This is a genomic window from Candidatus Contubernalis alkalaceticus, from assembly GCF_022558445.1.
Lineage (GTDB): Bacteria > Bacillota > Dethiobacteria > SKNC01 > SKNC01 > Contubernalis > Contubernalis alkaliaceticus.
This window is the reverse complement of sequence record NZ_CP054699.1, coordinates 3,167,746-3,225,416: the sequence shown is the minus strand read 5'-3', so window position 1 is coordinate 3,225,416 and position 57,671 is coordinate 3,167,746. Positions and strand designations below refer to the sequence as shown.

Annotated in this window: 45 protein-coding genes, 1 tRNA gene and 3 rRNA genes (2 of these 49 only partly in view); 39 read left to right on the top strand and 10 right to left on the bottom strand. The window is 45.6% G+C overall.

What is annotated here, in order from left to right; translation table 11 throughout:
• A protein-coding gene (locus HUE98_RS15920; RefSeq protein ID WP_241421578.1) for a tetraprenyl-beta-curcumene synthase family protein crosses the window boundary here: on the top strand, positions 1-964 show its 3' portion. It extends 131 nt beyond the left edge of the window; 964 of the gene's 1,095 nt are visible here — the last part of the coding sequence; its start codon lies off the left edge, out of view; its stop codon occupies positions 962-964.
• 1 nt (position 965) lies between these two features.
• Here HUE98_RS15920 and HUE98_RS15915 read toward each other — a convergent pair whose 3' ends face one another.
• Positions 966-1,937, bottom strand: a complete 972-nt coding sequence (locus HUE98_RS15915; protein ID WP_241421577.1) for a polyprenyl synthetase family protein — start codon at positions 1,935-1,937, stop codon at positions 966-968.
• 95 nt (positions 1,938-2,032) lie between these two features.
• Between HUE98_RS15915 and HUE98_RS15910 the strand changes: the two genes are divergently transcribed.
• From HUE98_RS15910 to HUE98_RS15890, 5 genes are all read left to right on the top strand, one after another.
• Positions 2,033-2,488, top strand: coding sequence for an ATP-binding protein (locus tag HUE98_RS15910; protein WP_241421576.1), 456 nt, complete (start codon positions 2,033-2,035; stop codon positions 2,486-2,488).
• A gap of 207 nt (positions 2,489-2,695) precedes the next feature.
• The gene (locus tag HUE98_RS15905; RefSeq protein ID WP_241421575.1) at positions 2,696-3,364 is read left to right on the top strand and encodes a class I SAM-dependent methyltransferase; all 669 of its coding nucleotides are present in this window, start codon (positions 2,696-2,698) and stop codon (positions 3,362-3,364) included.
• Positions 3,357-4,082 carry an HAD family hydrolase gene (locus HUE98_RS15900; protein WP_241421574.1) on the top strand — a complete coding sequence of 242 codons (726 nt, stop codon included), beginning with the start codon at positions 3,357-3,359 and terminating at the stop codon, positions 4,080-4,082. The genes HUE98_RS15905 and HUE98_RS15900 overlap by 8 nt, the downstream gene beginning before the upstream one ends.
• Before the next feature lie 48 nt (positions 4,083-4,130).
• A complete protein-coding gene (locus tag HUE98_RS15895; protein WP_241421573.1) occupies positions 4,131-6,068 on the top strand; it encodes a hypothetical protein in 1,938 nt (645 codons plus the stop codon).
• A gap of 89 nt (positions 6,069-6,157) precedes the next feature.
• The gene (locus HUE98_RS15890) at positions 6,158-6,637 is read left to right on the top strand and encodes a bifunctional nuclease family protein (protein ID WP_241421572.1); all 480 of its coding nucleotides are present in this window, start codon (positions 6,158-6,160) and stop codon (positions 6,635-6,637) included.
• Positions 6,638-6,788: 151 nt separating this feature from the next.
• On the opposite strand, the gene HUE98_RS15885 is transcribed toward HUE98_RS15890, so the two are convergent.
• Complete coding sequence (locus HUE98_RS15885; RefSeq protein ID WP_241421571.1) at positions 6,789-8,510, bottom strand: glycosyl hydrolase family 18 protein; 1,722 nt, start codon at positions 8,508-8,510, stop codon at positions 6,789-6,791.
• Positions 8,511-8,684: 174 nt separating this feature from the next.
• Here HUE98_RS15885 and HUE98_RS15880 point away from each other — a divergent pair, with 174 nt between their 5' ends.
• From HUE98_RS15880 to HUE98_RS15865, 4 genes are all read left to right on the top strand, one after another.
• Positions 8,685-9,257, top strand: coding sequence for a sigma-70 family RNA polymerase sigma factor (locus HUE98_RS15880; protein WP_241421570.1), 573 nt, complete (start codon positions 8,685-8,687; stop codon positions 9,255-9,257).
• Complete coding sequence (locus HUE98_RS15875; RefSeq protein WP_241421569.1) at positions 9,250-9,912, top strand: beta-propeller domain-containing protein; 663 nt, start codon at positions 9,250-9,252, stop codon at positions 9,910-9,912. Before HUE98_RS15880 ends, HUE98_RS15875 begins: the two co-directional genes overlap by 8 nt.
• 132 nt (positions 9,913-10,044) lie before the next feature.
• Positions 10,045-11,019: a DUF4349 domain-containing protein gene (locus HUE98_RS15870; protein WP_241421568.1), complete on the top strand. Its 975-nt coding sequence runs from the start codon at positions 10,045-10,047 to the stop codon at positions 11,017-11,019.
• Between the two features lie 113 nt (positions 11,020-11,132).
• Complete coding sequence (locus HUE98_RS15865; protein WP_241421567.1) at positions 11,133-11,330, top strand: YgaP family membrane protein; 198 nt, start codon at positions 11,133-11,135, stop codon at positions 11,328-11,330.
• Between the two features lie 54 nt (positions 11,331-11,384).
• On the opposite strand, the gene HUE98_RS15860 is transcribed toward HUE98_RS15865, so the two are convergent.
• From HUE98_RS15860 to gap, 3 genes are all read right to left on the bottom strand, one after another.
• Complete coding sequence (locus HUE98_RS15860; RefSeq protein WP_241421566.1) at positions 11,385-11,633, bottom strand: hypothetical protein; 249 nt, start codon at positions 11,631-11,633, stop codon at positions 11,385-11,387.
• Positions 11,634-11,686: 53 nt separating this feature from the next.
• Positions 11,687-12,298 carry a DUF3786 domain-containing protein gene (locus tag HUE98_RS15855; RefSeq protein WP_241421565.1) on the bottom strand — a complete coding sequence of 204 codons (612 nt, stop codon included), beginning with the start codon at positions 12,296-12,298 and terminating at the stop codon, positions 11,687-11,689.
• A 170-nt stretch (positions 12,299-12,468) separates the two neighbouring features.
• The gene (gene gap, locus HUE98_RS15850; protein WP_241421564.1) at positions 12,469-13,491 is read right to left on the bottom strand and encodes a type I glyceraldehyde-3-phosphate dehydrogenase; all 1,023 of its coding nucleotides are present in this window, start codon (positions 13,489-13,491) and stop codon (positions 12,469-12,471) included.
• A 155-nt stretch (positions 13,492-13,646) separates the two neighbouring features.
• Between gap and dapB the strand changes: the two genes are divergently transcribed.
• From dapB to HUE98_RS15835, 3 genes are all read left to right on the top strand, one after another.
• Positions 13,647-14,435: a 4-hydroxy-tetrahydrodipicolinate reductase gene (gene dapB / locus HUE98_RS15845; protein ID WP_277623687.1), complete on the top strand. Its 789-nt coding sequence runs from the start codon at positions 13,647-13,649 to the stop codon at positions 14,433-14,435.
• Positions 14,436-14,534: 99 nt separating this feature from the next.
• Positions 14,535-15,122: an HFCD family protein gene (locus tag HUE98_RS15840; RefSeq protein WP_241421563.1), complete on the top strand. Its 588-nt coding sequence runs from the start codon at positions 14,535-14,537 to the stop codon at positions 15,120-15,122.
• 40 nt (positions 15,123-15,162) lie between these two features.
• Complete coding sequence (locus tag HUE98_RS15835) at positions 15,163-15,927, top strand: tRNA 2-thiocytidine biosynthesis TtcA family protein (RefSeq protein WP_241421562.1); 765 nt, start codon at positions 15,163-15,165, stop codon at positions 15,925-15,927.
• 3 nt (positions 15,928-15,930) lie between these two features.
• On the opposite strand, the gene HUE98_RS15830 is transcribed toward HUE98_RS15835, so the two are convergent.
• Together HUE98_RS15830 and HUE98_RS15825 are read right to left on the bottom strand one after the other, a co-directional pair.
• Positions 15,931-17,586, bottom strand: coding sequence for a sensor domain-containing diguanylate cyclase/phosphohydrolase (locus tag HUE98_RS15830; RefSeq protein ID WP_241421561.1), 1,656 nt, complete (start codon positions 17,584-17,586; stop codon positions 15,931-15,933).
• A 77-nt stretch (positions 17,587-17,663) separates the two neighbouring features.
• A complete protein-coding gene (locus tag HUE98_RS15825) occupies positions 17,664-18,512 on the bottom strand; it encodes an alpha/beta hydrolase (RefSeq protein WP_241421560.1) in 849 nt (282 codons plus the stop codon).
• 322 nt (positions 18,513-18,834) lie between these two features.
• Between HUE98_RS15825 and HUE98_RS15820 the strand changes: the two genes are divergently transcribed.
• From HUE98_RS15820 to HUE98_RS15760, 13 genes are all read left to right on the top strand, one after another.
• Positions 18,835-20,256 carry a phosphoglucomutase/phosphomannomutase family protein gene (locus HUE98_RS15820; RefSeq protein ID WP_241421559.1) on the top strand — a complete coding sequence of 474 codons (1,422 nt, stop codon included), beginning with the start codon at positions 18,835-18,837 and terminating at the stop codon, positions 20,254-20,256.
• Positions 20,257-20,723: 467 nt separating this feature from the next.
• Complete coding sequence (locus HUE98_RS15815) at positions 20,724-21,206, top strand: DUF4912 domain-containing protein (protein ID WP_241421558.1); 483 nt, start codon at positions 20,724-20,726, stop codon at positions 21,204-21,206.
• Between the two features lie 133 nt (positions 21,207-21,339).
• Positions 21,340-24,180, top strand: coding sequence for a 1,4-alpha-glucan branching protein domain-containing protein (locus tag HUE98_RS15810; RefSeq protein WP_241421557.1), 2,841 nt, complete (start codon positions 21,340-21,342; stop codon positions 24,178-24,180).
• Between the two features lie 74 nt (positions 24,181-24,254).
• On the top strand, positions 24,255-26,741 hold the full coding sequence (locus tag HUE98_RS15805; RefSeq protein WP_241421556.1) for a sugar phosphate nucleotidyltransferase: 2,487 nt from the start codon (positions 24,255-24,257) through the stop codon (positions 26,739-26,741).
• Between the two features lie 34 nt (positions 26,742-26,775).
• A complete protein-coding gene (locus HUE98_RS15800; protein WP_241421555.1) occupies positions 26,776-28,764 on the top strand; it encodes a glycoside hydrolase family 15 protein in 1,989 nt (662 codons plus the stop codon).
• A gap of 132 nt (positions 28,765-28,896) precedes the next feature.
• Positions 28,897-29,922 (top strand): ROK family protein, encoded by a 1,026-nt coding sequence (locus tag HUE98_RS15795; RefSeq protein WP_241421554.1) that lies wholly within the window; start codon positions 28,897-28,899, stop codon positions 29,920-29,922.
• Positions 29,919-31,925 carry an amylo-alpha-1,6-glucosidase gene (locus HUE98_RS15790; RefSeq protein ID WP_241421553.1) on the top strand — a complete coding sequence of 669 codons (2,007 nt, stop codon included), beginning with the start codon at positions 29,919-29,921 and terminating at the stop codon, positions 31,923-31,925. The genes HUE98_RS15795 and HUE98_RS15790 overlap by 4 nt, the downstream gene beginning before the upstream one ends.
• A gap of 262 nt (positions 31,926-32,187) precedes the next feature.
• The gene (locus HUE98_RS15785) at positions 32,188-34,341 is read left to right on the top strand and encodes an HD domain-containing phosphohydrolase (protein WP_241421552.1); all 2,154 of its coding nucleotides are present in this window, start codon (positions 32,188-32,190) and stop codon (positions 34,339-34,341) included.
• A 147-nt stretch (positions 34,342-34,488) separates the two neighbouring features.
• Complete coding sequence (locus HUE98_RS15780; RefSeq protein WP_241421551.1) at positions 34,489-34,923, top strand: ACT domain-containing protein; 435 nt, start codon at positions 34,489-34,491, stop codon at positions 34,921-34,923.
• Between the two features lie 77 nt (positions 34,924-35,000).
• Positions 35,001-36,299: a phenylacetate--CoA ligase family protein gene (locus HUE98_RS15775; protein WP_241421550.1), complete on the top strand. Its 1,299-nt coding sequence runs from the start codon at positions 35,001-35,003 to the stop codon at positions 36,297-36,299.
• A gap of 17 nt (positions 36,300-36,316) precedes the next feature.
• A complete protein-coding gene (gene iorA, locus HUE98_RS15770) occupies positions 36,317-38,074 on the top strand; it encodes an indolepyruvate ferredoxin oxidoreductase subunit alpha (RefSeq protein WP_241421549.1) in 1,758 nt (585 codons plus the stop codon).
• Positions 38,067-38,645: an indolepyruvate oxidoreductase subunit beta gene (locus HUE98_RS15765; protein WP_241421548.1), complete on the top strand. Its 579-nt coding sequence runs from the start codon at positions 38,067-38,069 to the stop codon at positions 38,643-38,645. Before iorA ends, HUE98_RS15765 begins: the two co-directional genes overlap by 8 nt.
• A 354-nt stretch (positions 38,646-38,999) precedes the next feature.
• On the top strand, positions 39,000-39,965 hold the full coding sequence (locus tag HUE98_RS15760) for an acyl-CoA dehydratase activase (RefSeq protein WP_241421547.1): 966 nt from the start codon (positions 39,000-39,002) through the stop codon (positions 39,963-39,965).
• Positions 39,966-40,005: 40 nt separating this feature from the next.
• Here HUE98_RS15760 and HUE98_RS15755 read toward each other — a convergent pair whose 3' ends face one another.
• Positions 40,006-40,386, bottom strand: a complete 381-nt coding sequence (locus HUE98_RS15755) for a hypothetical protein (protein ID WP_241421546.1) — start codon at positions 40,384-40,386, stop codon at positions 40,006-40,008.
• A complete protein-coding gene (locus HUE98_RS15750; RefSeq protein ID WP_241421545.1) occupies positions 40,376-40,798 on the bottom strand; it encodes a hypothetical protein in 423 nt (140 codons plus the stop codon). Before HUE98_RS15750 ends, HUE98_RS15755 begins: the two co-directional genes overlap by 11 nt.
• 267 nt (positions 40,799-41,065) lie before the next feature.
• On the opposite strand from HUE98_RS15750, the gene HUE98_RS15745 reads away from it, so the two are divergent.
• From HUE98_RS15745 to HUE98_RS15685, 13 genes are all read left to right on the top strand, one after another.
• Positions 41,066-41,299: a helix-turn-helix domain-containing protein gene (locus HUE98_RS15745; protein WP_241421544.1), complete on the top strand. Its 234-nt coding sequence runs from the start codon at positions 41,066-41,068 to the stop codon at positions 41,297-41,299.
• A gap of 173 nt (positions 41,300-41,472) precedes the next feature.
• Positions 41,473-42,414 carry a tRNA dihydrouridine synthase DusB gene (gene dusB / locus HUE98_RS15740; protein WP_241421543.1) on the top strand — a complete coding sequence of 314 codons (942 nt, stop codon included), beginning with the start codon at positions 41,473-41,475 and terminating at the stop codon, positions 42,412-42,414.
• A 189-nt stretch (positions 42,415-42,603) separates the two neighbouring features.
• Complete coding sequence (locus tag HUE98_RS15735) at positions 42,604-43,125, top strand: COG3415 family protein (RefSeq protein ID WP_241421542.1); 522 nt, start codon at positions 42,604-42,606, stop codon at positions 43,123-43,125.
• Between the two features lie 30 nt (positions 43,126-43,155).
• Positions 43,156-44,058 carry a quinate 5-dehydrogenase gene (locus HUE98_RS15730; RefSeq protein ID WP_241421541.1) on the top strand — a complete coding sequence of 301 codons (903 nt, stop codon included), beginning with the start codon at positions 43,156-43,158 and terminating at the stop codon, positions 44,056-44,058.
• Between the two features lie 56 nt (positions 44,059-44,114).
• The gene (locus tag HUE98_RS15725; protein ID WP_241421540.1) at positions 44,115-45,200 is read left to right on the top strand and encodes a shikimate dehydrogenase; all 1,086 of its coding nucleotides are present in this window, start codon (positions 44,115-44,117) and stop codon (positions 45,198-45,200) included.
• A 390-nt stretch (positions 45,201-45,590) separates the two neighbouring features.
• Positions 45,591-46,067, top strand: coding sequence for a transcription elongation factor GreA (gene greA, locus HUE98_RS15720; RefSeq protein ID WP_241421539.1), 477 nt, complete (start codon positions 45,591-45,593; stop codon positions 46,065-46,067).
• A 131-nt stretch (positions 46,068-46,198) separates the two neighbouring features.
• Positions 46,199-47,680 (top strand): lysine--tRNA ligase, encoded by a 1,482-nt coding sequence (lysS, locus tag HUE98_RS15715; protein ID WP_241421538.1) that lies wholly within the window; start codon positions 46,199-46,201, stop codon positions 47,678-47,680.
• A gap of 331 nt (positions 47,681-48,011) precedes the next feature.
• Positions 48,012-48,641, top strand: a complete 630-nt coding sequence (lipB, locus tag HUE98_RS15710; protein ID WP_241421537.1) for a lipoyl(octanoyl) transferase LipB — start codon at positions 48,012-48,014, stop codon at positions 48,639-48,641.
• A 556-nt stretch (positions 48,642-49,197) separates the two neighbouring features.
• Positions 49,198-50,731, top strand: a 16S ribosomal RNA gene (locus HUE98_RS15705).
• A 325-nt stretch (positions 50,732-51,056) separates the two neighbouring features.
• A 23S ribosomal RNA gene (locus tag HUE98_RS15700) occupies positions 51,057-54,261 on the top strand.
• A gap of 437 nt (positions 54,262-54,698) precedes the next feature.
• Positions 54,699-54,815, top strand: a 5S ribosomal RNA gene (gene rrf, locus HUE98_RS15695).
• Together the 16S, 23S and 5S rRNA genes with 1 tRNA gene alongside form the textbook arrangement of a ribosomal RNA operon.
• A 28-nt stretch (positions 54,816-54,843) precedes the next feature.
• Positions 54,844-54,918: transfer RNA gene (locus tag HUE98_RS15690), tRNA-Asn, on the top strand.
• A 205-nt stretch (positions 54,919-55,123) separates the two neighbouring features.
• Positions 55,124-55,966 (top strand): Gmad2 immunoglobulin-like domain-containing protein, encoded by an 843-nt coding sequence (locus tag HUE98_RS15685; RefSeq protein WP_241421536.1) that lies wholly within the window; start codon positions 55,124-55,126, stop codon positions 55,964-55,966.
• A gap of 293 nt (positions 55,967-56,259) precedes the next feature.
• Here HUE98_RS15685 and HUE98_RS15680 read toward each other — a convergent pair whose 3' ends face one another.
• Positions 56,260-57,671, bottom strand: the 3' portion of a protein-coding gene (locus HUE98_RS15680) for a UPF0182 family membrane protein (protein ID WP_241421535.1). Its footprint extends 1,354 nt past the window's final position; 1,412 of the gene's 2,766 nt are visible here — the last part of the coding sequence; its start codon lies off the right edge, out of view — the gene reads right to left on this strand; its stop codon occupies positions 56,260-56,262.

The window sequence follows — 57,671 nt, the reverse complement described above, 5'->3', positions numbered from 1 at the left end:
CCCAGGGGAGTTGAAAAATCAGGCACTGGCCAGCATACGGGATAAACGGTTCCACTGTCAGGGGGGGAGCATTTATGCCCTTTATATTCCGGAGAAAAGTAAGGATCTGGTGCCGGCTATTGTAGCTCTTCAGACCATCAGCGATTACCTGGATAACCTGTGTGACCGGGTGGAATGCGGTGAGGAGAAGGCCTTTCGGGAGCTGCACCGGTCCATGATTGAGGCTCTGGAACCGTGGAAGCGGGAACAGAAGGAGAGGCAGAGGGATTATTATCGTTTTTATACTCTGCAGCAGGACGGTGGTTACCTGGAGAAGCTGGTGGAGAGGACATCCATGAGCCTTTTAAATTTCCCCAGCTACGGCATCGTGAAGGAACGGTGTGTGGAACTAATTTCCCTCTATGGAGACCTACAGGTTTACAAGCATTTGGATCTTAGAATCCGGGAGGAGAAACTGATCCGGTGGTTTGAAGCTCACCGGGAAAAAACCCCGGGGATATACTGGTGGGAGTTTTCCGCCGCCGCCGGTTCTACTCTGGGGGCATTCATGCTCATGGCGGCCTCCGGTGAGGAAGCACTTTCCCTGGAGGAGGGCAGGCGCATCCATGAGTGCTATTTCCCCTGGATTTGTGGGCTGCATATCCTTTTGGATTATTTCATTGACCAGCAGGAGGACCGGGTTCATCGGGATTTAAATTTTGTAAACTATTATGCCGATGAAAAACAGTGCCGGGAACGGCTGGGGTTTTTTCTGGAAAAATCCCTGGAAAGTGCCTCAAACCTTCCCCGTCCGGATTTTCATACCCTGGTGGTGAAAGGCCTTATGGCCATGTACCTGTCGGACCCCAAGGTGGAAAAGCAGGGTCTGCTGGGAATAGCCAAGGAATTGATGAACCAGGCGGGCAGCGATGTCCCCGGCATGTACCGTTTCTGCCGAATGCTCAGGCGTTTAAAGGTGATGTAGGTTACTTTTGCCGGGTCAGCATGTGCTCCGCCAGTTTATAAAGTATTGGTTTAGATTGGGAGGGTGGAAGGTGCTGCAGGCATTTTTTAGCTAAGGAGACCTGTTCCCGGGCTTTAAGATATGTATACTGCAGGGCCCCGCTGTCTTCAACATATTTTTGCACCCGCTTAAGGGTTTCCGGGCGGCAGTCTTTTTCTTCTATAATTTTCTTAATTTCTGCCCCGTAGTTTGGGTGGCCCATTAAAAACAGCAGGGGGTAGTTCAGATTTCCCTGGGCCAGGTCACTTCCCACCGGTTTTCCGGTTATGGGGGTGGCTGAGAAATCCAGAATGTCATCGGTCATCTGGTAGGCATATCCCAGGTGCAGGCCGTAATCCGACAGGTTTTCCAACTGTTCCGGGGGCATGCTGCTCAAAAGGCCTCCCACCCGGCAGCAGCAGGAAATAAAAAAAGAAGTTTTTTTATATACTTGTTCCATATAGTCCTGCTCTGTTTTGCAGGGGTCCCAGGCTTTTCGGGCCTGCTCCACCTCACCCTCGCACATAAGGCTGATGTTTTGAGTCATCAATTCCAGAATCCGGTACTCTCCACAGCGGGTTAAAAGTTCAAAAGCCCGGGCAAAAAGAAAGTCACCCGCCAGGACCGCCATGTGGCATCCGAAACGGCTGTTTAGGGTAGCTCTTCCCCGGCGCTTTGGTGAACTGTCTATGATATCGTCGTGAACCAAAGAGGCAGTATGTATTAATTCTGCTGCGCAGGCGGTATTGATCACTGATAAAGTTGAATGGGGATAAAAGGATGCGGATAGAATAACTAAGAGGGGGCGGAGCCTTTTTCCCCCCTTCAGCATGTATCCCGACAGCTCTTCCATAAGGGGACTGGGAGAGGATACCGTATCCTCTAATTTTTTTTCTACCAGCTTTAATTCCGGCATAAGATAGATTTCTTTAAGCATTTCTTTTACAGTGGCCAAAGCAGTACCTTCCTTTCTTCCCGGTATAATATATGTTTTTCTTAGTATTTCCACAAAGATAAAAATAAAACATAAAAAAGATAAGGGGAGTTGATATGGGACAGGAACAAAATCAACTGGTGGTCATGGTGGGCTTGCCGGCTTCCGGGAAATCAACTGTAACCCGGGACTATCAGTGCAGGGGTTATGGAGTGGTAAACCCTGATAGTATTCGCCTGCGCTTCGGAATTCAGTACAGCGGTGAGCTGGAAAAGGAAATCTGGACTATTGCCTATGCGGAGCTGAAGGGTTTTTTAAAACTGGGAAAGGATGTAGTGTTTGATGCCACTAATTTGACCCGGACACAGCGGAAACCCTTAATAAAAATTGCCAAAAGTTATGGAGCTAAGGTCACCGCTCATACTTTGTCCACCCCTTTGGAACTGTGTTTAGAAAGAAATGAGAATCGGGATGCTCCGGTCCCCAGGGAGACCATTATTAAAAAAGAAAAGATGCTGGTCCCCCCTTCCCCAGAGGAGGGTTTTGACCAGATATTAGTAACCCGGGGCTGAATTAAAAGTAAATACAACAGGATAATGCTAATTTCATCTTTATCTACTGATACGCAATTTCCGACTTTTCCCGGGAAATAATCAGAAATATGTCAGTCGGTTTTCACTTTGGCAGAAAAAGCAGGATTTTTTAGTTACGGGGGAGAATAAGGCACTATGTCCTGTTATTGGATATATACTCGGGTGTTAACCCGGGAGAAATGGATTATGAAGGAAGTGAAACCGGTGGCAGTAGAGACCCGTGAAGAAATTTTTTCCCTTTCAGGAAGGGATGTAAGGCTGTTGGTAGTAAAGGATATAGAGGCCCTGGTAACTAATCCCGACGATGAGGATAATATTCCTTACTGGGCGGATATATGGCCGGCCTCGCGGATTATGGCTTCTTATATCTGGGAGGAGATGGAATTTCAGGGGGAAGAAGTCCTGGAATTGGGCGCCGGCCTGGGCCTTCCGGGAATTGTAGCCGGTTTGAAGGGTGCTGAAGTGACCTTTTCCGACTATAAGCAGGATGCCTTGGAAATTACGCTGATTAACGCAGAGAATAATGGGGTGAAGGGTGCTGAAACCTACCTGGGGGACTGGCGGGATTTTCGTTTGGATAAGAAATTTGACTGGATATTGGCATCTGATATCCTGTATAACCCCCGGCTTAATCCATTTGCGGAGAAGATTCTTCTGGCTAACTTGAAAGAGAAGGGGAGCCTATTGGTTTCCCATGCCCGGAGGCCTTCTACCTATGAGGCTCTGGAAAGGCTGAAGCATCTTGGCGGCTTTCAGGAGGAAGTCAGGGAGGTGGCTATTACCCTGGAGGACGAATATTACCCCAACTATATGATTTCCCTGCACCGACTGCAAAGAAAGGAGAAACATGTTTAAAGTTCTGCTTTTTGACCTGGACGGGACACTGATTGAAGTGGATATGAGGATTTTTGTGAAAGAATATTTTCAAAAACTGGGCCTGCATTTGAGCCCGGTGATTTCTCCTCAGGAGTTGAAAGAGCATTTAGGATATGCCACTCATCAGATGATTCTAAATCAGGACCCTGCTAAAACAAATAAGGAGGTTTTCTGGGAGGTTTTTTTAGAAAGAGTAGAAAAGCCATTGGACCTTCTGGAACCTTTAATTGATAAGTTTTACCGGCATAAATTTAAAGAACTAAAGGCCTTTACCAGCTGTAAACCCGAAGCCCGGAAAGTGGTGGGCATGGCGGCCTCTCTAAATTTTGACCTGGTTCTGGCCACAAATCCTGTTTTTCCATCTTCAGCCATCTATCAGAGGATGAATTGGGGTGGGGTGGACAGTTTTGATTACAAGCTGGTCACCACCTATGAGAACATGCATTTCTGTAAGCCTAATCCCCAATATTATTTGGAGATTTTGGATAAAGTGGGTGCCAGGCCCCAAGATTGTATTATGATTGGAAATGATGTGGATGATGATTTGTGTGCTGCACAGGTGGGTATTAAAACCTACCTGGTGGAGGACTTTCTGATCAACCGCAGCAAACGGTCCATAGATGCGGATTACCGGGGCAGCTTGAAGGATTTACCGGAGTTTTTGGAGAAAATTGCCCCCAACAACCGGGGAAGCTGAGTCGTTACTATAATATTTGTAAAAAAATGAAACTTGGAGGGGTTAACAATGAATAAGAAAAAGAAAAAAAACAAAACGGGGCCGAGAAATCCTCTTGCGGATAAACCTATAGAAAAATTATTGAATGTTTTGATATCTGAAGGGGTAAGCGATGAATATGATCCGGTCATGGAGGTGTTATTGGAGCGAAAGCAGGAGGCTGTAGCCAAAATCACAGAACAATTACGGCTTATGGAAGGGGTGCAGGAACTTTCGGTCATGAGTGAAGCTCTGGCCCTGCTGTGTGAGGATGAGATAGAGTATAATAAATTTTTAGAAGAGGTTTTTAAAGCGGATCCTCAAAAAGCTGATTTGATGATTTCCGGTTATTGGCGGCTCCCTAAAATTACGGAAAGCGGCTGGATCTGGGAAAGGGTGAAGAAAGCATTCTCTTCTGATGAGAGGGTGGTGTATTACCAGCTTTTGATGGACCGTTTCTTGGACGTTCAAGCCTTGAAAGAAAGCCTACCCTACATTCTCAAGAAAAACCTTTCGGGCCATGTGACCTACTATCGCAAATCTCTGCTTCATTTTTTAACTTACAAGGGGATTTCTCCTATGAAGGAGGAAATTTTAGAGATGCCCCGGGAGGAAGTGATACTTCTTTCAGGAGCCTGGAGTGAGGTGGGCAAGGAGAAGGCCCCTTCTAAAAAGTTTGGGGAGGAACTGATTGAACCCCTGAGTGAGGAGGAACAGCTGCAGCAGCAGCAGGAGCTGCTGCAGTTGGGAGCAGATAAATCAGCAGAAAGCCGGTTGAATGTGCTGCTCTTTGTGAAGAGGGCGCATCCAAAACTAAATCAATATATTCTGCCTTATTTGGAGGCTTCCTCCTGGAGGGTCAGGTTCGAAGCAGTGTATCGGATTTTCCCTCACCAGGATCAACAATATGTGGATAAGCTGTGGGAAGTTTTTGACCGGAAGGATGTTTACATGGAAGAAAAATATGCCGCCATCTCCGTGCTGACCACCTGCGGCCTGGATCTGGTGTTTGACCGTTTGGTGCAGATTATTCGTGATGAGAGTCAGCCTCTGGCAGTGCGTTTTTCTATCCCTGCCTCGGTGATACTTCCCAATCGGGAGATGATGGAGCAGCTTAAGCCTTCAGCTCTGCTGACTAAATGGGTGGAGGTTTTAAGGGAAATTGCTCTGGATACGGAGCAGCCTTTCCTGCTTAGATTTTCGGCGGCCAGCAAATTGTCGGGCACCTATTTGGAAAACTTCACCGCCGGTTGGAGCGGTATGGAAAAACAACTGTACCTGCTGGGAACCGATGTGGATGTTGCTGTGGATGTCTATACTAAATATGGGTTGGATATGGTAGAGCCTCTGGTTTACCTGCATCAGGTGATGCAGGAAAACCGAAGTGAATCCGGCAAAGAAATACAAGTTTTGAAGAACCTGGGCCCGGGAATCAATGAAAAACTTTTGGAAATTCTAAAAGGAAATGATATCATAGCTCAGTACAGCTCGCTCAGGCTGTTGACGATTTTCCCTGAAGAAAAGACAGCGGAGGTTCTTTTGGGGATGCTTCCGGAGGTAATCGAAAAGGAGAGGTTTATGCTGGTGAGGACCATCTCTCAGGCCCTTTCCCATTTCCAGCAGCTGCGGGTAAAAATCGGGGATAGTTTGCTGGAGATATTGAAGATGGATGGTTTGGATGAATATGTGACCCAGTGCCTGGTGACCACTTTGTGTGCCCTGGGACAGCCCCGGGTGCTTCCGGTGCTCTTTGAAAGAATTCTGGAGGGCAAAATTTATGGTGTGGCTTTTGGACAGATGGCGGCAGCGGTGGGCAACTTGTGTCAAGAGCGGCCCCGGGCTTTAGAAGTTATAGAAGAGAAGATGAGTGATGATGAGAATCCACTGCTCAGGGAATTTTCCCAGCAGGTCATGCAGTATTTGATACAGGTAAGGGAAGCGGAAATGCAGCAGCAGCAGATGCAGTAGAGTAACCAAAGAAGCAGGGCCGGTTCTATTTTTTGGCAAGAGTAATATGAATAATAATGTAGAATATCCCGGTGAAAGGATGCAAGAAGATGCTTACCATGAAAGTAAAAGACGTGGTATTTGATCAGACGTTGGGTTCTGTGGTTCTTCTTGTGGACCCAGAAGAAACGAAAATACTTCCCATCTGGGTGGGCTTTTTTGAGGCGCAGGCCATTGCTATCGGCCTTCACCAGGTGGAGACCCCTCGTCCCATGACTCATGATTTGATGAACAACATATGTCAGTCTCTGGGGGCACAGGTCCGTAAGGTTGTGGTTAGCGATGTGGTGGAGGGGACTTATTATGCTTTAATTTATCTAAAAAAAGAGGATCAAGAAATTGTTGCAGATTCCCGGCCCAGCGATGCCATTGCTTTGGCTTTGAAAGCCGGGGTGGAGATTTTGGTCACGGAAAAGGTGATGCAGCAGGCCATGGATATGGAGGAATTAGATGATGAGAAGAAAGAGGAATTGAAGGCCCTGTTGGATTCCCTTAAGCCTGATGATGATGATAAAAAAATACTCCATTAATTAATTCTATGAACGTAGGACATGGGTGTTAAAAATATGATCACCCAAAGAAAATGACAATGACAATTTAACTAAAGAATGTATAAAACCCACTTTGGAAAGAAGAACTTAAAAAAGTTCATTTTCCGGTGGGTTTTTTACATTTAAAAGACTACTTTTCATAAGGCCTTTGGGTCAGGACCTGTTCAATGAAATGCCAGATTTCAGGGCGTTCAAAGCCCCTTCTCCAGGAGGCTGCGCCCGCCAGGTCATATTTTCTCACCAAATGAATCCGGCTGGCCATGGAGGTTTCCTCCTCCAGCCAGGTGCGAAAGCGTCCCTCTTCGGTGGTATATTCCGCGTAGAACTGCCCGGCCTGTTCATCCCAGACAGGTTCTGCTCCCTGCTGTTTTAAAAGGTCTTCAATGCCCCCCATGGAGAGTGCTCGGGAGGAAACCTTAACCTCTCCCCCCTCCCCCGGTTCTTCCTTCCAAAGCCGGGTATAGAAGGGGACCCCTAAGATTAGTTTTTCCGGGGGTACTTCTTCTAAAACAGCCAGCAGGTTTTTTTCCACCCAGGGCAGGGAGGATACCGAACCGGCCACCGGGCTGCTGCCCCAGTGTTCGTCATAGGCCATAACCATGATGTAGTCGGCGGTTTGGGCCAGGGCTTTCCGGTCATATATTTGGGACCAGTGTTTGCTGGAGGAAATAAAAGTTACGTCCACCGACAGGGTCATATCCTGTTCATGGAGCAGTGGGGCCAGTTCTCTGGTAAACTGGACAAAGTTCTCTCTATCCTCCAGGTACATGTTTTCAAAATCCAGATTTATTCCGTTTAATCTATAGAGGTCCGCATAAATCAACAGCTGGTTTATCATATACTGCCGTTTTTGGGGACTGCCCAGCACAGACCGGGTCAGATCCTTGTCGAAGTTGTTGCTGAACAACGCCCATACCTGGCAACCCTGTTCCTGGGCCCAGTCAACATAATCTATGCTGGCCAAGTTGGTGATATTTCCCTCTTCGTCTCTCAGATGAAACCAGGTTGGGGAAATCACGTTTAATCCGGGCATTTCCGGAATTTGCTCTGTATTGGGATTCCTACTGATAATATGCTCCCAGGTGAGGTTAATTTTACCTCCGGTGGGACGCCAGGGTACGAAGCTTTCCCCTTTTTCCCCCTCAAGTATTTCAATTTCCCCCAGGGCTGCGGAACCTTTATGTATGTAACCCAGCTCTCCCTGGGGCCCCTGGACCTTGTAAAAACCCTGCTCCTCTCCAAAAATTACCAGGGGAGTGTTCTCATCTAATCCTTTCAAAGCTGAATCATTAAGAGAAGGCCCCCGGCGTAAAATTCCTCGAACTGCTGTTACACGGCCGGTTAAATAAGGCTGGTTAAGCCGCTTTAGCAGCACCCTATCTTCTTCAGGAAACACCTGTAGTTGGACTTCATAAAAGCCTGCCAAAAATGACAGGGGCACAAAGGTTTGTCCCCCTTCAACCGTCACCGGAAACCGCAGGTTCACCGGGAGGCTGTTCACCTGGGCAGACAGCCTGTCCTTTTCCAGGTAGACTGTCTTATGGGCGGTGGTCACAATCAGGGTTTCCTCCCCGGGATGCCAGACAGCCGAGGGGTCTAAGTATTCTTGAAAGATATGTAATGGGACTGCCACTTCTTCCCCCTTCCGGATTAAATTTTTCCCTGCAGCCACCACCTGGCCGTCAATCACCAGGGAGTGCACTCTAGGGGCGTGAAGGGGATTATGTTCTGATAACAGGTAAAAAAAAGCAGCGGTGGAAAGTGAAAGCCCCACCAGGCCCAGAAGAATAAGGGGTAAGATAAAGCCGGTGAAAAAATTGGGTTTTTGGGTCCTTTGATGGGGGTTATGCATAAGTCCCTCCTGTTTTAGTTCAATTTACCTCTGACGTTTATGGTTTATATTATATCAAACTCCCGATTGGTTTTTCATCTGATATAATAAAATTAAAATAATTTGTCCCTGAGGAAAACTAAATGGTTCTTGGGTTCGTCTAAGGTAATAGAAAGCAAAAGGGGGTGCAGCCCTATGATGAAACCACAGCTGGAAGAAACAGCGGAAATTAAGGAAAAGGACAGGGTCAGGCTGGTTAATAAGGCTCAAAAGGGTAATGAGAAGGCTTTTTTGGAGTTGTTTCAACCTGTGGAGGGGTTGATATACCGGACAGCTTATATGTATATGAATAACCGGGAGGATGCCCTGGATGTGGTGCAGGAAGCTGCCTGTCGTTCTTTTGCTTCTATTAAAAATTTGAGGGAACCGGAACATTTTAAAGCCTGGGTAGTTCGTATCGCCATAAACTGTGCCCTGGATGAAATTCGGAAACAAAAGAAAGTGATCAGCCTGGAATCCCTTTCTTTAAAGGAAACTCTGGAGGCCGCCGATGACCCGGACCTCTCTCTTTCTCTCTCCCTGCTGGACCTTCTGAAAACTCTGCCGGAGAGAAACAAAACGATAGTGCTGTTAAAATATTATCATGATTTTACTCTACAGATGATCTCGGAGGCTATGGACCTTCCGCTGGGCACTGTTAAAACCATACTTTATCAATCCCTGAAAAAGCTCAGGGTAAAAGTAGGGGAGGATTTGAACTATGAATAAAATTAAAAAGGCAATTGACAGCATAGAGCTGCCGGAGGATTTGAGCCGGAGAAGTGCCTTGGGAGTAAAGAAAGCGAAAAAGCAAATGTTTCCCTCTAAAAACCTCTTTCGTTATGGTGCTATTTTTGGTGGGTTGGCGGCTTCCCTGCTGTTTTTGATGGTTGTTTCTATGGATTTTCTGCCTCTGGGGGGAGGCCTGGATATCTTTAGGGGCAGCAAAGTAGCTTCTGATGATAACCAGGACATGGTTTTCATGGAATCTGCGGCGGTTGAGGAATCTGATGGAGTAGGCCTGGCAATGGTGGGCAGCCGGGAAAATTTATATCGGTTGGTGGTTTCCGGAGAGAAAATATATTTAGAGGAGGTCCCTTATTCTAATTATTTAATCATCGATGCCTTTGATTTGGACCGTCCCCAGGAGGGGGTGAATGTGGAATCCTTGCTGGACTCTTCGGAAAATATAATTATGTTTGAAGACAGGCTTTTCATTGAAGTTAAAGAACGGACTTCCGGTGATCTGGAATATGATGAGAAAAGTACCACAATCTTTTTCTTTGGACTTGAGGGTAACCGCCTGGTTTATCGGGGCAGGGGCCGGTTCCCGGCACGGCTTATTAATTCCTGGGGAAAACATTTTTTTTACCCGGATAGTTAAAAAAATTTAATTTAAATTAGAGGTTTTGTAGTTCTAAAATTGTTCTCAAGGGTTCTTCCGGGAGATATAATGAGGGTAGATTTCTTAAATATAGAATTTAAATATTGGAAAACAAGGGGAGGGGTATTATTAATGAATTTTAAAAAGGTTTTTGCAGCAGTTCTAATTGTGGGGATAGTGTTGGGAGCAACTCTTTTATTGTTGAGTTCCATGGGGGTTCCTTTTTTGTATATGGCCGGCAGCGGCATGAAGAGCTTTGACGACTCTGCTCCCATGATGGGAAACATAGAATACAGCGCGATGGAAGAAAGTTATGATATGGATGGAGGTTATTACGACGATGTAGAAATGAGAGAATCATTACCGGAGGTGCCTTGGGAAGAATCCGGTAAAGTGGATGGCGATAAGAAAATATGGTGGGGAGATATGAATCTGAAAGTTGAAAATCTGGAGGAAGCCATAAATTTGATTGAAGAAAAGGCCCATGAGATGGGAGGTTTTGTTTCCGACTCTTATGTAAACCGTCGGGACAGGAATTTCCGCACCGCCAGTATAACCTTAAGGGTACCGGTTAAGGAGTTTCGGGCCCTGATGACAGAGGTGTCTAAAGTAGGGGAACTGGAGAGCAGCGGTACTTCCGGGGAGGATGTGACCCGGCAGTATATAGATATGGAGGCCCGCCTTAACAACCTGACCGCCCAGGAAAAGCGGTTGTTGGAAATTTTGGATTTAAGTGAGACGGTGGAAGAGATATTGATGGTGGAAATGGAGCTGCAGCGGGTTCGGGGACAAATTGAGGTGCTTACTGCTGATTTTAATTACTTAAGGAACAGGGTTGACCTGTCTACCCTTTCAATCTATCTTACAGAATCCCCTCTGGCTTCTCCGGGGGTAACTAGTCCTAAAATAGGAGAAATTATTTCCAATGGTTATCGTTCTTTGATAAACAGCATTAACGGCATTCTCATCTTTGGCGGGGAATTTGTTATTTTTATCATGGGAGCCATCCCCTATCTGTTATTGATTTCGGCGGTAGTGGCGGCTGTGGTGCTGATACGCAGGGCTCGAGGAAATAAAGGTAATGATACTCTGCCCCCGGCTGCTTGATTAAACTTATCCCCTTGATAATTATGGTTTTGTAGGGCATAATAGGAACCAAGATTAACAGTCAAGAAAGAAAAGCTGTAATAATGTTATGTTAATTAGCCGGAGGAGAAATAATGCTCAAAAATGTAGGCAGGATCGATCAGGTTATTCGTTTTTCGGTAGGTTTGGTTGTGCTGTTTTTGACCTTTTGGGGACGGGTCCACGGTAGATTGGGTTTGTTATTGGCCGCACTGGGGATCTATCTGCTTATGAGCGCTTTACTGCAGTATTGTCCATTTTACCGACTGCTGAAATTTTCCACCGGAAAATAAGAAAATGTAAAAATTAGAAAAATAAAAACCGATGAGATTATAATCTCATCGGTTTTATTTTTTAATGGAACGGGTTATGCCTTCCTGGCACTTGGAACAGTACAGCAGATGAGTGCAGTATGAATTGGTAATAGTCTCTTCTTCCTGGGTAAGTTGAAAAAAATTTTGGTCGGCATCTGGTGCATAGCGGTCCAGGTGGCTGCTCAGGACTCCCCGGTCCTCCAGGGGGCTCCCACACTGATAGCAGTTTTCCTGGGGTCGAATGCTGCCGCTGCACATGGGACAGTTTTTTTCCATGGACAAGAATCCTCTCCTTGTAAACTAAACTTTTAATATCTTGCCCTTGGAGTTCTTACTTATACTGATTTTTTTAATTTTGACGAGGTCATTCCTCCGATAATGGCATAATCTTCTGTAGGAAGGTAGAATGCGGCAGATTGGTTAAAAAGAATGTTTCCGGAGGCAGGCATTTCATGGTCTCCCAGCCATAATATGTAAACAATCGGCACCATGGGAAAAACTGAGATTTTAAAGCTTAAATCACCCATCTCCATCTTTTCTCCGCCCAATTTTAAGCTGGCCTTTTCAAAGCCTTGGGGGTTTTTGCCAAAGGTCCCTATAAAGGGATAGTAGGCTCGTCCTTTAAAGGGATCTACATAAATGCTGCCGCCGGGAATATCCCGGAAGGGAATCCAGTGTTCCGACAGGGGAATTCCCTGAGAGTTGATCAGGTAATGGAGTACCAGGATTTTTTCATTTATGGGCATTTCCTCCTGGCGGTCCTTATAAGATACCTCTCCTGCGGGGTAGGTGACTACCACATCTTCATTGAAAAATTGAAGTATAAAACAGCTGTTTTCCGGGTCGAATCGGGACTGACTTTTCCAGGTTATTTCCTCCGCCGGAAGTTGGGAAAATTCCTGGCAGGCCTTGTTCAGGGTGACATCCAAATGCATATAGGTAGACAAGTTGGTTCCTCCTCTTGATAAGGATTAAATATATATTAATGATAACATAAAGTGAAAATAATGACAAATGCCCGGAGCCTAAAAAATATGAAACCTTCTCCCTTACTCAGGCTGTTTTTTAAAGGATTCAAAGTAAGTACTTAAAACCAGCGGCTAAAGAAAACCCCGGCTTATACTGCAGCCGGGGCTAACATTTTTTTGGACACGAATTCTACCAGGTCAACCACTCGAACGGAGTAACCCCATTCGTTGTCGTACCAGGAGATTACCTTTACCAGGTCGTCTCCCATGACCATGGTGGAGAGAGTATCTACTACAGTTGAATATGGGCTTCCTTTATAATCGATGGAAACCAGGGGTTCGTCGGAGACACCCAGGATTCCTTTCATCTTTCCCCGGGATTCTTGGGTAAAGGCAGCGTTTACTTCGTCGGCGTTGGTTTTCTTTTTTAGGTGAGCTACGAAGTCAATCAAGGATACTGTAGGGGTAGGCACTCTGATGGCCATACCGTCCAGTTTGCCCTTTGCTTCCGGTACTACCAGGGAAACAGCTTTGGCGGCGCCGGTGGTGGTGGGGATGATGGACAGGTTGGCGGCCCGGGCCCTTCTGGGATCATCGTGGGGAAGGTCCAAAAGCTGTTGGTCATTGGTATAAGCATGGGCGGTCATCATTACACCTTTTTCAATGCCAAATTTTTCCTCTAAAATCTTGACGATAGGGGCCAGGGCGTTGGTGGTGCAGGAAGCGTTGGAGATAATTTCATGTTCTTCCTTCAAATCTTCTTGGTTTACTCCCATTACCACAGTAACATCCATGTCTTTTCCCGGTGTAGTGAGGATTACTTTTTTTGCTCCCCCCACCAGGTGTTCTTGAAGTTCGCCCCGGGTTTTAAATCTTCCGGTGGCTTCGATGACGATATCCACATCGTATTCTTTCCAGGGGATCTTTTCCGGTCTCATTTGGTGAAAGAAATTGATTTTTCGGCCGTTGACGGTGATAGAATCTTCATCGTTGTATTTGATATCTCCTTGAAACTTGCCGTAGAGGGAATCATATTTAAAAAGATGTGTCAGGTTCTTTGTGGAACCCAGGTCGTTGATGGCGGTGATGGCAATATTTTGGTATTCCTGGGCAATTCTTAATACATTGCGTCCAATTCTTCCAAAACCATTAATTCCTATTTTTACGGGCATAAGATTTCTCTCCTTTAACTATACTAAAATAAAATACTTTTTTAAGTTTTCCCTTTTTATATTTAAAATAATCCTTTTAGATAAGGAAACTTGACAGAGAAGGTTCTTTATAGGAGAATAAGTAATAGTTACAGGATAAGGAAGGGGGTTATAATTTGAAGGTAATAGTAAACGGAGCAGGAGGAAACATGGGTAAAGAAGTTGTTCGGGCTGTATACGCCCAGGATGACTTGGAGCTGTGTGGGGCTGTGGACATGGGTGAAGTGGGTAAGGACGTCGGAGAATTGTGCGGCTTGGGTTGTATCGGAGTCCAAATTACAGATGACCTTGATTATACTATAAAGAGATTACAGCCTCAGGTGGTGGTTGATTTTACTACGCCCTTTGTGGTGATGAAAAATATAGAAATTACCATGAGCAGCGGAGTTAATATGGTGGTGGGAACCACCGGGATTACAGGTGTGGATCTGGAAAAAATTCGTCTGAAAGCTGCTCAAAACAATGTTAAGGCGGTTATCGCCCCAAACTTTGCTCTGGGGGCAGTGATGATGATGAACTTTGCCCGTCAGGCAGTTCGTTATTTTGATAGTGTTGAAATTATTGAAATGCATCATGATCAAAAAGTGGACGCCCCCTCCGGTACCGCTTTGAAAACGGTGGAGATGATCCTGGAGCAGAAGGATTCCCCGGCCGCCGCTTTAGTTCAGGAATTGGAAAAAATTCCTGGGGTCAGAGGCGGGGAAATGGGTGGGATTAAAATCCACAGTATTCGTCTTCCGGGGTTGGTAGCGCACCAGGAAGTTATTTTTGGAGGTTTGGGTCAGACTCTGATTATTCGTCATGATTCCTTGAACCGCACCTCTTTCATGCCCGGTGTGATTATGGCCATAAGAAAGCTTTCCCAGATTGAAGGAGTAGTATACGGCCTTGAAAACCTTCTGTAAACTATTGTGTATGCTTAATAAATTGCAAGAAAATTAATATATACTTGAATCACTATGTGCCCTCTTTTGCATATGCTGTAGTAAACGGGGGTGTTTCTTATGATCTTAAAAGAAAAAAAAATTGTCTTTTTGATCTGTGATATGCCTGATTTGAGTGATAGAGTTGTGGAGGAAATACAAAAGATGTTGGAGGTCGGGGCCAGGATCAGGGCCTATCTGGTGAGTTCTAATGCCGGGGTCAAGGTAAGAAGTTCTCTAAAGAAGAAGTTGAATTTAATGGGAGTCTCCTTTGAAGAGATCCCTGAGTCTTTTAATTTGATAGGGCATGATTATGTAAAGGAAATGGATCTTTTGGTGGCTGCCCCTTGCCCCCCCTGGTTATGGAAACAGCTGGTGAGCCTTAGGCTTCCGGAACGGGTATCCCTGGTGGTAGCCCCGGCGGGCTTGGATGCCGGTACCCGGGATTTAATCTGCTATTTGGGAGACCTTATGAAAAAGGAGAGGACTTATTTTGTCCCTTTTGGGCCGGTCTTCCTTAAACCGGAGGAGGCATTGGCCGCCGGTTCAGGAGAGAGGGTTGGATCTTTTTTGTCCCGGATGGAACTTTTAAAGGAAACAGCTCAAGCTGCCGCGGATAATCTTCAGATAGAACCATATCTATTAGTACTTGAGACTCTCCCTCATTAGATTATCAGTTATATCTTCTATCTCTGGGAAGGAGTAATTCATGTCGCAGAAAATACCTCGTTTCATATTAAACCGAACCAAGAAAGCTCTGTTGGATTATAAGATGATACAGCAGGGAGATAAGATTGCTGTGGGAGTTTCCGGGGGGAAAGACAGCCTGATTTTGCTGATGGTGCTTCGTTACCTGCAAAAATCTTTGAGGAAACTGGACTTTAAGCTGTGGGCAGTAACCATAAACCTGGGTTTTGAGGTGGATTACGGCCCACTGGCCAGTTTTTGTAAGAACCTGGGAGTTCCCTATGAGCAGGTGGATACCCGGATCGGGCCTGTAATCTTTGAGACTCGAAAGGAGAAAAATCCCTGTTCCCTGTGTTCCCGGATGCGCCGGGGGGCCTTGGATGACCGAGGGAAAGAATTAGGATGTAATAAGGTTGCCCTGGGACATAATCTAGATGACGCCATTGAGACTCTGTTTATGAGCATGTTCTTTGAGGGAAGGACTCGAACCTTTTTACCCCGAATGTACCTGGATAGGAAGGATCTTACCTTGATTCGCCCCTTGGTCTATGTTCCGGAAAAAAACTTGAGTATTATGGCCCGGGAAAAATTTCTGCCGGTGCTGAAGAACCCTTGTCCGGCTTCGGGTAAAACTAAGAGGCAGTTGGTGAAGGAAATTATTGACCATGTGGAGGAGAAGGTTCCCAGGGTGAAGCACCGCCTGTGGCTGGCATTACAGAGAATTGAGACAGACCATCTGTGGCCCAATCTGGAGTATGAAGAATTTGATTTTGAAGCACTGGAATAATATCTAGATGGTTTTTACTTGTTCATTAGGAATTTCCATTTCTGAGAAACAGGATTTTTCCATGATTTCGATGAAATTATTGGTAAGTGTTGGGTCAAACTGAGAACCTTTTCCCTTTTCTAGTTCCTTGATGGCTTCTTCATGGGACAGGGTTTTCCGGTAGGGGCGCTGACTGGTCATACTGTCGTAGGCATCGATAATAGCTAAAAGCCGGCACAGGTAGGGGATTTCTTCCCCCATCAGCCCTGAAGGATAGCCGTTTCCGTTCCACCACTCGTGATGGTGCAGTATATACTGTGCCAGAGGGGCCATTTTTGGTGAAGCCGAGGCGATGCGAAAACCTGTTTCCGGGTGTTTTCTTATTATTTCTATTTCTTCGGCTGTTAAGATATCCGGCTTTTTTAGAATTTCCTCAGGCACCCCAACTTCGCCAATATCGTGAAATGCTGCCAAGGTTTTTAGGTTATGAAATTCATCCTGGCTTAGTTTAATATTCTCGGCCGTGGCTATATAAGAAATTAATTTTTCCAGTCTTTCAGAATGTCCCTGGGAAATGTGGTTTTTCTTATGAAGGGAGGTCAGCATGGTTTGGACCAGGGTAAGCTGAATGCTCTCTCTTTTACCCAGTTTATCCCGGTACATGGCATCGTCGGCTTCTTGAAAAGTTTTGGTCAGTGTTTTTTCCTTATTATAGGTACATGCCGTTCCGAAGGACATGCTCAAGGGAAGGTCCGGATATTCGGCATTATATTTTTTTACATATTGGTTTATCCGTTCTACCGCTTCAAATGCAGTTTCCCGGTCGGTCTCCGGAAGAACTACGGCAAATTCATCCCCTCCAATTCTAGCGGCCATATCCGAAGAACGGAGGGTGGAACGAAAAGCCTTGGCTGCATTTTTTAGCAGCTGGTCTCCTTTATCATGCCCCAGGGTGTCGTTGATAAATTTAAGGCAGTTTACGTCGGATACGATGATGCTTACCGGTCTAAAACGGGGGTTTTGCAGCCGGTTCATTTCCTCTTCAAAATAGTTTCTATTGAAAAGCCCGGTTAGTACATCCCGGGTATTTAAGTATTTCAGGTGCTTTTCATAGCTTTTCTGTTTTGTAATATCTCTATCGGTGCTGTACATATAAATAGGTTTTTTCATATTATCCAGCAGAAATACCCGGGAACTCTGCAGCCAAATGTATTCTCCATTTTTTTTCATGAACCGGTATTCCTTGGAACAGCTGACGGCATTTTGATCTAAATTTAGGGGTTTTAGCATGGTTACGTTTTTTTCCATTTCAGTCAGGTTAAATTTGTCTTCTTCGGGCATCAGAAGATTTATTTCATCTAAGTTCATATGCAGTAATTCCTTTGGAGTATAACCCAGGACTGTTTCAGCAGCCCGGTTGATATAATCCAGCTTACCGGTTTTAAAATTTATTCGGTAAATAATATCCTGGGACAGTTCGGAAAAAAATTGAAACTTATTAGAGGAGTCCTGCCTTTCCTGAAGCAGAGAGAAGTTTCGCCACAGGGTTAAGAGAAAAATAGTTGTAGAAACCAAAATTAAAACCGCAGCTACTAAGGGGTACGGATTTAAAAAAACAGCAATCATAATGATTAATAGGGAGTGTGCCAGGGTCAGGCCTAACAGGTATTTTTTGTCCATAATTAATCATCTCCAGAAAAACTTTGATGGAAAGGATATCCGCTTAATTTCTATAGATATCTTTAATATCCTCTATTTTAATTAAATATTTTAATTTTTTTAATCCACTCTAAGATGTAGTGTAGAGCTTGTGCATTATTTTTCAGGCGGTGTCCGGCTCCCTCAATGAGGAACAAATCTTTGGGCCGGGAGGCTGCTCTGAAGAGATCAATGGCCTGCTCCGGGGGTATTATTTCATCCTCTGTCCCGTGAATAATCAGCACCGGACGGGGAGATATTTTCTCTATATTTTCCAGAGGGCGCAAAGACAGGGCCCTGTTCAACCAGGCCTTTGGGTCGGGGGGGAAACCGGCGTCTCGAATAATTCCGATCTTCCTCAATCTTTTCAGAGTCTCCTCCAGCCTGCTTTCGTTAATCAGCAGGTTGAAATCTGCCGGGCAGGCCAGTGAAACTACTGCGTGAATTTGAGGATTCCGGGAGGCAGTATAGATGGATACGGCAGCCCCTCCACTGAACCCTACCAAGATGACACGGTCTTTTTGAATACCGGGGTGCTGAAAGATATAGTCCAGCACTGTCCGTAAATCTTCTGTCCATTCCCCTAAATCAAAGTTCCCACCGCTTTCTCCGGTGCCTCTAAAATTAAAGGTGAAGGTGGCAAAGCCCTTCTGGCTGAACCACTGGGCCAGCTTTGGGTAGTTTTCGAGAAGGCTTTCCTTTCCCGGTCCATCAGCCCGCACTGGATTGTCAAGGGCCGCCCTTCCTCCGGGGATGCCGTGGCACAGGCAGATGGCGGGAAGCCGGCTTTTTCTGATTGTTTCATTTTTGGGCAGGAAGACTTTTCCTTGAAGCAGAATATCCTCCTGGGTGACTCGGTCCTTAACTGTAAGGGTGAATGAGGTTTCCTCAAGATTTATGAACGTCATCGGGAACAACCCTCCTGACTTATATTCTATGCTGTTTGGAAAATGTTGTCAATGGCTTTTGGAAAAATAAAAGCTATAATGTTTTAATTAATTTGTTGTTAATTTTTAGATTATCCCTTGATATGCATAGACTTTCACTGGTTAGTAAGGTATAATTATCCATAAAGAAATAGAGAGGTGTAACTTTTGCGGCAAGGCATAATTTAACTTATTTTACAGATAATAATTTGGAGCAGTCAAAAATGGCTGTTTTTCATGTTTTAAGGGAAAATATGCCATAATAAGTTTTTTTTCGACAATATTATATCAGGAGGTTGATAAAATGGCGGAGATTAAATTTGGAACTGATGGCTGGAGAGCTATTATTGCCCAGGAGTTTACCTTTGAGAATTTAAGGCTGGTTGCCCAGGCTATAGTCAACTACATAAAGGATAACAAATTAGAAAAAAGGGGAATAATGATAGGTTTTGACAATCGTTTTCTTTCAGAGGAATTTGCCCAGGCGGTGGCAGAAGTGTTTGCAGGTAATTCTATAAAGGTTTTTCTGGCTCCCCATGGGGTCCCTACTCCGGCGGTAGCCTATACGGTGAAGGTAAAAGAACTGGCTGGGGCTGTAATGCTGACTGCCAGCCATAATCCTCATCAATATCATGGGATTAAGTTTATACCCCATTATGCCGGTCCGGCCATGCCGGATATTACGGATCAGATTGTAGCAAACGTCAGGAAGCTGCAGGAAAATACTGAAATTAATATATTGGAACGGGATGAAGCTGAAAAGTTGGGATTTATATCTCTATCCCAGCCGCAGAATAATTATCTCTATCATCTACAAAGCCTGTTGGACACAGATGCCATTAAGAATTCAGGGCTAAAGGTAGTGGTAGATCCCATGCACGGGGCAGGAATTGGTTATCTGGATAAATTTTTGATATCTATGGGAGTTTCGGTCATTACTATAAATTCCAGCCGGGATGCTTATTTTGGTGGGCTGCTGCCGGATCCGGCGGAGGATAACCTGTCTTCTTTGAGGTTTAAAGTCAGGGAAAATGAAGCGGATCTGGGATTGGCCTTAGATGGGGATGCAGACCGTATGGGTATAATGGACAGCCGGGGCAATTACTATAGCCCAAATCAGATTCTTATTATGGTGATGCATCATTTGATCAAAAACAGGAAATGGAAGGGTACTGTTGCCCGGACGGTGGCTACCACCCATATGCTGGACAGAATTGGCATGGAACATAATGTTGAGGTGGTGGAGACTCCGGTGGGGTTTAAGTACATAGGAAATGCCATGTTAAAAAAAGGAGCCTTTCTGGGGGGCGAGGAAAGTGGCGGCATAAGTATTAGAGGCCATGTACCTGAAAAAGACGGTATATTGGGCTGCCTCTTGTTCATGGAAATTTTGGCTGTGGAGGGTAAGGAGCCTGAAGTAATTTTAGAGGAGATTTATAAAGAATATGGCCCGGTGGTCAGCCGACGTCTGGATATTCACTGTACTCAACAGAAAAAGGAAAAGGTTCTGGAGACTTTAAAGCATTATGACCCCGGCATGATTTGTGGTAAGCAGGTATTGACAGCTAACCGCATAGATGGTTGGAAGTTTCTGCTGGAGGACGGCAGCTGGTGTTTAATTAGAGTTTCAGGGACGGAACCGGTGTTCCGCATTTATGCGGAGGCGGCGGCGGAGGCTAATGTGGTGGCCATTCAGAGGGAAGTAAAAGAATATCTGAATCTGTAGGAAGCAGAAAACAGGGATCAGGAAACAGGAAGAATGCAGGGGGCCGGAAGCAGGAGAACCGTCTCTCTGCTTTTTTCTAATTATTTTTCAGAATATTAAAAATAATTAGAAAACATTAACAAAATTTTTTACAGTGTTGAATTCTTTAATCCTTTTATAAGTGGGCCTCACAGACGAAATGCGGGAGAGATGAAAAGAAAATTAATACATTATGTATACTAATTGTTAAATATTGTTTAAGAAAATTAACCTTTATATGGTAGGAAGACAAAAGAAAAGCACGAAATTTAATAGTACTATAATAATACCTTCAAAAATTTTAATCTGTTCAAAAAACCTGCCCCAATGATTTAAGTGTCTTATTACAAAGAATAATCTGAGCATATTATGTTAACAGCCTTGAATGATGCTGCAGGACATGCCTAAAAAGATGTAATGTTTTTGTTTTAATTTAGGGGGTGTTCATTATGAAAAATCGTTCTGTAACATCTTTTCATCTACCATTGGAGTATGGAGAAAATGTTATTGAGGTTCTTGTTCAGAGTCCTGATTGTATCTATGCATACTGGGAATTGAGCCGAGAATATAAGGATATGGCCACCCGTCATTTTAAAACCGCCTGGTCTCACCTTTCCCTGTCTCTGAGGCTTTATCAGGTGACCTGTATGCCTTTTGACGGCAGAAATGAGTGCCGGTATACAGAATATACCATAGAGTCTCACTGCAGCAGCTTTTATTTTTCTCAAACCAAGGCGGGTAAGGCTTATGTAGTTGATCTGGGGGTAACCAACCAGGGAAAATTCTTGTCTCTTCTTCGCTCTAAAACTATTATGACTCCCTTGGACCGGGTGAATCTTCCCCAAGGGGACATTGGGGACATTCATACGGAGAAAGTATTAATTCAAGCTCAAAAAAACATTGTCAATCTGCCCTCCAGCGGGGGGCAGTAGTTTTTTAAACGGAAGAACCGTTGGGCGAACGGGGATAGCTTGGTAAATATATCAGCGAAAGCTGATACATCCCAAGAAGCCCTCACCTCTTAGGTGGTGGGAGTACGTCACTTAAAAAGAGAGGGATGGTAAGATGCCTAAAGGTAACCTTATGTTGGTGCTTCACGGACACCTGCCCTATGTGCATCATCCGGAAGCTCGGGACCATTTGGAGGAGCGGTGGTTCTTTGAAGCAATGACTGAGTGTTATTTACCGCTTCTAAAGGTGATGGAAGGTTGGGTCAGGGACGGGGTTGACTTCCGTCTCTGTTTTTCTCTATCTCCTACCTTGATTTCTATGCTGTGGCAGGAGAATCTTCGGGAAAAATACTGCCGCTATCTGGAAAAGTTAATTGAGCTGGCGGATAAAGAGGTGGTCAGGACTAAAGGCCAGCCCTCCTTTAATTCATTAGCTTCTATGTACAGTGAATCTTATGGGGAAATATATCGCTACTATAAAGAGGAGAAACAGACGGATTTGATAACCGCCTTTCGAAAACTGAAGGAAGATGGAAGCCTGGTGCTTTTTACCTGCTGTGCCACTCATGCCTATCTGCCTCTGGTAAAAACCCGGGAGTCGGTGCGGGCTCAGGTGGCGGTGGGGGTGGAGCTTTTTGCCCAACATTTTGGGGAAAAGCCTGAGGGTTTGTGGCTTCCGGAGTGCGGTTACCGGGCCGGGGTGGAGAAATACCTGGCGGAATTTGGGATTAAGTACTTTTTTCTGGACAGCCACGGGATTCTTTATGCTTCCCCCCAACCCAAATATGGAGTCTATGCACCGGTATCAGTTGGACAGGGGGTATTTGCCTTCGGACGAGATCCGGAGTCCTCCCGGCAGGTGTGGAGTATGAGGGAGGGGTATCCCGGAGATTATCGATATCGGGAATACTATCGGGATATTGGGTTTGACCTGGACCTGGATTACTTAAACGCTTATCTTCCAGCTAACATACGGCGGAACCTGGGAATCAAGTATTATCGCATTACCGGAAAAGAGGGTTACAAGGAACCCTATAATCCTCAAATGGCCCGGGAGGCGGCAGTTGAACATGCTGAGAATTTTTTGTTAAACCGGCAGCAGCAGATACAAAAACTTTCTTTGGAAATGGACCGAGCCCCGGTGGTGGTGGCTCCGTATGATGCGGAGCTTTTAGGGCATTGGTGGTATGAGGGACCCCAATGGCTGGACTGCCTGGTGCGTAAGATACATTATGATCAGGATCAGGTACAGCTGACGGATCCTCTTACCTGTTTGAAGGAGGAACCGCCGGAGCCCTTTGATGTGGCTTTACAGCTTTCCAGCTGGGGTCATGAAGGGTACAGCAGTGTTTGGTTGAACGGCAAAAACGACTGGGTTTACCGGCATCTGCACAAGGCGGAGGAAAGGATGATCCGGCTGGCGGAGCATAATACTAATGCTTTCAGCCCTTATAGTGATGCTCTGAACCAGGCGGCCCGGGAGCTGCTGCTGGCTCAGGCCAGTGATTGGACTTTTATTATAAGTATGGATACGGCGGTGCAGTATGCTAAAACCCGGATTAGTGAGCACCTGGAGAAATTCAACCGGCTGTATGATATGATAGAGGAAAAAAGGATAGATACACAATGGTTGAAAGAAGTGCATGGGGAGGACCCTTTGTTTCCTCAGATTGACTATCAGATGTTTTTCAGCCGGGAACAGGGGGAAAAGCAGGAATCCCTGAATTTAATGAAAAAGTCCTCCCGTCCCCGGATTCTCATGCTTTCCTGGGAGTTTCCCCCTTACACTGTAGGGGGGTTGGCCCGACATGTGGATGACTTGAGCCATGCCATGGCTGAACAGGGGATGAATGTACATATTGTAACCTTTGGAGAGGGTTTTCGAAAGAAATATGAAAACCGGGAGGGGGTTCATGTACATCGTTTGGACACTTTCCAGTTTCAGGGAAACTCAAATTTTAATGACTGGATTTTTCAGCTGAACCTGATTATTTTTGAATATGCCCGAAGGCTGTATGAAGATCTTGGGGGGTTTGATCTGGTTCATGCCCATGATTGGTTAGTGGCTTACGCCGCCACTTCTGTGAAAAAACATTTCCAAATTCCCCTTTTAGCCACTATTCACGCTACGGAGTTTGGAAGGAACCGGGGGATTCATACCCTGGAACAGCGGTATGTCCATGAGGTGGAGTGGTGGCTGAGTCATGAGGCCCGGAGGGTTATTTGCTGCAGTGATTATATGCAGCAGGAGTTGGAAAACATTTTCTATCTCCCCCGGGATAAGATCCGGGTGATTCCCAATGGTGTGGACCCGGCCAACCTGAAGCCGGAACCCTTCCCGGTGGAATGGAGGTTGAATTACGCCGGGCCCCAGGAAAAAATGGTGCTATTTATGGGTAGGCTGGTGATTGAAAAGGGAGTGGACAACCTGGTGGAAGCCATTCCGGAGATTGTCCGGGAGTATCCGGCAGTAAAATTTGTAATTGCCGGGAGAGGGCCCTATGGAGAGGAATTGCAGAAGAAGGTGAAGAAATTAGGAGTAGAGGATCGGGTAGTTTTTCCGGGTTTTGTCAAGGACAGGCAGCGGAACCGGCTCTATGCTTGTGCCGATGTGGCGGTTTTCCCCAGCAGATATGAGCCTTTCGGTATTGTGGCCATCGAGGCTTTGGCTGCCAGGGTTCCCGTAGTGGTAGGGGATACCGGAGGCCTTGCGGAGATTGTGGCGGACGGGGTGGAGGGCCTTACCTTTCCACCGGGGGATTCCTCCAGTTTAGCCTTTTGTATTTTAAAACTGCTTACGCAGGTGGACTTGTGCCGCCGTCTCTGTGATCAGGGTTGGCAGAAGGTTATTTCTCTATACAACTGGGGCATAATTGCCGGGCAGACCCATGAGGTTTACCAAGAAATTCTCCGGGAACAAGTTCGGATACCGGAGACCCGGGCCCAATTTGAATGAACTGGATTTGACTAAATCCTCTTAAAAAATATAGAAGTTTTAAAGGGATTTAATAATTAAGGAGGGAAATTATTATGAAAGCGGTAATCATGGCTGGAGGCAAGGGTTCTCGCCTCAGGCCTCTGACTTGTAATATACCCAAACCCATGATGCTGGTGATGAATCAGCCCCTGATGTATTATACGGTGGAGCTTTTAAAAAAACACGGCATCTCAGATATTGCTGTAACGCTGCAGTATCTGCCCGGGGCTATCCGGGAATATTTTGGTGAAGGGGAAAAGCTGGGGGTAAATATCAGTTATTTCGAGGAATATGCGCCTTTGGGAACTGCTGGAGGGGTGAGGAACGCTTCAGATTTTTTAGATGAAACCTTTGTGGTTATCAGCGGGGACGCCCTGACGGACTTTGATTTGAGCGCAGCTTTTCAGTTTCACCAGGAAAAGAAGGGGCTTTGTACTATAGTGCTGACCCATCGGGATACTCCTTTGGAGTTTGGGGTCTGTACCATGGATGAGCAGTACCGGATTACCCGCTATCTGGAAAAACCCAGTTGGGGGGAAGTGTTCAGTGATACGGTGAATACCGGTATTTACATCCTGGAGCCGAAAATTTTTGATCTCTACCCCAAAGAACTGTTTTATGATTTTAGTAAGGATTTGTTTCCCCTGATGCTAAAAAAAGATATTCCTTTGTATGGTTATACGGCATCGGGTTATTGGAGTGATATTGGGGACCTGGTTCAGTACCGCCAGACTCATATGGACATTCTGGAGGGGAAAATAAAGGTTCCTTTGAAGGGCAGCCGGATTGCAGAAAACGTTTGGGTGGGGCAAAATACCAGGATTGACGCAAAAGCTGAAGTTAAGGGCCCGGTTATTGTGGGAGATAACTGCACTGTGAAAGCAGGGGTACGCCTGGAGGAATTTACGATAATTGGGGAGGGCAACACTTTAGAGCAGGGAGCTTCTCTGAAGAGGTCTATCCTATGGAACCATAATTATGTGGGCAGGGAGGCGGAACTGAGAGGTACTATTATCTCCAGTCAGTGTATTGTAAAGGCCAAGGCTACGATGTTGGAAGGGTCCGTGATCAGCGACCACTGCAGTATTGGGGTCAATAGTACTATCCGGCCTGAGGTTAAGCTGTGGCCCAAAAAGGTGGTTGCGGACAACAGCACCATCAGTACTTCCATTGTCTGGAGCGAAGGGGTGGGCCCTCAGTATTTTGGCCTATCGGGGATCTGCGGAATTCCCAACGTGGAGATTACCGTTGACTTCATTACCCGGTTGGCGGCGGCTTTTGGTTCGGTGCTGGACATGGATGCGGAGATTTGTGTTAGTTCCGATAAGAATAATTATGCTCAGGTATTGAAGCGGGCTTTCTGTTCCAGCCTGCAGTCTACGGGGATAAATACTATTGATATAGGGGCGGCCAACACCTCGGTGAACCGCTATGCGGTGAAAGTGCTCTCGGTGAATGGTGGAGTGCACCTGAGGCTGGTGGAGGAGGGAGATCCCCGCATACTGATAGAGTTTTTGGATAACTTTGGAATAAATACGGATAAAAACTGGGAAAGAAAAATAGAGAATACCCTTTTACAGGAGGAATTCCGCCGGGTAAATTACAGCCAGGTGGGGGATTTAAAGTATCTGCCTCAACTGGCTGATGCCTATGTGGATCGACTTACCAGGGCAGTTCACAGGGATAAGGTGCACCGCAAGCATTATCGCATTGTCCTGTCCTATGATTATGAGAATCTGTCCTCACTTTTGATGCCTCTACTGGATAAGTTAGGCTGCCAGGTGATTGCTGTTACCCAAAACCGGCCCATCAGATCTGCATATGCCCGGGGGGACAGATGTAAGAAGCCGCAAAAAGAGTTTCCCCAGTACTATACGCCGGAGAACCTGGCCGCTTCTGTTAAGAAAAGCAGTGCGGACCTGGGAGTGATCATTGACCGGAACGGTGAAAAGATGACCCTGGTTACTGAACAGGGGGAAGTAGTGAGTGAAGACTTGAAAACTGCTTTACTGGTCATGGTGTCCCTTTGTTCTTCAGAGAAATTTTCGGAGGGGAAACGGGCGGCGGTGCCGGTTTCGGCTCCCAATGTGATTGAGATATTGGCGGAGAAATTTCATGGGCAGGCGGTGCGGACCAAGGTGAGCCCCAGGGCGGTCATGGAGGTTACCCGGGATAGCTATTTTCAACTGCATTTTGATGCTCTATACGGCCTGGTGCTGATTCTAGATTATATGGCGGCTCAGGATATGAAGTTATCGCAGTTGGTTAAGGAAATACCAAAGTTCTGCATGAAGAAAGATACTGTTTCTACGAGTTGGCAGGATATTGGGAAGATTATGAGACGTCTTATGGAGGATTCTAAAAGCCAGGAGGTGGAAAGAATTGACGGCATTAAGATATTCTGCTCCCAGGGCTGGACTCTTATTATACCAGGGGTGGATGAGCCATTATTTTATGTCATAAGTGAAAGCTCTACCCTTGAGGAAGCAGAAAAATTGACAGCATTCTATATAAATAAGATTCGGGAGATGCATTCATAGGGTTAGCTCTGTGCATGCAAAAGGAGGAATTGTGGTGGCAAGGGCTCTGGTAATTGGTAACGGCCAACTCTTAATCAATTTCGATAGCGCCCTCAGTATGAGGGACCTTTATTTTCCCCATGTTGGTCAGCTTAACCATATCGGTGGTCATCACAACAGTTTTGGGGTATGGGTGGAGGGTCAGTTTTCCTGGTGCCATGAAGCGGACTGGCATCGTACTCTGGAGTACAAGAAGGACAGCCTGGTTACTCAGGTGACGGTTATTAACCATCGGCTGGGTTTACATATTACGATCAACGATGCGGTTCACTACCGGGATAATATTTATATTAAGAAGATGGTGGTAAAAAACCTGGCAGACCGGGAGAGGGAAGTTCGGGTTTTTTTTACCCATGATTTTTCCATAGATGAAAGCGAAGTAGGGGATACTGCCCTTTATAACCCCGAAGTCCACGCCCTGTACCATTATAAGCGGGATCGATATTTCCTGGTTAACGGCCGGGTGGGGGAGAATAAAATATTTCAATATTCCACCGGGATTAAGCGCTTTGGAGGCGCTGAGGGGACCTGGAGAGATGCCGAAGACGGCAATCTGGGGGGGAATCCCATTGCCCAAGGTTCTGTGGACAGTACTATCAGTTTTCAGATGAACCTGCCTTCTAAAGGACAGGATGCCCTCTATTATTGGTTGGCGGTGGGGAAAAACTTTCAAGATATTAAGGATTTAAATCTTTATGTGCTGGATCGCACTCCGGAAACACTTTTAAAGAGGATTGAAATTTACTGGCGAAACTGGGTAAACAAGTCTTCCCGGCATTTTGCTAATCTCTCCCCGGAGCTTATTGATCTTTATAAGAGGAGCCTTTTAATTGTCAGGACCCAGATTGACCGCAACGGGGCTATTATTGCCGCCAATGATACGGAAATTTTGCAGTATAATCGGGACCATTACAGCTACATGTGGCCCCGGGACGGGGCCCTGGTCGCCATATCCATGATTGAGGCAGGGTATCCTGAAGTGGTTGCCAATTTCTTTTATTTTTGTGAGAATGCCCTGACCGATTGCGGTTTTCTTCTGCATAAGTACAATCCTGATGGGACGGCGGGGTCCAGCTGGCACCCCTGGATCCATGAGGGGGAGACTCAGCTTCCCATTCAGGAGGATGAGACAGCTCTGGTACTATATGCCTTATGGTTTTACTACCGGAAGAGCCCCAACCTGGAGATGATACAGAGGCTGTACCGGAACCTTATTCGGCCTATGGCGGATTTTATGGTTCAATTTTATATTCCTGAATTAAACCTGCCCATGGAGAGCCATGACCTTTGGGAGGAGCGCAGGGGGATCTTTACCTTTACCGCCAGTGCTGTTTATGCCGGCCTGCGGTCTGCTGCTTATTTTGCTTCCCTGGTGGCAGACGAAGAGAGGGCGGATAAATATTCGGCCATGGCGGATACCATAAAAAAAGGCATACTCACTCACCTGTATGATGACTCTCTGGGACGGTTCCTGCGGGGAATCTATCTTCAGGGGGATAATAATTATAAAAAAGATTTGATTCTGGAAAGCAGTGTGTATTCGGTCTTTGCTTTTGACCTTTTACCGGCTTCGGACCCCCGGGTGGATTCTACTATGAAGCAGGTGGAGCTGGGGCTTTGGGCTAAGACGGAAATTGGGGGAGTAGCCCGGTATACCAATGATTATTATTTTCAGAAGTCTCAAGACCTGGAGAGGGTGCCGGGGAACCCCTGGATTATCTGCACCCTGTGGCTGGCCCTGTGGCATATTCAACGGGCCATGGGCTTAGATGAGCTGAAAAAGCCTTTGGAAATTTTAAAATGGGTACATAATAAGGCCATGTCCTCCGGGGTGCTGTCGGAACAGCTGGACCCGTACAGCGGGGAATCGATTTCAGTAGCCCCTCTGACCTGGTCTCATGCCACCTATGTGCATGTGGTGCTGGCCTATACGGAAAGATATGAGGAGCTGTTAGTTTCCAGTAAATGTGAGTCTGTCTGGTAGGCGCCGGCGGGCAAGTGTACCATTTAACTATCTGTAACGAATCTGTAAAAAGCTTACCCTGGTTAAAGGTAATGAATATACTTATACAGTTATGAAAAATATAAGAGTAGTTTATCATGGGGAGTGGTTTTTTTGACTCAAGGGAGCAGTAAAGCACACAAAAAAAGTAAGCCATATATTATTGGAGTAGATCTGGGGGGCACCAAAACTCTTACGGTGGTGGCAACCACACAGGGGGAAATCCTGCTGCGGAAAAAGGAGGAGACTCCGGCTTCTCAGGGGCCTGAAGTGGTTTTGGCCCAAATCCAGGAGGATATCCGACAGGTGATTCAACTGCAGGGTATTCATTTTGAAGAAATTCAGGCGGTGGGGATGTGTGCGGCGGGTTTTTATAACCACCGGGAAAAAGTTATGGTGAAATCTCCTAACCTGGCTGGCTGGACTCATATTCCACTTCCGGGAATCCTGGAGGAAAGAATCGGGCTGCCGGTGTTTGTGGAGAACGATGCCAATGCTGCGGCCTATGGGGAGTTTCGACTGGGGGGCGGCAGAGGGAAATCCCATGTGGTGTATATTACTGTAAGCACCGGTATTGGTGGGGGGATTATTGCCGATGGGGAGATTTTTCACGGTTCTCAAGGGTATGCCGGAGAGATTGGGCATTTCTCTTTAGATTTGAATGGCCCCCAGTGCAAATGCGGAAACCGGGGCTGTCTGGAGGCTATATCTTCAGGCACAGCTATTGCCCGTCAGGCGGCAGAGATGCTGGCTGCCGGAAGGTCCAGCAGAATGCCTGAGGTTGCCGCCATGGATGGCCGCCGTGATGTAACGGCCCGACATGTTTTTACGGCAGCGGAATTGGGCGATGAGGCGGCGGCGGAGATTGTGGACAGGGCGATTAAGTACCTGGGGGCAGGGCTGGCGGGTATGGCCACACTGCTGAACACGGAGATTTTTGTTATTGGAGGGGGAGTTTCTATGTCCGGAAATTCTTTCTTTCAACCGCTGCAGAAGGCCTTTTTCAGCCGGGCGGCGGGGCCGATTACGGAAAATGTAGAAATTGTCCCCGCAGTACTGGGCGATGAAGCAGGAATAGTGGGAGCGGTACTGCTGGCGGCCGAAGAATATGCTCTAGGAGAGGGAGGTTTAACGGAATGAAAGCAGGGATGATCAGATATGGCAAGATGGATGTTCCTACCTGGGACAAGTCTGCTGAAAAGGAGTGGATTATAACCAACGGTTTGGGGGGATATGCCTCCTCTACCATTGCCGGGGGAAATACCCGCCGTTATCATGGGCTGCTGGTGGCCTCACTGCGTCCCCCCGGAGAGCGGACTATGCTTTTAACTAAAATTGATGAGGATATTGAAATTGATGGAAAAGTCTATCCCCTGGCTGCCAACGCCACGGCGGGAGGCTTTATACAGAAAGGGTATCAGTATCTTCATGAGTTTCGTTATGACCCTCTGCCCACCTTTGTGTACCAACTGGAGGATATCTTAATAGAAAAAAGAATTTTCATGGTTTATGGTGAAAACACAACCATTATTCGCTATCGGGTAGAATCTCCCGACAGGACCTTTAAATTCCGCTTGTTTCCTTTGATGAACTATCGGGATTATCACTGGGTCACCCATGCTCCCGACGGAGGTTTTATTCAGGAGGTGGAGGGCAGTACCGTATCCCTTTTAAGCTATACGGAAATGGACCCTTTGTATCTCAGGTGTTCCGCCGGAGAATTTACTGCTTATGAGGATACCTGGTATGAGAAGATGGAATATATTCAGGAAATCAGAAGGGGAGAATCTTCTATAGAATATCATTATATGCCGGGGGTTTGGGAAATTAGTGGGGACAAGCCTATGGAGTTTGCGGTGGTGGCCACCCTGGAGAAGAGGATCCATGACCCTGCCCAGGAATACCATCTGCAGGTGGAACGTCTCAACGGGGTGTTAAGCCATGCCGGATATCAGGATTATTTTGCAAATCAGCTGATTCTGGCAGCAGATTCCTTTATAGTAGATAGAAAATCCACCGGGAGAAAAACCATTATAGCCGGTTACCACTGGTTCATTGATTGGGGCCGGGATACGATGATATCTCTACCGGGATTGACTCTGGTGACCAAACGGTTTGAGGAGGCTAAAGAAATCCTGAAAACCTTTGCTGCCAACTGTCAGGAGGGTTTGATTCCCAATACTTTCCCGGACCGGGGAGGAGATGTTCCCCTTTATAATACTGTGGATGCCTCCCTTTGGTACTTCTATGCTGTGGCCAAGTACCTGGAATATACCGGGGATATTGGTTTTGTCCGGGAGGAGCTTTATCCGGTGCTAAACGAAATTATTGATTATTATCAGCACGGGACTAAGTACAATATCCGGATGCATCCCGATGGCCTTATTTTTGCCGGTTCACCGGATGTGCAGCTTACCTGGATGGATGCCAAGGTGGACAATTGGGTGGTGACTCCCAGACACGGTAAAGCTGTGGAAATCAATGCCCTGTGGTACAATGCTTTACGGATTATGGAGAACTTGGCTCAGGAATTTGGGGACCCTAAAGAGGAGAGGTTCAAAGGTTTTGCGGATCTGGTTTATAGTAATTTCAGGAAAGAATTTTGGAATTTTGATAAAGATTATCTTTACGATGTCGTTTCCTCCTCCGGCCGGGATGACAGCCTGAGGCCCAATCAGATTCTGGCAGTCAGCCTGCCCTACTCTCTTTTGAGCCGGGAGGAGGAGAAGAAAGTAGTGGTAAAGGTGTTTCAAGAGCTGTTTACTCCCTACGGACTGCGCAGCCTGTCTCCCTCTCATCCAGACTATAAAGGGGTATATGAGGGAGATCGCTGGCAGAGAGATGCGGCCTATCACCAGGGAACGGTGTGGAGCTGGCTCATGGGGCCTTTCATCACTGCCTATCTAAAGGTTCATGAGAATTCTCAGCGCAGTCGGGGTATGGCCCGGGAAATTTTGGCACCCTTTCGCAGGTATCTCTTTGAACATGGAATAGGTACTGTCAGTGAAATCTTTGATGGGGATTTCCCCCATGAACCCAGGGGTTGTATATCCCAGGCCTGGGGAGTGGCTGAGGTGCTGCGCTGTTACGTGGAAGATGTATTGGATCAAAAACCTAAAACCCGTTTCGGAGATCAAAAATAAGGATTAATTGTTAGGGTGTATGGGGGAAAAGTTTAAAATTTTCACGTTTTCATAATTGCGTTTAGAGCAGGTATTAATTAGCCCCTTTTTTAAAAGGGGCTGTTTTTTAATTTAAAAACCAGGGGGTCGTCTCAGGTAATAATAGAGGAAATTTGCCGGCAGGCATAGAAATATATTGAAATGTAAGAAAATTTGTAGAAAAATTTGTTGTTTTTTTTATTTTATATTTTCTAAGAACTGCTTTTGTACAGGGGGTATCTTAATGTGTCAAGAAAATGACAGGTATCGTTTACTGGGGGAAAACATGCAGGAGGTTTCATGGTTGGATATGTTTTTTTCTCAGTCTTTACATGGATCATTTTTTATGATGTTAGATGAGCCTGTTGTGTGGAATGAATCAATTGATAAGGAAAAAGCGTTGGATTATATCATTATGCATCTACGCATGACTAAGGTCAATCAAGCACTGTTAGATCAATACAGGGCATCGGAAGCTGAAATAGTTGGTCTCAACTTTTACGATCTATTTAAACATGACCCAGAAGAAGGCCGTAATATTCTGCGGGGTTTGTTGGATGTAGGGAGCCGGCGGCTGGAAACCATGGAGAGGCGTATGGATGGCACTGAAATGTGGGTTGAGAGTGACTGTACCTGTATGTATGATGGTCAGGGACGATTTATTAGCCTCTTTGGCATACAAGTAGATATAACTGAGCGCAAGCAAAAAGAGAAATCTGGCTTATCTGCTGAGGATGTCACACAACGTCGGATTGCTCACAGCGCTGTTGACATTAGTGATAGTGAAGGTATGGTTAGTGGCGTAGTTATGGACTGTTCTAATGTAACTGAACAATCTAATGCCGGGGAAGATCTGAGGGCTCAGTTTCAATTTGAAAAAATGGTTTCCAATATCTCTTCTTATTTTGTGAGCCTGCCTACAGAACAATTGTGCCGTGGAATCAATAATGTATTGAAGATAATGGGAGAGTTTTTTCAAGTTGACCGCAGTTATGTGTTTCAGTTTACTGAGGGGCAGAGAATGAACAATACCCATGAGTGGTGTTCGGAGGAAATTGAACCTCAGATAGATGTGCTGCAGAACATTCCCTCCGATATGTTCCCCTGGTGGATGGAGAAGCTTACCCACTTTCAAAATATTATCATTCCCTGTGTTGATGAAATGTCAAAGCAGGCAGCTGTGGAAAAAAGAATTCTGCAGGAACAGGATATAAAATCGGTTTTAGTTGTTCCCATTGTATCCAATAATAAGGTTATGGGGTTTATGGGATTTGATGCGGTTAAGTCAAATAAGATATGGACTGAAGAACATGTAACGCTTTTACGAGTTGTGGCGGAACTGATATCAAATGTCATTTCAAGATATCTGGCGGAAGAAAAAATTCGTCATTTGATTTTTCATGATAGCCTTACCGGCCTTTACAACCGAGTTTTTCTGGAACAGGAAATGCAGAGGCTGGATACAAAAAGGCAGCTGCCCATAAGCATGATAATGTGCGATTTAAACGGCCTTAAACTGATTAACGATACATATGGACACAGCACCGGAGACGAGATGTTGGTAAGGGCGGCCAATATTTTAAGAAAATACTGCCGAGAGAAAGATATCATCGCCCGCTGGAGCGGTGATGAATTTGTGGTCCTTCTGCCTCAAACAACAATCATTGAAGCAGCAGCTATATGTAAAAGGATTGTTCAGGAATGCGAAAAATTGTACGTAAAAAAAGCACCTCTTTCAATGGCCTTAGGAACTGCCGGCAAGAATAGTATGGATAAAGGTCTTACAGAAACCTTAAAAGAGGCCGAAAATAATATGTATAAGCATAAATTAGCAGAAAGCCGCAGTACTAAGAGTGCGGTCTTAAATGCCCTTTTAAAAACATTGGAGGAAAAAAGTTACGAAACAGAGGAGCATGGACGGCGTATGCAGCAGATAGCCATGAAGATAGGAGAAAAAATAAATCTCCCGGAAACAGAATTAGACCGGTTAACCCTTCTGGTTTACCTTCACGACATAGGTAAAATTACAATTCCGGAGGAAATATTAACCAAAATGGATAAGTTGACAGAGAATGATTGGGCATGTCTTAAAAAACACCCGGAATCAGGCTACCGGATAGCACGGTCTATGGAAGAATTTGCCCATGTAGCAGAAGATATTCTTTGCCACCATGAGCACTGGAATGGTTTGGGGTACCCCAAAGGGTTAAAAGGTAAAGATATACCCATATTGGCCCGGATTGTAAATATAGTCGATGCTTATGAGGTAATGACCAATGGCAGGCCTTATAAGCAGCCGTTATGCAAAAGTGAAGTGATAGCTGAACTAAAGCGGTGTGCCGGCACTCAATTTGACCCGGAGCTGATGCAGGTTTTTCTTTCCATATTAGAAGTGTAAGCTATTAGGGGAAGGATAAAGGATAAATTGCTTTAGCAGGTTGACGAGGTATTAAAAATAAGAACTGTTTTTGCAGGAAAGAGGTGCCTGATGTCGAAAGAATTAAAGGGGAAAAAGCCCTTTAAATAATTTTTTAGGAGGATGTTTATGAAGGTTAATCAGCTGTCAGTTTTTTTAGAAAATAAATCGGGCCGTCTGGCCCGGGTGACCAAGGTTTTAGGAGAAAATAACATTAATATCAGGGCTTTGTCTATAGCGGATACTACAGATTTTGGCATATTACGAATCATCGTAAGCCAACCCAAGGAAGCGTATAACATTTTAAGGTCGGAAGGTTTTGTGGTAACGGAAACTGATGTTATTGCCGTATGCATTCCGGATAAGCCCGGGGGTTTGGGGCAGGTTCTGGAGGTTCTGGAAAAGCAGAGTGTTAACATTGAGTATTTGTATGCCTTTGTGGGGAATACCAGCACCAAGAATGCCCTGGTGGTTTTCCGGGTAGAGGATTGTGATAAGGCCGTGGAGGTTCTGAAAAGTAATGGTATCCAAGTGGTAGATGAAGAAAAAGTGTATCAGTTATAAGAAGAGATTACGTTTTTGTGTTGATAGGCGCTTTAGTCAAAGTTTTTATCGGCAGAGGGGAAAGGAGTGTTTGAAATTTGATTTGGGATAAGAAATACGAGTGTATGGACCGGGAACAGCTGCGGGGCCTGCAGAGTGAAAGACTGGTTAAGGTAGTCCAGAGGGTATATGATCAAGTTCCTTTTTACCGACAGCTTTTTGAGCAGGAGGGAATTGAACCAACAGATATAAAGGGAGTGGAGGATATATCCAAGCTTCCTTTTACCACTAAGGATGCCCTGAGGGATAATTATCCCTTTGGGCTTTTTGCAGAGCCTATGAATAAGATTGTCCGGCTGCATGCCTCTTCGGGCACCACCGGTAAACCTATTGTGGTGGGATATACCCAAAAAGACTTAAACACCTGGGCGGAACTTATTGCTCGGATTGTATCCCAGGCGGGGGTTACGGAGGAGGATGTGGTTCAGATTTGCTTTGGATACGGTTTGTTTACCGGAGGGTTCGGCCTGCATTATGGGCTGGAGAAGGTGGGGACCACCATTATCCCTGCTTCGGTGGGTAATACCCGGCGTCAAATTATGCTCATGGAGGATTTCGGGACTACGGTGCTGGTCTCCACCCCTTCTTACGCACTGTACATGGCGGAGGTAATCCAGGAGTCGGGCATTGATTTGGACAGGCTGAAGATGAGGATTGGGCTTTTTGGGGCTGAACCCTGGTCTGAAAGCATGCGGGAACAAATCCAGGCCAAGTGGGGGATTACTGCCACGGATAACTATGGATTGAGTGAAATTATCGGCCCAGGGGTTTCCGGGGAGTGTCTGGAATTTAAGGGGCTGCATATTTCTGAAGACCATTTTATACCGGAAATTATTGACCCGGTAACTGGGGAAAGCCTGGGATTTGGTCAGGAGGGAGAGCTGGTCTTTACCACTCTGACTAAAGAAGGGTTCCCGGTGATTCGATACCGCACCAAGGATATTTCTATATTATGGGATGACGTTTGTGCCTGCGGCCGCACCACCGCCCGGATGAAAAAGGTCACCGGCAGGACTGATGATATGATGATTATTCGAGGGGTTAATGTTTTCCCCTCTCAGATCGAGAGTGTCTTAATGGAAGTTAAGGGGCTGGCCCCTATTTATCAGATTATTGTGGACCGTAAGGGCCATTTGGACAACATAGAAGTGCAGGTGGAGATGGAAAAAGAAATGTTTACCGGCAGTTTCCGAGACCTGGAGGCCATGGAGAATAAAATTCGGGGAAAATTGAACACGGTCCTTTCTATTGATGTGCGGGTTAAGCTGGTGGAACCTAAGACCATCCAACGGAGCGAAGGTAAGGCTAAAAGAGTGATAGATAAAAGGCAAATATAGTTAAAGGGGGGCAATGAATGAAAAAGGCAATACTGACAGGAAATGAAGCTATCGCCCGGGGGGCCTATGAGCACGGGGTTAAGGTTGCGGCTGCTTATCCGGGTACACCCAGCACCGAAATATTGGAGAATATTACTAAATATGAAGATATATATGCCCAGTGGTCCTGTAACGAGAAAGTAGCCCTGGAGGTGGGGATCGGTTCCTCCCTGGCTGGGGCCCGGACCCTGGTAGCCATGAAGCACGTAGGGGTTAACGTGGCGGCGGACCCGCTGATGACTTTTGCCTACACCGGAGTCAACGGGGGGATGGTGTTAATCTCTGCAGACGACCCCGGGATGCACAGCTCCCAGAATGAACAGGACAACCGGTTGTTTGCCAGGTTTGCCAAGGTTCCTCTTCTGGAGCCCAGCGACAGTCAGGAGGCTAAAGATTTTGTGGGAGCCGCTCTGAATTTAAGTGAGCAGTTTGATGTTCCGGTGATGCTTAGGACCACCACCCGGATTGCCCACTCCATGAGTGAAGTAACCCTGGGGGAACGGGTAGAAGAAGGGCTGAAACCCTATCATAAGGCTTCTCAAAAATATGTGATGATTCCCGCTTATGCCCGGGTGCGGCATCAGCTGTTAGAGGAAAAACTGGTGGAGCTTAAACAATTCAGCCAGGAAAGTAATTTAAACCGGATTGAATGGGGAGATAGAGAGATTGGGGTGATTACCTCAGGCATATGTTATCAGTATGTTAAGGAAGCACTTCCCGATGCCTCCTGCCTGAAATTGGGGATGCCCTATCCTTTTCCGGAAAAACTGGTTCGGGAATTTGCTGCCGGAGTGAAGAAGCTTTATGTAGTAGAAGAACTGGAACCATTTCTGGAAGAAGAAGTGAAGGTTTTGGGCCTGGAGGCAGTGGGGAAAGAAATCTTCCCTCTCACTGGGGAAATCAACGCTTCCATGATTTTAGAGAGGATTGGCGGAAAAGAAAAGCCTGCCCCTCTAACGCTTAAAGATTATAGCCTTGAGGAAATTCCCATGCGGCCTCCGGTGATGTGTGCCGGATGTCCTCACCGGGGAGTATTCTATATATTGAAAAAGCTTGACTTAATTGTAACTGGGGATATTGGCTGTTATACCCTGGGATGTCTGCCTCCCTTGGATTCCATGGACAGCTGTATTTGTATGGGAGCCAGCATAGGGACAGCATTGGGGATGGAGAAAGCTGATCCCACCCTAAAGGGGAGGGTAGTGGCTGTAATTGGCGACTCAACCTTTTTCCATTCGGGTCTTACGGGGACATTAGATGTTGTATACAACTTGGGGTCCTCCACCCTAATTATACTGGATAACCGTACTACGGCCATGACAGGGCATCAGGACCATCCGGGGACCGGGCGAACTCTGAAGAAGGAACCGGGAGAGCCTGCAGATCTGGAGGGTATTGTTAAGGCTTTAGGTATTGACCGGGTGGTGTTGGCGGATCCCTTGAACCTGGAGGAAGTAGAAAGGGTAGTTTCTCAGGAAATTGGTGTTCAGGAGTCTTCGGTAATCATCTTTAGAAGCCCTTGTGCTTTGACGGTAAAAGAAAAGGATGCTCCTGCTCAGGTGAATGAGGAATGTGTCTACTGCACCAACTGTGTTGATTTAGGATGCCCGGCCATGGTGAACGACACTCAATCGGAGGAAGTACGAGTGACGCAGGAACAGTGTACCGGGTGCGGACTGTGCATCCAGGTCTGCGACTTTGACGCCATTGAGAAAGCAGGTGAAGCCGGTGAATAATACCATTAATCTACTGCTGGCGGGAGTTGGCGGTCAGGGGACTATCCTGGCCAGCCGGATTATAGCTTATGCGGCCCAGTGCAGCGGTTTAACAGTGAAGCTGTCGGAGATACACGGGATGGCCCAGCGGGGGGGCAGTGTGGTGACTCACCTGCGCATGGGGGATACAATACATTCCCCCCTCATTGAGGTGGGGAGCGCGGATATTATTTTAGCTACGGAGCAGTTGGAAGCCTGGCGGTGGCTGCCTTACCTGAGGCAGGGGGGTAAGGTGATTGTGAATTCTCAAAAAATCTCCCCCGTTCCGGTGATTCTAGGACTTAAAAGTTATCCTTTAGGGATTCTGGAACGGTTGAAGGAAAATGTACCGGAAACCTTTTCCCTAAATGCCCTTCAGCTGGCCCGGGAGTCAGGAAATGAAAAGGCGGCCAACGTGGTGCTGCTGGGCCTTTTGGCCAGCCATATGAACTTTGACCGGGGATGCTGGCAGGAAGCCCTAAAGGCTGTACTGCCGGCCAAAATCCTTGAAGCTAACGAAAAAGCCTTCCAAAGGGGCTACGACTTCAAATAGCCTCCAATCTCCCCAAGTTGCCAAGGAAGTTGTCAAGGGGACGGTTCGAAGCGCCGGGAATCCAACAAATGGATTTATATTCGGTGGTCAGAAGAACCGTCCCCAAGTTGACAACTTTGACAACCTTGGTAATGTTTGGCCTCTCGAAAAAAATTTGATAAAAATGTTTTTATTAGGGTATGATATAAAAAAATGCTCACATATAGATAAAATAAAAGAAAAAGCTTCAGTTGGAGGATAGGAAAGTTTTCAATGAAAATTGTCCCTGTGTTTCACGGGGCCTTTCTAATCATTTTTACATAAGTTAAATAATTATTTAATAGGGGAAGCGACGGATAAGGGAGGTTTTTTATTTTGGACGGTTATATGGGTATCGATGTAGGTTCAGTCAGTACCAATATTGTAGTTATCGACGAAAAGGGAAGGGTATTAACGGACCTTTACGTTAGGACTCAGGGGCAGCCCATAAAAGTTGTACAGGAAGGCCTTCGGGAAATTGGAGCAAGGATTGAAAAGGAAATAGAAATAAAAGGGGTGGGCACCACCGGCAGCGCCCGAACTCTGTCCGGGGTGATTGTGGGAGCCGATACAGTAAAGAATGAGATTACAGCCCATGCGGTGGCAGCATCCCATGTGGTGCCGGAGGTTCAAACGGTTCTGGAAATCGGTGGGCAGGATTCTAAGATTATTCTGCTGCGGGATGGTATTGTTATTGATTTTGCCATGAATACGGTTTGTGCCGCCGGGACCGGTTCATTTTTGGATCACCAGGCTGCCCGGTTAAATATTGCCATAGAAGATTTTGGTGCAATGGCTTTGAAGAGTGAAAGCCCTGTCAGAATCGCCGGACGCTGTTCAGTCTTTGCGGAGTCAGATATGATTCACAAACAGCAGATGGGATATAAAACTGAAGATATTACCGCCGGCCTTTGTGAGGCTTTGGTGAGGAATTATCTAAATAATGTGGGTAAAGGGAAAGATGTTCAGTCTCCGGTGGTTTTCCAGGGAGGTGTGGCAGCTAATGAGGGAATCAAGGCCTCCTTTGAAAAGGCTTTGGAAACTCAGGTGATTGTCCCTAAATATTATGATGTGATGGGAGCCATTGGGGCGGCACTGTTGGCTAAAATGGAAGTGAACTATAAAGGGAAAACCAGTTTTCGGGGTTTCTCCGTTAGTGAAGTGAATTATAAGGCCAGCAGTTTTGAATGTAAAGGTTGTCCTAACCTGTGTGAAGTGGTAAATATATCTATGGATGACAGGGTTATTGCCCGCTGGGGAGGACGATGTGGAAAGTGGGAACAGCTTAAAGATGTGGTGTAGCCGGGGGTTAGCACTAAACCCCGGCTTTTTTTTTGGATTTTTATTCCTGGGGCGGGTGGCTTTCCAGTCCCGGAATCTGCCGCCAGTGATAAAGGTATGCGGGTCCCGCCACCAAAATCAGGATAACCCCTCCCAATAAGCTTCGGACCGATTGGTTGTTGGAGTTTGTACGATTTATTTTCTCCTGCCTGCTTAATTCTTTTTCTACGATCTCCTGGTCAAACAGCTGCTCATTTAGATTTCTGCCTTCCACCCCAGTGAACTTTGAATAATAAAAACTTTCATCTGCAGCCGCAGGGTCGGGAAGTAGGAAATCTACGGCAGAACGCACAGTGTTAACTGCTCCTATGATAATCATAATTAAAGTGACAAAGCATACCAGGTAAAAATAAATTTGTTGAAGATTCCATTTAACTTTCATAGTCAACACCTCCCCCGGCATTTTCAACCTGCGGTTTTATTTTTTTCCAATGGTAGTAATAAAAGGGCAGGGGTATTATAAACAGTGCCAGAGAACCCAACAGGGTCCTGAGCTTATATATATGGTTAGAATCAGCCTCCCGCTGTTCCCGGGCTGTCCTCACTTCCTCCAGGCGCTGCCAATCCGGGGGATTTTCTTTCAGGTGTTCCTGCAGTTTTGGCAGTTCACTATAGGGGTCATGAGGGGCCTCTTCATGGAGATACATATCCATCAGTGAGGTGGAATGCCTCCAGGGAAAAAGCATTTCCAGTCCAGTATTAAAGGTGCTGACTATTCCCCCGATAATCATCATCAGGGTAACAAAACATACCAGGTGAAGGTATATGTTTTTAACTTGCCATTCTCCAGACATATTAACCACTCCTTTAAATTTTCTAGGGATATCCTTGCAGATAATTTGATTTGTATTTTACTAATTACATATAAAAAGATAAATACCTCTACAGTACTTATTAATTTTGGTTAAAGATTTAATTATTAGCTTTTCTTAAAAGATATGCTCATATAATGTCTTATTTGGCGATTTCTTTTGACTTTTTGACAAAATAGTAATATTATTGTAATATCAGTAAAATATTTGTTGAACAAGCTAAAAAATATATCGAAAGGGGTGTGAGTCGTGTCTTTGCTGCTGGGAAAACGGATCCGAGGGCTGCGCCGGTTAAAATGTTTTACTCAGAAAAATATGGCTGATAGGCTGGGGATTTCAGTGAGTATGCTGAGCAACATTGAGAGAGGGAAAAAATACCCTAACATTGAACTTTTAAAAAAAATGACGGAAATTTTGCAGGTGCCTCAGGAAGAACTATTCGTGCTGCCGGAGATGCAACAAATGAAAAGGGTAAACGGATAGATTGGAACCGATGGTTTTTCTAATTATTATTTGATTAATTAAATAATTTGATTACATAAAGCCGATTAAATAAGTCAATTACAGAAGTGAAAAATTACATAAGCCGATTACGAAAGTCAATTACATAAGCGGATGATAAAAAGCGGTAAATTATATAAATGGATAAAAAACATATGAAACAAGATAACCTAATATTTCTTGCCCCCATGGCTGGGGTAACTAATTCAGCTTTCCGAACTATTGCCCGGAAATTGGGCTCCAGCCTGGTTTTTACAGAAATGGTTAACGCCCGGGGGCTGTTGGAGAAAACCAAAAAATCTCTGGAACTTATTTGTTTCCGGGAAGAAGAGAGGCCCATAGCGCTGCAGTTATTTGGGTCTGATCCTGTACTAATGGCTGAAGCGGCCTGTGTCGGGGTGGAAGCTGGATTTGACCTGATTGATTTGAATATGGGCTGTCCTACTCCAAAGATTGTAAAAAATGGGGATGGGGCAGCTCTTATGAGGAATCTTCCCCTGGCCCGGGTTATTATAGACTCGGTGTCTAAAGCTGTTAAGGTACCGGTTACCCTAAAAGTCAGAAAGGGTTGGTCAGAGGGAGATGATGCTGTTTTTTCCCTGGCTTGTTATGCCGAAGAAGCAGGGCTGCACTGGATTACGGTACACGGCAGGACTCGGGAACAGTTTTACAGTGGAAAAGCGGATTGGGAAATTATTGGGGCAATTAAAGCCAGCTTTAATATTCCAGTGATTGGGAATGGAGATGTCCGCGGCCCTCTTGACTGCATTAGGATGATGGAAGAGACCCGCTGTGATGGGGTAATGATCGGTCGTGGTGCTCTGGGAAACCCCTGGATTTTTCAACAATGCCGGCATTACCTGGAAACGGGAAATCTTTTACCCGGCCCTCCTGTAAGGGAGGTATTGAAAACCTGTTTAAGGCATCTATCTCTGCTGGTTGATTTAAAAGGGGAACGAATTGGGGTCAGGGAGATGAGAAAGCATGCCTCCTGGTATTTTAGAGAATTTCCGGGGGCGGCAGCTCTTCGCAGGGAGATTAATACCTGTGAGAGTGTTAAGGACATGAAGGAAGTATTAGCCAAAATCAAGGAATAATTAAAGTGAATTTTTGTGAACATATATTCCTCCTGTGGGGGGATTTTTATTTTTATTCCAACACATATTGATAAATCACCCAGAATGTGATAAAACATAACCATGATAAACTTTGTATACAAAATTGTGCACTATTATAAATTGTGGAAAGGAGCATTCCTGAGAGATTGAATCAGGGCACAAGCAAAAATGGAATTAGTAAGAATTGGCAATAAGTTGGTTAGTAAAGAAAAAATATATTCCATGATTGACAGGATAATGAACCTGAGATCTAAGGGAAGTTCTCAAAGGGAAACGGCGGAGATTTTGGGGTTGGACCGTAGTTTTATTTCCCGTTTGGAGAACGTTGGTGAAGTTCGCCGGGGGGGCAAAATAGCCTTGATCGGTTTTCCGGTGAAAAACAAAGAAGAGCTGGAAGAGATGGCTCAGGGAGAGGGGATTGATTTTGTTTTACTGCTGACTGAGATTGAGAGGCGGTTATTATTAAACAATAGAAGCGGTGTTGAACTCTTAAATTACTTGATGGATATCATTGGGGAGTTGAGGGATTATGATACCGTTATTATATTGGGCTCTGATGAAAGGATTAAAATTGTGGAATCCCTTCTGGATAAGGAAGTGGTTTCCCTGGAAATCGGCAGGTCTCCCCTGACAGAAGATGTGTATGTTGAGCCGGGAGTACTGAAAAGTGTTATTTCCTCTTTAAATTGAGCTGTTATTTGACCGGAGGAGGTTATTTATTTGAAACATGTAATCAGTGTAAGTTTGGGTTCTTCTAAACGAAATCACAGTGTAGAAATTGAACTCTTAGGTGAAAAATATAAGGTGGAACGGATTGGCACCAATGGAGACATGGAAGCTATGATCAGGATGTTTAGAGAGTTGGACGGTAAAGTAGATGCTTTTGGCCTGGGAGGAATGGACTTATATATATTTGCCGGAGAAAAGCGTTATACTCTGAGAGAAGCTATAAAGGTGGTTTCTGCGGTTCAGTTAACCCCAATTTTAGATGGTTCCGGCCTGAAAAATACCCTGGAACGAAAAGCTATAAAATATTTGGAGGAAAATACTTCTTTGATTGGCCCTGAGACTAAAGTGCTGATTGTATGTGCCATGGACCGCTTTGGCATGGCTCAGTCCCTGGATTCTCTGGGATGTAAGCTGGTTTTGGGGGACTTAATGTTTGTGTTGGGACTTCCTATTCCTTTAAGGAAGATGAAAACCATGTATAGTGTTGCTAAAGTGTTGGTGCCTCTTGTCAGGCTGCTCCCCTTTAAATATCTTTATCCTACCGGCTCTAAGCAGGAGGAAGTGAAACCAAAATTTAGCCAGTATTATCTAAAGGCGGATATCATTGCCGGGGATTATCATTTTATTCGCAGGAATATGCCCCCTGGCCTGGAGGGTAAGTCTATTATCACTAACACAGTGACCTCTGAGGACGTTCAGATGCTAAAAGAAAGGGGAATTAAATATCTGGTTACCACTACCCCGGAAATCCAAGGGAGGTCCTTTGGGACCAATGTAATGGAAGCTCTGCTGGTGGCTGCTTCTGGAAAAACTACTGAGCTTACTCCGGGGGAATATAGTAAACTGCTGTCTGAAATTAACTTTGCTCCACGGGTAGAGTTGTTAAATCCGTAATTAAAGGGATACAAAAAGGATATTATAATAACTATCAATGAAGGGAGTTTAATATATTGGGCAAATTTGCGTTTATAATTCACCCCATTGAGCTGGAGGATATTTATCGTAAATATAAATTTATGCGCCGCTGGCCTAAAAAACTGGTGGAGGCGGTTGTAAAGATAGTGCCTCCCATGAAGGTTTCGGAAATTACTGGAATAAAATCCTCCCATGGGGAGACCTCCGGTTGGTTTGTTTCCTGTTCCCTTACCTCCAGGCAGATGGTCACCTTACCGGAGGATTATGTACTGGAGAAGATTATTAAATCATGTCAAAAGGCAGAGGAGCTGGGGGCGGAAATTATCGGCCTGGGGGCTATGACCTCTGTGGTGGGCGATGCCGGCATTACCATTGCCAAAAATCTAAAGGTAGCAGTTACAACGGGCAATAGTTACACGGTAGCTACGGCGCTTCAGGGGGCTAAGGAAGCAGCCCGTTTGATGGGAGTGGATATGGACCGGGCGGAAATTCTCATTGTGGGGGCTACCGGTTCTATCGGCAGTGCGGCAGCCCGTATTTTGGCCCGGGAGGCTGGATTTCTTACTCTGCTGGCCCGGGATGAGAGGAAGCTTAATGCTTTGTCACAGCGGATTATGTCGGAGAACGGTTTGGCAGTGAAGGTTACCTCCAATCTCAAAAGAGCGGTTCCTGCCGCAGACATTATTGTAACTGTTACCGGTTCTGCAGAGGCGGTAATCGATGTAAATGATTTAAAGCCTGGTGCGGTAGTGTGTGATGTGGCCCGCCCCCGGGATGTTTCAAAAAAAGTAGCAGAGCTGCGGGATGATATTTTAGTCATCGAAGGGGGCGTGGTCCGGGTGCCCGGAGAGGATGCAAACTTTAACTTTAATTTCGGATTCCCCCCCCAAACCTCTTACGCCTGTATGGCGGAAACTATGATTTTAGCTATGGAAAATCGACATGAAAATTTTTCATTGGGCAGGGATATAAGGGTCCCCCAAATTGATGTGATAAGCAATTTAGCTGATAAACACGGGTTTAAGTTAGCAGGTTTTAGAAGTTTTGAAAAAGCGGTTGAGCCGGAACAAATTAAAGGGATCAGGGAAAGAGCCCTGCAAAAAAAAGGAATACCTGTTTAAATTTTAAATTTTTTTAATTTTTGTAAGGCAGGAAAAAGGGATATCGGCAACGAATAATATTTCAATTTGAAAAATAGTGTAATGATTCATATGATTCCTAAATATTTGAAAATTTAAAACTGTTGTTGTTTGACATTATTGATATTGTATTTTATAATAGTTAAAAATTTGTGGGCAATTTATCAGCGGATATTTTTTAAGTGTCAAGGAAAACCTTGACACTATATTTATATCTTTACCTATTTAGTCATATAATAATAATCCTGCTTTTCGAATAATTAATGGCTCTTGACATATACTTGATTTAGGAAAAGTGGGGTTAGATCATAGAACAAGGTTTTACTTTAAATTAATACGAGGGTAAATCCCATGTAAAGGAGAAATCAGTGGATGGTAAGCAAAGAAGTTATTCTTACTCACGGTGGTTTACTAAAGCTAGAAAAGGAATTGGAGCAATTAAAATCAGTTAAGAGAAAAGAGGTAGCATCCCGAATTAAGATAGCTATTGATTTTGGTGATATTAGCGAAAATTCTGAATATGAGGATGCGAAAAACGAACAGGCCTTTATTGAGGGAAGGATTATAACCCTTGAGAAGATGCTGAGGAATGCTATATTAATTGATGAGGGTGAAATTAATACAGATAATGTCAGTGTAGGCAGCACTGTTACTTTGAAGGATTTAGAATTTGATGAGGATGTTGATTATACTATTGTAGGGACAGCAGAGGCAAATCCTGGGGAGAATAAGATCTCTAATGAATCACCGGTGGGAAAAGCTATTCTTGGCAAGCCCGTGGGCAGTATTGTGGAGGTTTCCGTTCCGGCAGGAAATATCAAATATCAGATTCTAAGCATAAAAAAATAAGCCAAACTGACTAAATATGAAAGTTTCCCAAATATTTCTTGATAAACCCTTTAATCCGTGCTTTAAATAAGATAATATTATATCCGGAACGAAAAAACGTTCACACCAATATATCTGCTGGAGGTTGTGTCATGAGCGAGGAAACTGTTCACGAATTGATATTGAGAAGGCATGAAAAGTTGAAAGAACTTGATGACCGGGGAATGGACCCTTATGGAGAGAAATATTTGGTTACACATCAGGCGCAAGAAATACTGGAGGGTTTTGAGGAGCTGGAGGGAAAAGAGGTAAGCCTTTGTGGCCGGATTATGACCACCAGAGGCCACGGCAAGGCGGCTTTTGCAAACCTTCAGGATGAGAGCGGACAGATACAGATTTATGCCCGTCTGGATGATCTGGGGGAAGATAACTATGAATGTTATGGTCTCCTGGACATTGGTGATATTATCGGTGTGAAGGGCAAGGTATTTAAGACCCGCCGGGGAGAGGTTACAGTTTCTATTCTAGAATTTCGACTGTTGGCCAAATCCTTAAGGCCCCTTCCGGAAAAGTGGCATGGTTTGAAGGATGTGGAACTTAGATATCGGCAGAGGTATCTGGATCTAATTGTGAATCCCCAGGTAAAGAAGGTATTCATTCAGAGGAGCAAAATAATCCAATTCATCCGGGATTTTTTAAACCGGGAGGGTTTCTTGGAAGTAGAAACTCCCACTATGCACAGCATAACCGGTGGAGCCAGTGCCCGGCCTTTTATTACCCACCACAATACGTTGAATATGAACCTGTATTTAAGAATTGCAACAGAGCTTCATCTGAAGAGGCTCCTGGTGGGTGGATTTGACCGGGTTTATGAATTGGGGAGAATATTTAGAAATGAAGGGATTTCTACCAAACATAACCCGGAATTTACCTCCATAGAGATTTATCAGTCCAATGCAGACTATTTCGATATGATGAAGCTTACGGAAAGTCTAATTGCCCATGTGGCGGAAAAGATTTTTGGTACATTGAAGATTACATACCAGGGTAATGAAATGGATTTAACCCCCCCTTGGCCGCGGATGACCATGCTGGATTCTATAAAAAAATATGCAGGTTTTGATTTTGATGAGATTAAAACTGATGAGGAAGCTTTAAAATTGGCCCGGCAGCATAAGATGGAAGTTTTTAATGATACTGTGCGGGGAGAAGTTATAAACATGTTTTTTGAAAATTATGTGGAGAAGCACCTGGTGCAGCCCACGTTTATCATGGATTATCCTTTGGAGGTGTCCCCTCTGGCCAAACGTAAGAAGGATGAACCTGGTTTTACCTATCGTTTTGAGGCATTTATGGCGGGCAGTGAGATTGCCAACGCTTTTACGGAATTGAATGATCCCATTGATCAGAGGGAAAGGTTTAAAAAACAGGTGGAAAAGAGAGCGGCGGGAGACGAAGAAGCTCATATGATGGATGAGGACTTTATTACTGCTCTGGAATATGGCATGCCCCCTGCCGGAGGGTTAGGTATTGGAATCGATCGGCTGGTTATGCTGTTAACTGATTCTCCTTCCATCAGGGACGTGCTGCTTTTCCCAACCCTGCGCCCCCGGGAAGACATCAGCAGCCCCTAAGGATTTTGCAGGTAAACAGGTAAATATGTAGTGTAAACATGGAAAAAGCATGGAAAAAGCATGGAAAAACATGTAGTAAGTGTGGATAAAGCATGTAAAAAGTGTGGAAAAAACACCTTGGTCTCAGGATGTCATAAGGGGAGGTGTTTTTCCTTTTCCTGAGTTATCAAGTTGTCAAGGGCATGGGTTAAAACATTTTCATTATTGGCGCATAAACTTGACGAAGCAGGAAAACAGCTTGTGAAGAGAATGCTGGGGCCAGGTCTCTGCTGGAGAAACTGGAACTAGCCGGGAATGATTAAATTTAACAAAGAAAAAGGTGCTGTTATAATTGTTACAAGTCATAGACTGGGGGAGCATGGAATATTCCAGGGGGTATGAGCAGCAGCAAAGATTAGTGAAGGCTCGGTCACAAGAACTTATCCCGGATACGCTGATACTGGTCAGTCATCCTCCTGTATTCACCATAGGTTGCCGGGGAAGCAGAAAGGAAATACTGGCCTCGGAGGACGTGCTGAAAGGGGCAGGAATTTCGGTTAAAAAAGTAGACCGGGGAGGAGCGGTTACTTATCATGGGCCCGGTCAATTGGTGGTATATCCAATTCTTGACTTGCGTAGTCAGGGAAGAAATCTGCACGATTTAATATATAAGTATGAGGCGGCAGTGATTTCCACCCTGAAGTGTTTTCGTATTTCCGCCGGCAGGAACCCTGAATATATTGGTGTATGGGTGTCAGGTCATAAGATATGCGCCGTCGGTATTGGGGTAAAGCATTGGATCAGCTATCATGGATTGGCTTTAAATATTAGTACAAATCTGGACCATTACAATTATATTGTTCCCTGCGGCATTACTCACCTGGGAATCACTTCAATGGAAAAGGTTTTAAACAAGCCCGTACAACATGATGAAGTAAAGAAAGCCTTTGTGAAAGCTTTTATTGAAGAGTTTGGTTATTAGAAAAACTGTTAAAAGCCATCTCTTTTCTTAAGTTAAATAATTTTATTCTACTGCATAATTAGCCATATTTTATTACATACTAAATGGATAAGTTATTAGTTATAAATTATAAATCAAAGAAATGAATTGAAGAAATATCTTCCATTAGTCCGAAGGAATGTTTGAAAAATATATCAAATTTTTATTGTTTTGTTATGCCTATTGCTGTCATAGAATGTTATTTTATGAACTTTTCTAAAACTTTTCAGAAAAGCTTGACAGTGCAAAAAAAACGTGGTAAGATTATGTTCGTGCCTGATACGGGCATTGTTCTTTGAAAACTAAACAGGACTCACTAGACTTAAGGCTTTTAAAAGCCAAGAGTCAAAAAGTTTTTAAGCCAAGAAGGCGATTTATTGATGAATCATTAATAAATCCCTTTCAATTCCTAATAACGACCGATTCAAAATTGGTAGGGATAAATAGTCCCTATCACGGACAAAAGGTCAGCGTTACGAAGCAAAGGCAGACGAACTGGTTAAAATCCTCTAAGACCTTCGGGTAAGAGGTTCAATAATAACTGGAGAGTTTGATCCTGGCTCAGGACGAACGCTGGCGGCGTGCCTAACACATGCAAGTCGAACGGGGTGCAGCATCTGGCTTGCCAGAAGCTGTTACCTAGTGGCGAACGGGTGAGTAACACGTGGGCAACCTGCCCAAGAGACTGGGATAACAGTTCGAAAGGACTGCTAATACCGGATACCCTATAAAGGAGGCATCTCCATTATAGGAAAGGATTTATCGCTCTTGGATGGGCCCGCGTCCCATTAGCTAGTTGGTGAGGTAACGGCTCACCAAGGCTCCGATGGGTAGCCGGCCTGAGAGGGTGTACGGCCACACTGGGACTGAGACACGGCCCAGACTCCTACGGGAGGCAGCAGTGGGGAATATTGCGCAATGGGGGCAACCCTGACGCAGCGACGCCGCGTGAGCGATGACGGCCTTCGGGTTGTAAAGCTCTGTCAAGGGGGAAGACCAAAAGACGGTACCCCTGGAGGAAGCCCCGGCTAACTACGTGCCAGCAGCCGCGGTAAAACGTAGGGGGCGAGCGTTGTCCGGAATTACTGGGCGTAAAGGGCGTGTAGGCGGTTAAGAAAGTCAGCTGTGAAAACCCAGGGCTTAACCCTGGACCTGCAGTTGAAACTTCTTAACTTGAGTGCAGGAGAGGAGAGTGGAATTCCCGGTGTAGCGGTGACATGCGTAGATATCGGGAGGAACACCAGTGGCGAAGGCGACTCTCTGGCCTGTAACTGACGCTGAGGCGCGAAAGCGTGGGGAGCAAACAGGATTAGATACCCTGGTAGTCCACGCCGTAAACGATGGGTACTAGGTGTAGGGGGTTTAGATACCTTCTGTGCCGCAGTTAACACATTAAGTACCCCGCCTGGGGAGTACGGCCGCAAGGTTGAAACTCAAAGGAATTGACGGGGGCCCGCACAAGCGGTGGAGCATGTGGTTTAATTCGAAGCAACGCGAAGAACCTTACCAGGACTTGACATATACCTGACGCAGCTAGGAAACTAATTGTTTCCCTTCGGGGACGGGTATACAGGTGGTGCATGGTTGTCGTCAGCTCGTGTCGTGAGATGTTGGGTTAAGTCCCGCAACGAGCGCAACCCTTGTCCTTAGTTGCCAGCATGTAAAGATGGGCACTCTAGGGAGACTGCCGGTGACAAACCGGAGGAAGGTGGGGATGACGTCAAATCATTATGCCCTTTATGTCCTGGGCTACACACGTGCTACAATGGCCTGTACAACGGGTTGCGAAGGGGTGACCTGGAGCTAATCCTATAAAGCAGGTCTCAGTTCGGATTGCAGGCTGCAATTCGCCTGCATGAAGTCGGAATCGCTAGTAATCGTGGATCAGCATGCCGCGGTGAATACGTTCCCGGGCCTTGTACACACCGCCCGTCACACCACGAAAGTCTGCAACACCCGAAGCCGGTGGAGCTAACCGTTTACGGAAGCAGCCGTCGAAGGTGGGGTAGGTGATTGGGGTGAAGTCGTAACAAGGTAGCCGTATCGGAAGGTGCGGCTGGATCACCTCCTTTCTAAGGATAATCAAACCCTGGCACAGCCAATAAACGGTTACACCGTTTATGATACTACCGTGAAAACGGGCCAGAGTTTAAAGAACTAAACCTGACAACGACGTTTAGGGTATAGTTAAAGGGAGATATGAGTAAAAACATTACTCTCTCTCCAAAATCCTTAGCGTTCCGGTAACCCCGGAATCAGCTAGGTGTGTGTAACAAAATAGTGAGTCCTGCTTAGTTTTCAGGGAACAACAGAACCCTGAAATGAAAAAGTTTTATAGTAAGTAAATAGCATTATTGTTCTTTGAAAACTGAACAGCGGAAACGAAGATTTAAGTAAAGTCAAGTTAGAAAGAGCGTACGGTGGATGCCTAGGTGCCAGGAGACGAAGAAGGGCGCAGCGAGCTGCGATAACCTTCGGGTAGCCGCAAGCAGGCGATAATCCGAAGGTTCCCGAATGGGGCAACCTAATGCGGTAAAGCCGCATTAAGCTGGGGCCAAAACCATTAACCCCAGCTGGTGAGACCCGGGGAACTGAAACATCTTAGTACCCGGAGGAAAAGAAAACAATAGTGATTCCCTTAGTAGCGGCGAGCGAAGGGGGAAGAGCCCAAACCTGTACCGTGTTAAATCCTGCCGGAGTTGCGGTATAGGGGTTGTGGGGATTGCTTTTTGACTGGCGGCAGCCATTCAGAGGAGTCAAAAACCTTGAGTTTAGTCGAATCTACTGGAAAGTAGAGCCACAGAAGGTGAAAGCCCTGTAGACGAAAAGCCCAAGGCTCCTCAAGCGATTACCCGAGTAGCGCGGGACACGTGTTACCCCGTGTGAATCAGGGAGGCCCACCTCCCAAGGCTAAATACTACCTGGCAACCGATAGCGGAGCAGTACCGTGAGGGAAAGGTGAAAAGCACCCCGGAAGGGGAGTGAAATAGAACCTGAAACCGTATGCTTACAAGCGGTCAGAGCCCTATTGGAGTTTACTCCAAGGGTGATGGCGTACTTTTTGTAGAACGGGCCGGTGAGTTACGATCAGCAGCAAGGTTAAGGCACTAAGTGCCGAAGCCGCAGCGAAAGCGAGTCTTAATAGGGCGACTATTAGTTGCTGGTCGTAGACCCGAAACCGAGTGATCTACCCATGGCCAGGGTGAAGCTCGTTTAAACGCGAGTGGAGGCCCGCACCCACCAATGTTGAAAAATTGGGGGATGAGCTGTGGGTAGTGGTGAAATGCTAATCGAACTCGGAAATAGCTGGTTCTCCCCGAAATAGCTTTAGGGCTAGCCTCAAGATAAAAGAATCGCGGAGGTAGAGCACTGATTGGGCTAGGGGCCCTACAAGGTTACCGATCTCAGTCAAACTCCGAATGCCGCAGATTTGTTTCTTGGGAGTCAGACTATGTGAGATAAGTTTCATAGTCAAGAGGGAAACAGCCCAGACCGTCAGCTAAGGTCCCTAAATTCAGGCTAAGTGGAAAAGGATGTGGAATTGCCCAGACAACCAGGATGTTGGCTTAGAAGCAGCCACCATTCAAAGAGTGCGTAATAGCTCACTGGTCAAGTGATTCTGCGCCGAAAATGTAACGGGGCTAAGCCTGATACCGAAGCTACGGCTTATTGGAGGTTAGAAGTTAGAGGTTGGAAATTGGAAAAAGATTAGAGGTATGAGTTGAGCAGTCAAATTAGACGTTCAGCCGTCAGTATCCCATTAAATATCGCCAAGAATACGATATATTGGGAAAGCAGCTAAAGTGAGCTGATACAAACCTGGCGAAAGATCTAACCTCCAACATCTAACTTCTAACCTCCAGTAGGGGTAGGGGAGCGTTCCATACGCATAGAAGCTATACCGTAAGGAGTAGTGGAGTATATGGAAGTGAGAATGCCGGTATGAGTAACGAAAAGGCGAGTGAGAATCTCGCCCGCCGCAAGCCTAAGGTTTCCTGAGGAAGGTTCGTCCGCTCAGGGTAAGCCGGGACCTAAGCCGAGGCCGAAAGGCGTAGGCGATGGACAACTGGTGGATATTCCAGTGCCACCTTTATCCGTTAATAGCGAAGGGGTGACGCAGGAGGGTAGGTACAGCGCACCGTTGGTTGAGTGCGTCTAAGCGTGTAGGTAGCAGGGATAGGCAAATCCGTCCCTGTGTTGATCCGAGGCGCGATGGGGAGCGAAATTTAAGTAGCGAACTGGCTGAACCCACACTGCCGAGAAAAGCCTCTAGTCAGGATAAAAGGTGCCCGTACCGCAAACCGACACAGGTAGGCGAGGAGAGGATCCTAAGGCGCGCGGGAGAACCCTTGTTAAGGAACTCGGCAAACTAACCCCGTAACTTAGGGAGAAGGGGTGCCCCATTAGGGTGAGAGGACTTGCTCCTTTAGCCTGAAGGGGTCGCAGAGAATAGGCCCAAGCGACTGTTTACCAAAAACACAGGTCTCTGCTAAGTCGTAAGACGAAGTATAGGGGCTGACGCCTGCCCGGTGCTGGAAGGTTAAGGGGAAGGGTTAGTGAGTTTTTCGGAACTTGCGAAGCTCTGAACTCAAGCCCCAGTAAACGGCGGCCGTAACTATAACGGTCCTAAGGTAGCGAAATTCCTTGTCGGGTAAGTTCCGACCCGCACGAAAGGCGTAACGACTTGGGCGCTGTCTCAACAAGGGACCCGGTGAAATTGTAATACCTGTGAAGATACAGGTTACCCACGACAAGACGGAAAGACCCCGTGGAGCTTTACTGCAACCTGATATTGGATTTTGGTACTGGATGTACAGGATAGGTGGGAGGCATCGATATGTGGGCGCCAGCCTGCATGGAGCCACTGTTGGGATACCACCCTTTCAGTATTGGAATTCTAACCTTTGGCCGTGAATCCGGTCTAGGGACAGTGTCAGGCGGGCAGTTTGACTGGGGCGGTCGCCTCCCAAAATGTAACGGAGGCGTCCAAAGGTTCCCTCAGCGCGGTTGGGAATCGCGCGTAGAGTATAAAGGCATAAGGGAGCTTAACTGTGAGACCGACGGGTCGAACAGGGACGAAAGTCGGGCTTAGTGATCCGGTGGTTCTTAGTGGTAGGGCCATCGCTCAACGGATAAAAGCTACCCCGGGGATAACAGGCTTATCTCCCCCAAGAGTCCACATCGACGGGGAGGTTTGGCACCTCGATGTCGGCTCATCGCATCCTGGGGCTGTAGTAGGTCCCAAGGGTTGGGCTGTTCGCCCATTAAAGCGGTACGTGAGCTGGGTTCAGAACGTCGTGAGACAGTTCGGTCCCTATCTGTCGTGGGCGTAGGAAACTTGAGGAGGTCTGTCCCTAGTACGAGAGGACCGGGATGGACGGACCGCTGGTGTATCAGTTGTTCTGCCAAGGGCATAGCTGAGTAGCCAAGTCCGGGAGGGATAAGCGCTGAAAGCATCTAAGCGCGAAGCCTTCTCCAAGATAAGGTTTCCCATCCGTAAAAGGAATAAGACCCCAGGAAGAAGACCTGGTTGATAGGCCGGAAGTGTAAGAGCAGTAATGCTTTCAGCGGACCGGTACTAATAGGTCGAGGACTTGACCCACAAAAAATTCGTTTCCGCTGTACAGTTTTGAGAGAACAAACTTTCTCTATAATTTTATGTCTGTAGAATGAATCTTAAGAGAACAGTTTAAAAATAAGACGTGAGAATCACTATCAAAGTCATATTGATTAAGCTTCAAGTCTGCGGAAGAATCAAGTGAACAGTTCGATTTAAAACCAGGCGTGAGCATCACTATCAAAGGCATATTGTTTAAGCTGCAAGTCTGCGGAAGAAGAATCGAGTAAACAGTTCGATTTAAAAATCAGAAGTAAGTACAGATTCCTTATAAGCTGCAAGTCAGTGGAATGAATCTGTGTGAACAGTTCGATTGAAAATCGTGTGAACACGGATTCATTCCACTGACGAGCTCTCTATAAGGTAAACATTAGTTCCATTCGTAAAATCGTGTGAACGAAATTCATTCAAAGACAACCTTTTCTGGTGAAGATAGCGGAGGGGCCACACCCGTTCCCATCTCGAACACGGAAGTTAAGCCCTCCAGCGCCGATGGTACTTGGGACGCGAGTCCCCGGGAGAGTAGGTCTTCGCCGGAAATTAATTTTTTTATTAAAAAGTTTGTACTCCTCAGTAGCTCAACGGTAGAGCAATCGGCTGTTAACCGATAGGCTGTAGGTTCGAGTCCTACCTGGGGAGCCATTTTTTTTTGTACTCTTCTTTTGTGGGCACTATAATCATAGCTTTTTACTTTGATTTTTGTAAAATTAAAGTTTAAAAAAATATAATAATTACTTAATAATATACAGGTAGGTAAATGAATATGTTTATCGAAAGTATTAATACAAACGTCATCAAGAACACCTTTGTTTTTCTGATGAAACATAATATAATGGAGGGAGAAAATTTGCTTAGAAAAGTTCTAGTGTTTTCATTGATTATGGTTTTAATTGTTTCGTTGTCTTTGCTGGGTATGGGTTGTGAAAGTAATGGGGATGGAATACCAGATGAGAATCCCATAGTAAATGGAAATGGTAGCGAAAACGGAAATGATAATGAAGATAATAATAATGATCATGAAGAACCCATTGATTCTGAAAAGCTGCCGGAAGAGATTGAAGATTGGCTGAACAGTTCTTTAACTATGAACATGGGACAGTCAAGGGTTTATGAAGATGAATTGTATATCCTGGTTACATACGGGGAAAAGGCTACAGGAGGATATGAAGTTAATATTACCGATGTCAATATTACTGGTGAAAGTGTAGAAGTATCAGTAGATTTTAAAGCCCCTAAGGAGGGGGATATGGTTACCCAGGTAATTACTTATCCCTATGCTTTAGAGGTGATTGAAAAGGTTAATTTACCAGTTATTTTTATACTTTCAGGAGATGAGGAATATCTAATGATTCTGAGGGGAGTTGAGGAATTGAAGCCTATTGTGGCAGAATCTCCTTTTATTAAAATATTTGAACCTGCCCCTAACAGTACCGTTGGTGATAAATTTAGCATTTCAGGAATCGCCAGTGTTTACGAGGGGAATATTGTTTACGAAATAATTGATGAAAATGGAAAATCACTGTATGAACATTATACTACTGCCGGGATGGGGGATTGGTATCATTTTGAGATTGATATTAATCTTCCGGAGGAGACTAGCAATAGCTTTAAGGTAGAGATGTACTCTCCCAGTGCTATTGATGGCAGTAAGACTAACCTGGTAAGCCTACCTTTAAAAATTAGCGATTAAAGGCATATGACAATATTTTAGATACTAGAGGATAGTGACATCCTCACGGGGTTAATAGACTCCAAGGATTGCCGCCGATATTTCTAAATACTAGATACTAAATACTGTCGAGAAAGATAAAAAGTTTGTCCCTCCGCACAACAAAGCCGGACCTAATGGTCCGGCTTTGTTGTGCGGGAATATCTTGCGGCAGCGATACACCGTCTTATCAAAAATATAAGCTAAAAACATTCATGTTCGGCTGGAGTATCTTAGTTGAGGCACATATTAACGATTCCCTCATTGAAATCCAGTTATTCTATCGGGTCCAATTCCTCCGGTGAAAGCATTTCCTCTTCCCAGAGCTCCTCTTCTTCTATAATTTCTTCTATCATAGGCACATCTACGATTTCCGCAAGGCTCTTCAGTGTTGATTCCAGCTCCTCTTGAATTCTTCCGTAACCAGTCCAGTCGCTCTGGCCCAGGGCTTCTTTTGCTTCGGTGATTAGTCGATTGGCTCTTATAATTAGTTCTTCTACCGTGCCGGCCTCTTCCTCTTCCGTCGTAGTATCGGGAGCATCTCCAAAAATGCGGTTTAGAGCTTTCTTGAGAGTTTCCTCCATAACTAAGTTTTCTTCGTGCATAACGATAACCCGGACCAGCTCCGGCTGTTCTCCCTGGTCAGCCTGCAGGAAAACAGGTTCCACATACAGGATAGAATTGTTTATGGGCAGAACCAGCAGGTTGCCCCGAATTACCCTAGAACCTCTCTGATCCCACAGAGTTAGCTGTGAGGATATTTCCGTGTCCTGGTCGATTCTTCCTTCCACCTGTCGGGGTCCCAGGACGGTCTGTTCACGGGGGAAACGGTAGACTACTCTTTCTCCATAATGTTCCGGGTCACAGCGGGCAGCCATCCAGGCCACCATGTTATCTCTGCGAATGGGATTATAGGGAAGCATCAGCACGAATTCCGGTTCCTGTTCTCCGGGGAGCTGTAGGATAGTGTAGTAGGGCTCCACCTGTATCTGCTGTCCATCATAGTTTTCTAAAGGAATGGTCCATTCGTCCTCTTTATTGTAAAAAACTCTGACGTCTTCCATATGGTATTGGGCATAGACCTGGCTCTGCAGATTGAAAAGATCCTCGGGATAACGAAAATGATTCTTAAGCCCTGTGGGCATATCCGCCACCGGCTTGAAAAGGTCAGGGAAAATGCCCTTGTAAACTTGTATTAATGGGTCAGAGTCGTCAACTATATAATAGTCCACCTCACCATTGTAAGCGTCAATAACTATCTTAACAGAGTTTCTTATATAGTTTACCCCTCCGAAAGGTTCCGAGTATGGGTAATTACTGCTGGTGGTATAAGCATCCAGCATCCAGAATAATCTGCCTTCACTGACCACCAGGTAAGGATCCTGATCATATTGTAGGAAAGGAGCAATTTTTCGGACTCTGGTATTAATATTCCGGTCGAAGAGCACCTGGCTGTCGTTGATGACGTCGTTGGAAAGAAGCAGTCGGTAATCGTTGAAGCGCAGCGAGAACAGGACTTTTCTAAAAAAGGAGTTGATGGTTACGCCGCTTTCTTCCTCATACATAGAATAAGCATTAGTTGTTCCCAAAGGATAGTCAAATTCTTCAGTTAAGGTATTGACAATTACATAGGGGTCAGTTTTCTCCCCATAATAGATTTCCGGTCTGTCAATTGCCAGATCCGTTT

Excerpts from the sequence above, each read along its gene's own strand:
- HUE98_RS15910 (WP_241421576.1), top strand. The coding sequence starts at position 2,033 with ATGGGACAGGAACAAAATCAACTGGTGGTCATGGTGGGCTTGCCGGCT.
- HUE98_RS15905 (WP_241421575.1), top strand. The coding sequence starts at position 2,696 with ATGAAGGAAGTGAAACCGGTGGCAGTAGAGACCCGTGAAGAAATTTTT.
- HUE98_RS15900 (WP_241421574.1), top strand. The coding sequence starts at position 3,357 with ATGTTTAAAGTTCTGCTTTTTGACCTGGACGGGACACTGATTGAAGTG.
- HUE98_RS15895 (WP_241421573.1), top strand. The coding sequence starts at position 4,131 with ATGAATAAGAAAAAGAAAAAAAACAAAACGGGGCCGAGAAATCCTCTT.
- HUE98_RS15890 (WP_241421572.1), top strand. The coding sequence starts at position 6,158 with ATGCTTACCATGAAAGTAAAAGACGTGGTATTTGATCAGACGTTGGGT.
- HUE98_RS15885 (WP_241421571.1), bottom strand. The coding sequence starts at position 8,510 with ATGCATAACCCCCATCAAAGGACCCAAAAACCCAATTTTTTCACCGGC.
- HUE98_RS15880 (WP_241421570.1), top strand. The coding sequence starts at position 8,685 with ATGATGAAACCACAGCTGGAAGAAACAGCGGAAATTAAGGAAAAGGAC.
- HUE98_RS15875 (WP_241421569.1), top strand. The coding sequence starts at position 9,250 with ATGAATAAAATTAAAAAGGCAATTGACAGCATAGAGCTGCCGGAGGAT.
- HUE98_RS15870 (WP_241421568.1), top strand. The coding sequence starts at position 10,045 with ATGAATTTTAAAAAGGTTTTTGCAGCAGTTCTAATTGTGGGGATAGTG.
- HUE98_RS15865 (WP_241421567.1), top strand. The coding sequence starts at position 11,133 with ATGCTCAAAAATGTAGGCAGGATCGATCAGGTTATTCGTTTTTCGGTA.
- gap (WP_241421564.1), bottom strand. The coding sequence starts at position 13,491 with ATGCCCGTAAAAATAGGAATTAATGGTTTTGGAAGAATTGGACGCAAT.
- HUE98_RS15840 (WP_241421563.1), top strand. The coding sequence starts at position 14,535 with ATGATCTTAAAAGAAAAAAAAATTGTCTTTTTGATCTGTGATATGCCT.
- HUE98_RS15835 (WP_241421562.1), top strand. The coding sequence starts at position 15,163 with ATGTCGCAGAAAATACCTCGTTTCATATTAAACCGAACCAAGAAAGCT.
- HUE98_RS15830 (WP_241421561.1), bottom strand. The coding sequence starts at position 17,586 with ATGGACAAAAAATACCTGTTAGGCCTGACCCTGGCACACTCCCTATTA.
- HUE98_RS15825 (WP_241421560.1), bottom strand. The coding sequence starts at position 18,512 with ATGACGTTCATAAATCTTGAGGAAACCTCATTCACCCTTACAGTTAAG.
- HUE98_RS15820 (WP_241421559.1), top strand. The coding sequence starts at position 18,835 with ATGGCGGAGATTAAATTTGGAACTGATGGCTGGAGAGCTATTATTGCC.
- HUE98_RS15815 (WP_241421558.1), top strand. The coding sequence starts at position 20,724 with ATGAAAAATCGTTCTGTAACATCTTTTCATCTACCATTGGAGTATGGA.
- HUE98_RS15810 (WP_241421557.1), top strand. The coding sequence starts at position 21,340 with ATGCCTAAAGGTAACCTTATGTTGGTGCTTCACGGACACCTGCCCTAT.
- HUE98_RS15805 (WP_241421556.1), top strand. The coding sequence starts at position 24,255 with ATGAAAGCGGTAATCATGGCTGGAGGCAAGGGTTCTCGCCTCAGGCCT.
- HUE98_RS15790 (WP_241421553.1), top strand. The coding sequence starts at position 29,919 with ATGAAAGCAGGGATGATCAGATATGGCAAGATGGATGTTCCTACCTGG.
- HUE98_RS15785 (WP_241421552.1), top strand. The coding sequence starts at position 32,188 with ATGTGTCAAGAAAATGACAGGTATCGTTTACTGGGGGAAAACATGCAG.
- HUE98_RS15780 (WP_241421551.1), top strand. The coding sequence starts at position 34,489 with ATGAAGGTTAATCAGCTGTCAGTTTTTTTAGAAAATAAATCGGGCCGT.
- iorA (WP_241421549.1), top strand. The coding sequence starts at position 36,317 with ATGAAAAAGGCAATACTGACAGGAAATGAAGCTATCGCCCGGGGGGCC.
- HUE98_RS15755 (WP_241421546.1), bottom strand. The coding sequence starts at position 40,386 with ATGAAAGTTAAATGGAATCTTCAACAAATTTATTTTTACCTGGTATGC.
- HUE98_RS15750 (WP_241421545.1), bottom strand. The coding sequence starts at position 40,798 with ATGTCTGGAGAATGGCAAGTTAAAAACATATACCTTCACCTGGTATGT.
- dusB (WP_241421543.1), top strand. The coding sequence starts at position 41,473 with ATGAAACAAGATAACCTAATATTTCTTGCCCCCATGGCTGGGGTAACT.
- HUE98_RS15735 (WP_241421542.1), top strand. The coding sequence starts at position 42,604 with ATGGAATTAGTAAGAATTGGCAATAAGTTGGTTAGTAAAGAAAAAATA.
- greA (WP_241421539.1), top strand. The coding sequence starts at position 45,591 with ATGGTAAGCAAAGAAGTTATTCTTACTCACGGTGGTTTACTAAAGCTA.
- lysS (WP_241421538.1), top strand. The coding sequence starts at position 46,199 with ATGAGCGAGGAAACTGTTCACGAATTGATATTGAGAAGGCATGAAAAG.